Source organism: Paeniglutamicibacter cryotolerans (assembly GCF_014190875.1).
Lineage (GTDB): Bacteria > Actinomycetota > Actinomycetes > Actinomycetales > Micrococcaceae > Paeniglutamicibacter > Paeniglutamicibacter cryotolerans.
This window is the reverse complement of sequence record NZ_JACHVS010000002.1, coordinates 1,035,619-1,079,944: the sequence shown is the minus strand read 5'-3', so window position 1 is coordinate 1,079,944 and position 44,326 is coordinate 1,035,619. Positions and strand designations below refer to the sequence as shown.

At 61.3% G+C, this 44,326-nt stretch carries 33 protein-coding genes, 2 pseudogenes and 1 CRISPR repeat array (1 of these 36 cut by a window edge); of the genes and pseudogenes, 25 read left to right on the top strand and 10 right to left on the bottom strand.

The window, feature by feature from the left end:
* Positions 1-58 precede the first annotated feature (58 nt).
* Positions 59-4,970: a CRISPR direct-repeat array (repeat unit 29 nt; unit sequence ATGTTCCCCGCGCCTGCGGGGATGAGCCC).
* A gap of 469 nt (positions 4,971-5,439) precedes the next feature.
* The 14 genes from cas3 to E9229_RS17970 all read left to right on the top strand — a co-directional run bounded on the left by cas3 (position 5,440) and on the right by E9229_RS17970 (position 23,701).
* Positions 5,440-8,319 carry a CRISPR-associated helicase Cas3' gene (cas3, locus tag E9229_RS18035; protein WP_183513045.1) on the top strand — a complete coding sequence of 960 codons (2,880 nt, stop codon included), beginning with the start codon at positions 5,440-5,442 and terminating at the stop codon, positions 8,317-8,319.
* Positions 8,316-10,007 carry a type I-E CRISPR-associated protein Cse1/CasA gene (gene casA, locus E9229_RS18030; RefSeq protein ID WP_183513043.1) on the top strand — a complete coding sequence of 564 codons (1,692 nt, stop codon included), beginning with the start codon at positions 8,316-8,318 and terminating at the stop codon, positions 10,005-10,007. The genes cas3 and casA overlap by 4 nt, the downstream gene beginning before the upstream one ends.
* Complete coding sequence (gene casB, locus E9229_RS18025) at positions 9,997-10,602, top strand: type I-E CRISPR-associated protein Cse2/CasB (RefSeq protein ID WP_183513042.1); 606 nt, start codon at positions 9,997-9,999, stop codon at positions 10,600-10,602. Before casA ends, casB begins: the two co-directional genes overlap by 11 nt.
* Before the next feature lie 48 nt (positions 10,603-10,650).
* A complete protein-coding gene (cas7e, locus tag E9229_RS18020; protein ID WP_183513041.1) occupies positions 10,651-11,805 on the top strand; it encodes a type I-E CRISPR-associated protein Cas7/Cse4/CasC in 1,155 nt (384 codons plus the stop codon).
* Positions 11,802-12,572: a type I-E CRISPR-associated protein Cas5/CasD gene (gene cas5e / locus E9229_RS18015; protein WP_183513040.1), complete on the top strand. Its 771-nt coding sequence runs from the start codon at positions 11,802-11,804 to the stop codon at positions 12,570-12,572. Before cas7e ends, cas5e begins: the two co-directional genes overlap by 4 nt.
* Positions 12,569-13,255, top strand: a complete 687-nt coding sequence (cas6e, locus tag E9229_RS18010) for a type I-E CRISPR-associated protein Cas6/Cse3/CasE (RefSeq protein WP_183513039.1) — start codon at positions 12,569-12,571, stop codon at positions 13,253-13,255. The genes cas5e and cas6e overlap by 4 nt, the downstream gene beginning before the upstream one ends.
* A 1-nt stretch (position 13,256) precedes the next feature.
* The gene (gene cas1e, locus E9229_RS18005) at positions 13,257-14,213 is read left to right on the top strand and encodes a type I-E CRISPR-associated endonuclease Cas1e (protein ID WP_183513038.1); all 957 of its coding nucleotides are present in this window, start codon (positions 13,257-13,259) and stop codon (positions 14,211-14,213) included.
* On the top strand, positions 14,210-14,626 hold the full coding sequence (cas2e, locus tag E9229_RS18000; protein ID WP_183513036.1) for a type I-E CRISPR-associated endoribonuclease Cas2e: 417 nt from the start codon (positions 14,210-14,212) through the stop codon (positions 14,624-14,626). The genes cas1e and cas2e overlap by 4 nt, the downstream gene beginning before the upstream one ends.
* Before the next feature lie 616 nt (positions 14,627-15,242).
* A complete protein-coding gene (locus tag E9229_RS17995) occupies positions 15,243-17,558 on the top strand; it encodes an FdhF/YdeP family oxidoreductase (protein ID WP_183513035.1) in 2,316 nt (771 codons plus the stop codon).
* Positions 17,559-17,737: 179 nt separating this feature from the next.
* On the top strand, positions 17,738-18,829 hold the full coding sequence (locus E9229_RS17990; RefSeq protein WP_183513034.1) for a sugar ABC transporter substrate-binding protein: 1,092 nt from the start codon (positions 17,738-17,740) through the stop codon (positions 18,827-18,829).
* Between the two features lie 104 nt (positions 18,830-18,933).
* Entirely contained in the window at positions 18,934-19,755 is an 822-nt protein-coding gene (locus E9229_RS17985; RefSeq protein WP_183513033.1) for an ATP-binding cassette domain-containing protein, read from the top strand.
* The gene (locus E9229_RS17980) at positions 19,752-21,011 is read left to right on the top strand and encodes a sugar ABC transporter permease (protein WP_183513032.1); all 1,260 of its coding nucleotides are present in this window, start codon (positions 19,752-19,754) and stop codon (positions 21,009-21,011) included. Before E9229_RS17985 ends, E9229_RS17980 begins: the two co-directional genes overlap by 4 nt.
* Positions 21,012-21,120: 109 nt before the next feature.
* Positions 21,121-22,680, top strand: coding sequence for a methionine--tRNA ligase (metG, locus tag E9229_RS17975; RefSeq protein WP_183513031.1), 1,560 nt, complete (start codon positions 21,121-21,123; stop codon positions 22,678-22,680).
* A gap of 394 nt (positions 22,681-23,074) precedes the next feature.
* Positions 23,075-23,701, top strand: coding sequence for an SPOR domain-containing protein (locus E9229_RS17970; RefSeq protein WP_183513030.1), 627 nt, complete (start codon positions 23,075-23,077; stop codon positions 23,699-23,701).
* 129 nt (positions 23,702-23,830) lie between these two features.
* On the opposite strand, the gene E9229_RS17965 is transcribed toward E9229_RS17970, so the two are convergent.
* The 3 genes from E9229_RS17965 to E9229_RS17955 are packed head-to-tail and all read right to left on the bottom strand — an operon-like array spanning position 23,831 to position 27,104.
* A complete protein-coding gene (locus tag E9229_RS17965; RefSeq protein ID WP_183513029.1) occupies positions 23,831-25,825 on the bottom strand; it encodes an ABC transporter permease in 1,995 nt (664 codons plus the stop codon).
* 17 nt (positions 25,826-25,842) lie between these two features.
* Positions 25,843-26,346: a hypothetical protein gene (locus E9229_RS17960; RefSeq protein ID WP_183513028.1), complete on the bottom strand. Its 504-nt coding sequence runs from the start codon at positions 26,344-26,346 to the stop codon at positions 25,843-25,845.
* Between the two features lie 5 nt (positions 26,347-26,351).
* Positions 26,352-27,104 (bottom strand): ABC transporter ATP-binding protein, encoded by a 753-nt coding sequence (locus E9229_RS17955; protein ID WP_183513027.1) that lies wholly within the window; start codon positions 27,102-27,104, stop codon positions 26,352-26,354.
* A 115-nt stretch (positions 27,105-27,219) separates the two neighbouring features.
* Here E9229_RS17955 and E9229_RS17950 point away from each other — a divergent pair, with 115 nt between their 5' ends.
* Both E9229_RS17950 and E9229_RS17945 read left to right on the top strand, forming a co-directional pair.
* Positions 27,220-27,507 carry a hypothetical protein gene (locus E9229_RS17950; protein WP_183513026.1) on the top strand — a complete coding sequence of 96 codons (288 nt, stop codon included), beginning with the start codon at positions 27,220-27,222 and terminating at the stop codon, positions 27,505-27,507.
* A 9-nt stretch (positions 27,508-27,516) separates the two neighbouring features.
* Entirely contained in the window at positions 27,517-28,668 is a 1,152-nt protein-coding gene (locus E9229_RS17945; protein WP_183513024.1) for an LCP family protein, read from the top strand.
* 10 nt (positions 28,669-28,678) lie between these two features.
* Here the strand turns inward: E9229_RS17945 and E9229_RS17940 are convergent, their stop codons facing one another.
* Positions 28,679-29,368, bottom strand: coding sequence for a response regulator (locus E9229_RS17940; RefSeq protein ID WP_183513022.1), 690 nt, complete (start codon positions 29,366-29,368; stop codon positions 28,679-28,681).
* Between the two features lie 5 nt (positions 29,369-29,373).
* Positions 29,374-30,570 carry a sensor histidine kinase gene (locus tag E9229_RS17935; RefSeq protein ID WP_183513021.1) on the bottom strand — a complete coding sequence of 399 codons (1,197 nt, stop codon included), beginning with the start codon at positions 30,568-30,570 and terminating at the stop codon, positions 29,374-29,376.
* Between the two features lie 221 nt (positions 30,571-30,791).
* Between E9229_RS17935 and E9229_RS17930 the strand changes: the two genes are divergently transcribed.
* Positions 30,792-31,841, top strand: coding sequence for an XcbB/CpsF family capsular polysaccharide biosynthesis protein (locus tag E9229_RS17930; RefSeq protein ID WP_183513020.1), 1,050 nt, complete (start codon positions 30,792-30,794; stop codon positions 31,839-31,841).
* 91 nt (positions 31,842-31,932) lie between these two features.
* Here E9229_RS17930 and E9229_RS19095 read toward each other — a convergent pair whose 3' ends face one another.
* The 3 genes from E9229_RS19095 to E9229_RS20135 are packed head-to-tail and all read right to left on the bottom strand — an operon-like array spanning position 31,933 to position 32,877.
* A complete protein-coding gene (locus tag E9229_RS19095) occupies positions 31,933-32,250 on the bottom strand; it encodes a transposase (RefSeq protein WP_246380851.1) in 318 nt (105 codons plus the stop codon).
* On the bottom strand, positions 32,184-32,669 hold the full coding sequence (locus tag E9229_RS19580; protein WP_246380850.1) for a hypothetical protein: 486 nt from the start codon (positions 32,667-32,669) through the stop codon (positions 32,184-32,186). Before E9229_RS19580 ends, E9229_RS19095 begins: the two co-directional genes overlap by 67 nt.
* Complete coding sequence (locus tag E9229_RS20135; protein ID WP_407671394.1) at positions 32,581-32,877, bottom strand: helix-turn-helix domain-containing protein; 297 nt, start codon at positions 32,875-32,877, stop codon at positions 32,581-32,583. The genes E9229_RS19580 and E9229_RS20135 overlap by 89 nt, the downstream gene beginning before the upstream one ends.
* Before the next feature lie 682 nt (positions 32,878-33,559).
* Here E9229_RS20135 and E9229_RS17915 point away from each other — a divergent pair.
* The 3 genes from E9229_RS17915 (at position 33,560) to E9229_RS17905 (ending at position 38,110) form a co-directional block, all read left to right on the top strand.
* Entirely contained in the window at positions 33,560-36,250 is a 2,691-nt protein-coding gene (locus E9229_RS17915; RefSeq protein WP_183513019.1) for a glycosyltransferase, read from the top strand.
* A 203-nt stretch (positions 36,251-36,453) separates the two neighbouring features.
* Positions 36,454-36,744, top strand: a complete 291-nt coding sequence (locus E9229_RS17910; RefSeq protein ID WP_183513017.1) for a transposase — start codon at positions 36,454-36,456, stop codon at positions 36,742-36,744.
* 277 nt (positions 36,745-37,021) lie between these two features.
* Positions 37,022-38,110, top strand: a complete 1,089-nt coding sequence (locus tag E9229_RS17905; RefSeq protein WP_183513016.1) for an XcbB/CpsF family capsular polysaccharide biosynthesis protein — start codon at positions 37,022-37,024, stop codon at positions 38,108-38,110.
* A 248-nt stretch (positions 38,111-38,358) separates the two neighbouring features.
* Here E9229_RS17905 and E9229_RS17900 read toward each other — a convergent pair whose 3' ends face one another.
* On the bottom strand, positions 38,359-39,594 hold the full coding sequence (locus E9229_RS17900) for an IS110 family RNA-guided transposase (protein ID WP_183513152.1): 1,236 nt from the start codon (positions 39,592-39,594) through the stop codon (positions 38,359-38,361).
* Positions 39,595-39,768: 174 nt separating this feature from the next.
* Here E9229_RS17900 and E9229_RS17895 point away from each other — a divergent pair.
* The 4 genes and pseudogenes from E9229_RS17895 to E9229_RS17880 all read left to right on the top strand — a co-directional run.
* Positions 39,769-40,398, top strand: a pseudogene (locus tag E9229_RS17895) (helix-turn-helix domain-containing protein); the annotation flags it as partial.
* Between the two features lie 138 nt (positions 40,399-40,536).
* Entirely contained in the window at positions 40,537-41,394 is an 858-nt protein-coding gene (locus E9229_RS17890; protein ID WP_183513013.1) for an ISAs1 family transposase, read from the top strand.
* A 138-nt stretch (positions 41,395-41,532) separates the two neighbouring features.
* Positions 41,533-43,092, top strand: a complete 1,560-nt coding sequence (gene istA / locus E9229_RS17885; RefSeq protein ID WP_183513012.1) for an IS21 family transposase — start codon at positions 41,533-41,535, stop codon at positions 43,090-43,092.
* The gene (locus E9229_RS17880) at positions 43,089-43,838 is read left to right on the top strand and encodes an ATP-binding protein (RefSeq protein WP_183510336.1); all 750 of its coding nucleotides are present in this window, start codon (positions 43,089-43,091) and stop codon (positions 43,836-43,838) included. Before istA ends, E9229_RS17880 begins: the two co-directional genes overlap by 4 nt.
* A 164-nt stretch (positions 43,839-44,002) precedes the next feature.
* Here the strand turns inward: E9229_RS17880 and E9229_RS19570 are convergent, their stop codons facing one another.
* Positions 44,003-44,191, bottom strand: a complete 189-nt coding sequence (locus E9229_RS19570) for a hypothetical protein (RefSeq protein ID WP_246380848.1) — start codon at positions 44,189-44,191, stop codon at positions 44,003-44,005.
* A gap of 89 nt (positions 44,192-44,280) precedes the next feature.
* Here E9229_RS19570 and E9229_RS17870 point away from each other — a divergent pair.
* Positions 44,281-44,326: pseudogene (locus E9229_RS17870) on the top strand (ISL3 family transposase); its annotated part runs 623 nt beyond the window's last position; the annotation flags it as partial.

The window sequence follows — 44,326 nt, the reverse complement described above, 5'->3', positions numbered from 1 at the left end:
GTTCCCGCGCCTGCGGGGATGAGCCCGGCACGCACGGGAGCTGAACAGGCGCGCGATGATGTTCCCCGCGTCTGCGGGGATGAGCCCTGATTCATGAGAGTCATCAGGCCAGCCTACTTATGTTCCCCGCGCCTGCGGGGATGAGCCCGCGTCGCCGACCTTGATGGCTGCTGCGGCGCGATGTTCCCCGCGCCTGCGGGGATGAGCCCCGAACGGGCCGCATTATGGCCGTGCCGGTGACATGTTCCCCGCGCCTGCGGGGATGAGCCCACCTCGGCGATCGCGTCGCCGACGGCCCTTACATGTTCCCCGCGCCTGCGGGGATGAGCCCGCATATTCAAGCCCTTGGGCCGCCTGCTGGCCATGTTCCCCGCGCCTGCGGGGATGAGCCCGAATGAGTGCGGTGTGTTCATCGGGTAAGTAGATGTTCCCCGCGCCTGCGGGGATGAGCCCGTCGCCAAGGGCGGGGTCACGGCCCCGGCCCCATGTTCCCCGCGCCTGCGGGGATGAGCCCAACCACAAACGGAGGCAATCATGGCACGCAGAATGTTCCCCGCGCCTGTGGGGATGAGCCCGCCACCGCCGCGCTGGACGGACTGCTGAACAAATGTTCCCCGCGCCTGCGGGGATGAGCCCGATAACGCCTACCGCGTTATGGTGGTGTGCACATGTTCCCCGCGCCTGCGGGGATGAGCCCATGGGTGTTTCTTCCGGTGTGACTACGGCTGAATGTTCCCCGCGCCTGCGGGGATGAGCCCATGGGTGGTCCGTTCTTCCACAACCCCACCACATGTTCCCCGCGCCTGCGGGGATGAGCCCAATCATCGAACCGACACGGTTCAACAGGTGATATGTTCCCCGCGCCTGCGGGGATGAGCCCCCATCCGGGTTCTGAATGGAACGGTTCTCCACATGTTCCCCGCGCCTGCGGGGATGAGCCCCGTTTCTTTCGATGCGGGTGACACACCTTTCAAATGTTCCCCGCGCCTGCGGGGATGAGCCCCCCGCCCGGATGGACGGTCGTGCAATCCAAGCATGTTCCCCGCGCCTGCGGGGATGAGCCCTTTCGGGCCTGCTGGGCACTGGGAGTGAAGAGATGTTCCCCGCGCCTGCGGGGATGAGCCCGGCCGTGATGATCTTCATGCCCGCATCAGCCTATGTTCCCCGCGCCTGCGGGGATGAGCCCGCTGCGGTCGATACTTCATCTAACGCCAGCGCATGTTCCCCGCGCCTGCGGGGATGAGCCCTTCGCGTTCTTCAGTTGGGGCGGCAGCGTCAAATGTTCCCCGCGCCTGCGGGGATGAGCCCGCGTCTTGAGTCTGGAGCCAGCGCCCTAGCCTATGTTCCCCGCGCCTGCGGGGATGAGCCCACCTGGCAGTGTTCGAGGGTCATGACCAGACCATGTTCCCCGCGCCTGCGGGGATGAGCCCGGGGATATCCGCGCCACCGCTACCGACCGTTAATGTTCCCCGCGCCTGCGGGGATGAGCCCGTGCGTGTAAGTCGTTACCGGCACCCACCCCCATGTTCCCCGCGCCTGCGGGGATGAGCCCAACGGCCCCTCAAGATCACCCGTACCACCACCATGTTCCCCGCGCCTGCGGGGATGAGCCCGGCGCGGGAACTGTCAGAAACAATTGCACATGATGTTCCCCGCGCCTGCGGGGATGAGCCCTTCGCCGTGGGTGTCGCCGCCCGGCGGGAAATATGTTCCCCGCGCCTGCGGGGATGAGCCCTCTCCACCGGGCGCGATGATTTCAACATCACGATGTTCCCCGCGCCTGCGGGGATGAGCCCGACCCGGCGGCGGCGAGCATGTCGGAGGAGTGATGTTCCCCGCGCCTGCGGGGATGAGCCCTTCTGAGGCTTTGGAGCCTTACTACGGGTTGCATGTTCCCCGCGCCTGCGGGGATGAGCCCGGCGGCTACTCGTTCATCTACATGACCAAGGAATGTTCCCCGCGCCTGCGGGGATGAGCCCGAGGCCGGGAATGCCGACATACTCGTGCGTGAATGTTCCCCGCGCCTGCGGGGATGAGCCCAAATACGAAATTCACGCCACATTCTCCGAGCTATGTTCCCCGCGCCTGCGGGGATGAGCCCGGTTCAGCTCAGCCTCTGCCGCAGCGGTGGCAATGTTCCCTGCGCCTGCGGGGATGAGCCCATCGCGTCCCTTTCAGCGGTGGTGTTCACCACGATGTTCCCCGCGCCTGCGGGGATGAGCCCATCGCTGCCCCCAGCTCTGTAGTTTGGCCATTATGTTCTCCGCGCCTGCGGGGATGAGCCCATGACTAGCCAACCTTTCGGGCTGAAACGTCCATGTTCCCCGCGCCTGCGGGGATGAGCCCGCCGGGCCGAGTATCTTTTTGATAAAAAAAACATGTTCCCCGCGCCTGCGGGGATGAGCCCGTATGCCGCGCTCAATGGCATCGTCAAGGCGGATGTTCCCCGCGCCTGCGGGGATGAGCCCGAACGTCTTGCTGTAGACCGTGATCTTGAGGCATGTTCCCCGCGCCTGCGGGGATGAGCCCACCCTCGAGACGGGGGCAGCCAACTCGGTCATATGTTCCCCGCGCCTGCGGGGATGAGCCCGCTGAAGTGCTGCTAGTCGATTGGTTCAATGCATGTTCCCCGCGCCTGCGGGGATGAGCCCAGGAAACGGTGCGCGACTCTGGCACCTGTGCCATGTTCCCCGCGCCTGCGGGGATGAGCCCAGGAAACCAAAATTTTGACCCCCACTCCAGAAATGTTCCCCGCGCCTGCGGGGATGAGCCCGCTAGGCCCATAAACGTTTTCTAAGCGCGTTTATGTTCCCCGCGCCTGCGGGGATGAGCCGACTCGCCCTTGCCGAACTTCATCGGGATGGAATGTTCCCCGCGCCTGCGGGGATGAGCCCCACTAACTAAAGGAAACGAAAATACAATGACTATGTTCCCCGCGCCTGCGGGGATGAGCCCCGATCCAGAGTGTCTCCCTGATCCCAGCGCCCATGTTCCCCGCGCCTGCGGGGATGAGCCCAATTCGATCAGTGCCATGCAACAGCAAACGTCATGTTCCCCGCGCCTGCGGGGATGAGCCCCCCCCCGCCAGGGTGACAGTGGGCCAGTCAAAGTATGTTCCCCGCGCCTGCGGGGATGAGCCCGTGAGCGCGGCGCCCACGCCTACAGCCATCGAATGTTCCCCGCGCCTGCGGGGATGAGCCCACCAACGGGTGCCATTATTTTTCTCCATTCACATGTTCCCCGCGCCTGCGGGGATGAGCCCATGGCCTTGGGGTCCGTGATCACCGGGACGGAATGTTCCCCGCGCCTGCGGGGATGAGCCCCGCGCCGATCATGACGCGCGTCGTGTCGGCTGATGTTCCCCGCGCCTGCGGGGATGAGCCCTGGCGGACCACCAGCGGCGGCGGGGCAACCGCATGTTCCCCGCGCCTGCGGGGATGAGCCCGCACTGCTCACCAGCTTCGGCCTTCCGTCGATATGTTCCCCGCGCCTGCGGGGATGAGCCCGCACTGCTCACCAGCTTCGGCCTTCCGTCGATATGTTCCCCGCGCCTGCGGGGATGAGCCCGGCCGTGACGCCCCAGAGGGTTTCGCCGAGCTATGTTCCCCGCGCCTGCGGGGATGAGCCCGGCCAGCATGGGAACGTCTCGGAACCATTCGCATGTTCCCCGCGCCTGCGGGGATGAGCCCAGGAAGCCGGCGAGCGGCTTGGTGGTCAGCCAATGTTCCCCGCGCCTGCGGGGATGAGCCCGAGCTCCTCGCGTCCCGGGAGGCCGCGGCCGCATGTTCCCCGCGCCTGCGGGGATGAGCCCTCCCGCAGCGTGAACCCCGAGGGCGGGGTGGCATGTTCCCCGCGCCTGCGGGGATGAGCCCAGCTCGACGGTGTCAAAAATCGTGGCGGTCGGATGTTCCCCGCGCCTGCGGGGATGAGCCCCCCGTTGCGGGCGCGCTGCTCGAGCATGGCCATGTTCCCCGCGCCTGCGGGGATGAGCCCAAGGGCATCGTCGGCACCTTCAACAAGGTTGCATGTTCCCCGCGCCTGCGGGGATGAGCCCATCGCTGCCCCCAGCTCTGTAGTTTGGCCATTATGTTCCCCGCGCCTGCGGGGATGAGCCCACGTCAAGATCCGCAGTCGATGCCGGATTAGGATGTTCCCCGCGCCTGCGGGGATGAGCCCTGGCACCCTGACAATCGGGGCCACCGCCGCATATGTTCCCCGCGCCTGCGGGGATGAGCCCTGATCGAACCAGCCATCCCCTTGAAGTGCGCCGATGTTCCCCGCGCCTGCGGGGATGAGCCCTTTGCCCGGGAGACGCAGCAGTGGGTGCAGCGATGTTCCCCGCGCCTGCGGGGATGAGCCCGGGAAGATCCAAGTCTCCGAAACAGGGACGGAATGTTCCCCGCGACTGCGGGGATGAGCCCACATACGGCAACAGCGGCTTCGCCGGCACAGAATATTCCCCGCGCCTGCGGGGATGAGCCCACCATGGGTGGTGGTTGCGCAACATCCCCCCAATGTTCCCCGCGCCTGCGGGGATGAGCCCGGTTGCCCCATGCGCTCCACGTCATGCCACACATGTTCCCCGCGCCTGCGGGGATGAGCCTGAGACGGGCGCCGATTCTCCACCGGCGACGGGATGTTCCCCGCGCCTGCGGGGATGAGCCCACGAGCGGGCTCCCGTCGGTGTCCGGGACGAGATGTTCCCCGCGCCTGCGGGGATGAGCCCGGTACGCGACGGCCCCAGCGGGCGCGCCCTGCATGTTCCCCGCGCCTGCGGGGATGAGCCCAAGTTCGAGGAGTCCGATGACGTGGCCGACGCATGTTCCCCGCGCCTGCGGGGATGAGCCCGACCGCCGCCGACGTCGGCACGTCGCGGGCAAATGTTCCCCGCGCCTGCGGGGATGAGCCCGCCACACAAGGCATTAGGAGACGTGTGGTGCTATGTTCCCCGCGCCTGCGGGGAGGAGCCCAAGATCGAGGCCTGCGGCTTGGTCTACCAGCCATGTTCCCCACGCCTACGGGGCGTTGCGCGTCGGGTGGTCTGGCAATGGATTGGCCATGGTGGGTGACGATGCTGCCGCCGCGGTTCAGGTCTCATCAGCGGCGTCAGCCCGACGACCACGCCAGCCTTCTTGATCAGCGCTCAAGATCGGTTTGGGCAACGATTGCGACTATGCAGAATCCACGGCTTGTTTCTGCGCATGAACTCATCCGGGGAATCGCTTCAACGACGTGTAGTTCATCGTGGGAGATTTCATTGGAATTACCGCATCTCTGGAAAGCGCTGGTTGTCCTGTTGATACTTTTTGGTAGTGGATCAGCAGGGGTTCCTCTTGGTTTGTCCGAGTAGCCCATAGGACACGGTGAAGTCAGTCACCCATTTTGTCGGCAACGGTCGCTAAGCTCACAAATAAGTCGATGGGATGTGTTTGGGGGAACATGAGGGACAAGGTCAGTGGACACATACGCCCGGAACTTTGGGCGAAGACCAACCGGAAAGATATGCCGGACGAACTGCTACATCTTTCACTGCATGCCCATGGACTGGACGCGGCGGCCTCAGCTCGACAAATTTGGCAGCATCTGGCCCCGGGGTTGCGGGCGAGGATTTCATCCGATTTGTCATCGACACCTGAAGACGCTGAAAAGCTGGTGGCTTTCCTGGCCGCATCACATGACGTCGGTAAAGCCTCTCCACATTTTCAAGAGCAGGTTCCAAGTTTGTATGCACGAATAGACAGTGAAGTCTATTCGCGAAATGACCGGTGGGGCGATTACGACCTTCTGCCGCATTCGGTTCTTGGAATGGCCAATATTTCGCGGTGGCTTCAAGAACAGCAAGGATATTCCATGCGGATCTCGTTGTCCCTGTCCATGGTCTCTGGGGGCCATCATGGAAGGTTCCCTGACGCATCAACTGTCAGCGGTCTGGCTTGTGCCCCGAGCATCTCTGGGTGGTCCGACGCCCAGTTTGATTTGCTCAATGCTTGGCTTGAAGATTCAGATGCAGAGGCGGTCTTGGACAAGCTGAGGAATATTGGAATCAAACCGCGAAGCCAGGTTCTTCTGACCGGAATCGTCATTCTGGCCGACTGGGCATCGAGTAACGCCGGCATCTTCGATTTGGAAACCGACGGCATGCCACGGGATCGCAGCAGTCGATTACGCCGCGCCTTCAAGTCATTGGGCCTTCCGGAGGCGTGGGCTTTTGGAAAAGCGCCGGACACGGTAATGGACTATTTCGAAAAGCGCTTCGAGCTGCCAAGCGGAGCCGTACCCAACGCCGTCCAAAATGCGCTCTACGAGCTGGTTCAACATCGTGATACAGCGTCCCTTTATGTAGTCGAGGCACCTACCGGAAGCGGCAAGACCGAGATGGCCCTGGCGGCTGCGGAAGCCATCGCAGGGAAAATGGGACTGGACGGGATGGTCTTTGCCTTGCCAACGATGGCCACCACGGATGCCATCATGAACCGCTGCCTGGGATGGCTCCAGAAGACCATCGCAGACGGAACCGGGACCCCCACTTTCTCCCTGGGACATAGCAAGTCCCAGTACAACGAGTCGTATGCAGCCCTGCCTATTCAACGCATGAATGCCCCGCTGATCCACGACGATGACGATGGAAACGGTGGGCATGACGCCATCGTCCACCACTTCTATTCAGATCGAAAACGTGTGCTGCAGCCGAACATCGCAGTTGTGACCATTGACCAGATCCTGATGGCTGCTCTGAACACAAAGCACTATTGTCTGCGGCATCTTGGACTTGCCTCCAAGATTGTGATCATCGACGAGGTGCATGCGGCGGATAGCCATATGGCGGAGTTCTTGAAGCGGTCCCTAGAATGGCTGGCGCTCTACGAAGTGCCAGTCATCCTCATGACGGCGACACTACCCTGGGCGCAGAAGCACGCGCTCATCGAGGCATACTACGGTCCTATCCGCATGAGGCAAGAGAAAGCCGGTCTAGAGGGCGTCGCCGATGTCGAAGTCGTTGTCAAAGCCCTGCCTCAAGACGGAGGGTACCCTCGGATCACTGTTGCCGGCGAGGACGGAATCCAGAGCATAGACATCCCGCTGGAATCCGATCCGAAGGGCTACCGTCTGGTCAAGGTAGAAGATGACCTGGAACGCCTATGGGAGGCAATGGAACCGCGGCTTGCCAGCGGGGGAATCGTGGGAATCGTGTGCAACACGATTCGTAGGGCGCAAGACGCATACGCGTTCTTCAACGACAAGACCGGAGGTGCGGCCTCGTTGCTGCACTCGCGTTTCCTGACGGCTGACCGCCTACGGCTCGAGGAGGACCTCCTTTCATTCTTGGGTCCGCCGCGAAATGGTGTCAACCGGCCGAGCTTGAGGGTCGTTGTGGGAACCTCGGTTCTGGAGCAGTCCCTTGACATAGATTTCGACTTGCTGGTGACAGATATCGCCCCGATGGATCTGTTGATCCAACGGGTAGGGCGCCTCCATAGGCATCGCCGTGACAGGCGCCCGGCTGCCATGGGAACACCCGAGGTTTGGGTTCGGGGCCTGTCATCATGGAACGATTCCAATCCAACGCTAGAACGAAGTGCTGCTGCCATCTATCAGGAATATGCGCTGTTCAGCACTCTGGCCATCCTGGAAAGGGAATCCGCCTGGGAGAAAGGTGTCCAGCTGCCTCATCAGGCGGCAACCCTTGTTCAGCAGGCATACGGAGATGACGTTGTCTTTCCAGCAGAGTGGACACACAACAAGGACGAATTAGCCCAGAAGGCTCATTTAGCAGATGCCAAAAAACGCCAGCGTGCATTGACCGGGCTTATTCCACGGCCTGGCACCAAGCTCAATCTGCTGCTGGACTCGGCCGGTATCAAACCCATGTTGGGTCAAGTCACCACCGGGCTTGCCGCAGCAGCCCGGGAAGAAGCAGCAGCGGTCAGCAGCGTCAGGGACATTGAGGATTCCTTCGAGGTCATACTGATGCGGCGTACGCCCGACGGAATCAGCGGATTCGAGTGGCAGGAAAAACTGGCGAATGTGAACCTGACCGATCAGGCCCGAATTGACGATCCGACCATGGCCCGGGACATCATGCGCAACAGTATTCGGCTACCACTGGAATTCTCACGGAGTTTCGAGGACTTCGATAGGACGCTTACCGAGCTGGAGCAACAGGGAGTCGCCTCATGGCAGGAGGAAAAGCTACTCAAGGGTCAGCTCGTCCTCTTCCTAGACGAACATTCCCGCGGCACACTGGCCGGCCGCGACCTGAGCTACGACAAGCATCTCGGTCTCATCGTCGTCAATCCAACGAAAGAGCACACACTATGAACGAGGAAACGGTGCCGGTATTCGACCTACGGCATGATGCGTGGATAACCGTCCAAAACCTGGACGGATCCATTGGCGACGTCGGTATTGTTGAGCTCTTTGCCAGGGCACACCAAATCGGTTGCATGTCCAATGAGCTGCCAACCATCGACTTCGCCATTATTCGGGTGCTTCTTGCGGTCCTACGCCAGGCACATGGCCAAGTCCAGGATGCCGATGAGACATGGGCCGAAGCGTGGGCCGCGTATACCCTCGATGTCACCCGCATCGCGAAGTATCTGGACAAGGAGGGAATTTCGGGCAGCTTCAATCTGTTGGATCCGGTCAGGCCCTTCATGCAGGTTCCTGGGCTGCAGACGGCCAAGGGAGATAGTGACTCTCCCGCCCGATTGATTGCCGATGTGCCGGCCGGTGCGCATTACTTTACGACGCGGAGCGGCAGTGCGCTGGATCGCCTTGGGTTCGCCGAAGCGGCACGTTGGCTGGTCCATGTGCAGGCGTTCGATTATTCCGGAATCAAACCTGGTGCCACCGATGACCGCAGGGTGAGCGGCGGGAAAGGCTATCCGATTGGAGCCGGCTGGGCGGGACAGCTCGGCGGACTCTATCTGCAAGGTGCCACCCTGAAAGAAACACTGTTGCTGAACCTTCACTTCAATGAGCGTGGGCGAGACGATGCCGATTCTGCCGTCTGGGAGCGGTCTGCTCTGACGGGGGCTTCGGCAAGGGGCGATAACGCGACGGAGAAGGACCCGGACGGTACCCAGGTTTTCCCGATCGGTGATTCAGACATTTTCACTTGGTCCTCACGCAGGGTCCGGCTCAAAGCGGATGCCGACGGAATCATTAGCGCACTCGTGACTAACGGGGACCGCCTGATCCCACAGAATTCGCATGTGTTCGAACCAATGAGCCTGTGGCGGGACAGCCTGACTCAGGCGAAGGCCCTGAAGCTCGATCAGGTATGGATGCCCAAACGGCATGACCCGGATCGATCGGCATGGCGAGGACTGGGCGCTCTGATCGGCTCCGGGGAGGTTTCGGCCTCGGGCGCCGCCGACGCCGGCCGCCCTGCAGTGGTCCACCGCCTGTCGGTGCTGATGACCGCCGGCATGTTGCCACCTGGCTATCACATGAACACGGTTCTGGTCGGATTCTCCTATGGAACTCAGGACTCCTCATTCCAGAACCTGTACTGCGACCAACTATCCCTTGAGGCATCACTGCTGACTCCACAGGGCGTTCGACACCGAGGAATGGCGATCGATGCGGTCAAGCGAACGGAGACGGCCGTCTACAGGTTGGGAAAGCTGGCCGAACAGATACTCGTAGCCGGGGGAAATGACCGGCCCACTGATCAGGGCATGGTTTTGTCGGCTGTCTACTTTGAATTCGACACGTTGTTTCGGAACTGGCTCAAGGGGATCTCCGTCGATCAGGAGGCCACGGAATTCGCCATCGCGTGGAACGTGGCAGCCCGCGGGATCCTGTTCAAGCACTCCGATGCCTTGCTGCGCAAGGCCAGCCCTCGCAGCATTCAGGGGCGCTTCGACGCGGATGGCCATTTGCGAACGGCGCATACCGCCACAAATGCTTTTGCCAAGCATGTGTTCGAGGAATTCCCGGTAGCCACCGAATCGCCGGAACACACCAACAACCCAACAACGGAGGAAACACATGTCCAGTGAATTGTTCGGACATATGAATGCTCGGGTCAATCAACTATTCCGAGGTTATGCGGCGAATGCAGCAAACGAGGTGAAAGCCATGGCGCATTTGCGCCAAGCGGTGGGCCAGCCTCCCGGCTCAAACCCAGCCATCTGGGAGTTCACTCTGATGGGCCTACCGGAGAGGCTTCAAGGCAAGGGAAAAAACCCAAGCCCCTCGGAGTGGGCGTCGCATCTGGCCTTGTGCCTATACGCGGTGCATCAGCAGTCCACCCGTGATCGATCTATGCACTCGGCTGTCCGGCCGTTCGCATCTTCCATCCGCGAGCTTGCCACCTCCGGGGACCGCTCACCGGAATCAGTAAAGCGTCGGTTCGACGCGCTCGCCACTTCGACCTCACCGCAGGAAATCCAGCATCATGTCGGATCGATCATTAGACTCCTACGGACTTCCGGCATTGCCTTCGATTACGCCATGTTCGCCGTGGATCTTCGTGGGCTGATGACACCGAAGGACCGGAAGGCTGTCCTGCTGCGATGGGGCCGCGACTTCGCATGCTTCAAGCGAAACTCGGAGTCTGAACTCGAAGTCGAATCCCCGGAAGCCACCGTTTAGCTTCCAAATTCCAGACGCTGTTAGTTTCACCCACCGAAGGGAAGAACCATGAAAAACCTCTATATCGATATCCACGCCTTGCAGACTCTGCCCCCCAATAACATCAACAGGGACGAATCAGGATCGCCGAAGACGGCAATCTACGGCGGCATCGTGCGGCAGCGTGTTTCCAGCCAAGCCTGGAAGCGTGCCATCCGATCCGACTTCGAGGAATCCTTCGATGCCGAGGTGCTGGGCAAGCGGACGAAGAACGTGGTAACCATGCTGGCAAACGCCATTACGGCGAAGGCGCCGGAGCACGCGGACGAAGCGCAGGTATGGGCGCAAGCCGCGCTTCTGGCAGCGAAGATCAAAACCGACGCGCCTAAGAAACGCGTCGCGAAGCCAAAAAAGGGAGAAATGGCGCCCGAACCCGAAGCCGAGCAGATGCCCGTAAGCGGGTACTTGCTGTTCCTCGGGGTTGCACAGGCCAATAAGTTGGCGGATCTGATCATCTCGGGAAATGGCACGGTTGCGGCCAAGGACGCCACCAAGGTCCTGAAGGCAGACCACGCGGTCGACGTTGCCCTGTTCGGCCGGATGATCGCCGACGCACAGGACCTGTCAGTTGACGCATCTGCCCAGGTGGCCCACGCGATCAGCATCCATGAAGCCACCCCGGAGTTCGACTATTACACGGCGATGGATGACCTCAAGCGGGATAAGGGAGAGGAGGCCGGCGCCGACATGATTGGCACGGTCGAGTTCACATCATCAACGCTTTACCGCTATGCAACGGTGAACATCAATTCACTGCACGGCACCTTGGGCGATGCCGATCTTGTGGCAAAGGCGACGGCAGGATTCGTCGGCAGCTTCATCAGGTCGATGCCTACGGGCAAGCAGAACAGCTTTGCCAACCGCACCCTTCCTGATGCCGTGGTGATCAGCATCAGCCATGACCAGCCGCTGAGCTGGGTCGGGGCCTTCGAGGAGGAAGTGCATGCGACTGACGGCAAGTCTCGCATGCGCGTTGCCTCTGAAGTGCTCGTTCAGCATGTAAAGGGGTTCGACGGGTCCTATGGGCTGAAGACCACGCGCTTCGTCTCGACTCCGAACCAGGCCGCAGCGGCGCTGGCGGCATTGGGATCGACAGGTTCCATTGATGATGCCATTGGGGAAGTGGACAGGATGGTCCGGGAACACCTCGAGGCCGCAAAGTGACCGGCACGTCGTCTGTTCTGCTCACCCTTTCGGGTCCCCTGCAGTCCTGGGGAGCCGATAGCCGGTTCACGGTGCGATTCACCAGGCCGCAGCCGACCAAGAGCGGCGTCATCGGACTTGTCGCCAGTGCACTGGGCCGCTCGCGGCAGGAGCCCGTAGATGATCTGGTGGGATTGGTATTCGCAGTACGTACCGAGCAACCCGGAACCTTGCTCGAAGACTTCCAGGTGTCGCTATCCCAGGACAAATCGAAGCGGATGCCGTTGAGCCGCCGATACTACCTGGCCGATGCACACTTCACCGCGGCGCTTTCGGGGGATCCGGAACTACTCGTGGCGATAGCCGATGCACTTATGGTTCCCAAATACCCGCTGTTTCTCGGGCGACGGTCATGCCTGCCTGACCGTCCCATCGGGCAACGCGGCACCGATGATTCACCAACCGGGCTGCTCGCTGGCACTGCGGTCGAAGCCCTGAACAATCTGCCGCTACGAAGTTCGGAGACCTATCAACGACGCCACGGCAAGGAACAGAAGTTCCGACTTGAGCTGCATGCCGATGCCAAACCCGGTGCGCCTGGTGCCGAACTATTACGTGACCTGCCGGTTTCGTTCGACCCGAGGCACCGGCAATACCTGCCGAGGGCCACTGTCCGACTCGGTGACGTCGTCATTCCAAACCCCCATGGCCAAGGAGCATCAAAACCCGATCTGGGGGGCATCCTCGGTGACCACGATCCCATGATTCCTATGGAGCCAGCCTCATGACCTATCTGACCAGGATTTCGATCGATCCGACTTCGCGCGGTGCCATGCCGTACCTGACAAATCCACATCGGACACATGGGGCCATCATGAAGATGTTTGCCCCAGCGCCGCACGGCCACTCCGGGGACAAACGCGTGATCTGGAGGATGGACACGTTTCCCAGCAACACTTGGCTCTACATTGTCAGCAACGACCGACCAGATGCCTCGGCATTCCATGCCGAGGCAGGAGTGGCTGGAACTGAACCACTGAGCAGGGAGTACGGGCCGAATCTGGACCACGTGGCGCCTGGGAACAAATACAACTTCCGGCTATTGGGCAACACCGTCAAAGCGGCAGTCGATGTGGGTACACCGAATGGGAAACGGCCCGAACTGACCAGGGGAAAACGGGTAGCCCTGATCCGGGAAGCCGACCAGCTCGACTGGCTGGCCAGGCAGGGTAACGCTCACGGGTTTTCACCCCTGGTTGAGACTGATGGCACCCCATTGGTGAAGATCGTTGCTTCCGGTAACGCCCGATTCAAGCGCGAGAAATCGACATTGACGATCGCCGGTACGGTATTTGCCGGTGGATTGAGGGTTGATGACCCGGAGAAGTTTCGCAGCGCCCTGGTTTCAGGGATTGGGCGCGGCAAAGCCTATGGGGTGGGTCTAATGACCATATCGGCGCTGAACCGCTGACATGGCCGGTCCCACGCCCTCCAAGCGGCCCGTAGAGCTTCCCGCACTGACCCGTGTTTCCGACCGGATTTCATTTCTCTATCTGGAGAGATGCACTGTGCATCGTGATCAGAATGCGCTGACTGTGACGGATAAGGACTCCGTTGTCCACGTGCCTGCCGCGTCCATCGGCACACTACTCTTCGGCCCGGGTACGAGAGTGACACATCAGGCGATGTCGTTGCTGGCGGATTGCGGGGCAACGGCGGTCTGGGTGGGGGAGAAGGGTGTGCGGTACTACGCGCATGGCCGCTCTCTCGCCCGGTCTTCACGGCTGCTCGAGGCGCAGGCGCGGCTTGTCTCGAACCGGCAATCCCGGGTTGCAGTGGCCCGGCTAATGTATGAGATGCGATTTCCCGGCGAGGATCTTGAAGGCACCACCATGCAACAGCTCCGTGGTAGGGAAGGTGCCAGGGTCAAGCGGGTCTACCGCGAACAATCAGAAAAATGGAAAGTCAACTGGGAGCGCCGGGACTACCGTCCGGACGACTTCAATGCCAGCGACGACATCAACCAGGCACTCACGGCGGCTCACACCTGCCTCTATGGCATCGTACATACGGTCATTGTCTCCTTGGGTTGTTCTCCCGGACTTGGGTTTGTCCACAGCGGCCACGACAAGTCGTTCGTCTACGACATTGCGGACCTCTACAAAGCTGAGATCTCCATTCCGCTGGCGTTCGAGGTTACCGCCTCGATGCCGGCGGATATCGCCTCAAGTGTGCGCCAGGCGGTGCGGGATGCCGTGTTTGAATCCAGGTTGCTCACGCGGTGTTCGGTCGATATCCAAAAGCTGTTGCTTCCGGACTTCGAGGTGGAAGAGAACGACTTGTCCCAGGACGTGGTCAGCATCTGGGACTACCAGCAGGGAATGCTTGCCAGCGGTAGCAACTACTCCGAGGTGGGTGAGACCTCATGATGGTGCTGGTCCTTTCCTCGTGTCCGCCGGGCTTGAGGGGTTTCCTCAGCCGTTGGCTACTTGAAGTCAGTGCCGGCGTGTTCGCGGGCACCGTCTCGGCGAGAATAAGGGACTCCATTTGGGCCGAAGTCAAGGTCCTTTGCAAAGACGGACGAGCAATCCTGATCCATCCCGCGCGTAACGAACAGCGACTCGAATTCAAGGTGCACCGGCATAAATGGGGAGTGAAGGATTTTGACGGGGTCAAGTTGATTGCGCGTCCGCGTGCTGATTCTATTTCTCCGAAGCCACTGGTGCTGGAGTCAACCGAGCATGCTGACCTGGAATCGCAACCGGCTGCCGTAGCGGACGACATGGGCCTACGGGTCGGGTGGAGCAATATGAGCAAATACCGGAGAGGGAATCGTCGCTGAAACTGACTCGGAATAGGCATGGATGATTGCAACGATTCAAGTGGGCATGTGTCTTCCCCGCGCCTGCGGGTATGAGCCCGAACGTGAGCGCATCGACCATATCAAAGACCGGTCTTCCCCGCGCCTGCGGGTATGAGCCACTGCCAACACCAGTGCCCACTATGTGGCATCGTCTTCCCCGCGCCTGCGGGTATGAGCCCACCATCACGGAAGATGAACTGTAACCACCTGCGTCTTCCCCGCGCCTGCGGGTATGAGCCTTGTCCGATGGCACCGTGTCCGGGCCGCACCGGGTGTTCCCCGCGCCTGCGTATATGAGCCCGGGCCACGACAGAGCACGAAGCGCGGTTGGCATGTTCCCCGCGCCTGCGGGGACGAGCTCGGAATCTCGTCTACCTGCGAGTGTGCAAATTGGGTTCCCCGTGCTTTCAAGTAGCGCTCCCAGGGGAGTGCGGAGCCCAAACTTCTGGCCCGAGGCCTTGCTTGCAAGTGGCGCCGGTGCTAAACAGGATCCCATACGACACCGGCGGTAACGGACTTTCTGCGTGAGTGGTCCTTCCGTAGCGGCGAAGATCTCTAACGGGTCCCGCGCGTCCCGGAGAAGGGGGCGGCGGCCATGGCCAGCAAGCCACTGAAAGAGGATCCGACGGACAAGGACCTGGTGGTCGGTCCGCCGAAGCGAAGCGCCGTCGGCCTACCCAGCCTGATCCATTCGATGCCGCTGGCGTGGGAGGAGATGGGCCCGCAACGAGGGCTCAAAACGCTGCTGCACATGAACCAGAAGGACGGGTTCGACTGCATGAGCTGCGCCTGGCCGGACCCGCCGGACCGCAAGGTCGCCGAATTCTGTGAAAACGGTGCCAAGGCGGTGAGCTGGGAAGCGGACACCTTGACCGTCCCGACAACGTTCTGGGCCGAGCACCCGGTCTCCGCTCTGCGTGAGCGTTCCGAATACTGGCTGGGACAGCAGGGTCGGCTCATCGAGCCGGTCTACAAGCCTGCCGGTTTCGATCACTACCGGCCGATCTCCTGGGACAATGCCTTCGGCATCATCGCCCGGGAGCTGAACGCACTGGATTCCCCCGACGAGGCAACCTTTTACACCAGCGGGCGGGCCAGCAACGAGGCGGCCTTCGCCTATCAGCTCTTTGCCCGGGCCTACGGCACGAACAACCTCCCGGACTGCTCGAACATGTGCCATGAATCAACGGGCAAGGCCATGGCCGAAAGCATCGGCGTGGGCAAGGCGGCCATCCACTACGAGGATTTTGCCAAGGCCGACCTGATCATCATCATGGGACAGAACCCTGGCACCAACCACCCGCGCATGCTCACCGCATTGGAAGAGGCGAAGCTTGCCGGGACGCAGATCGTTGCCGTCAATCCGCTGCTCGAGGCCGGACTGATCAACTTCAAGAACCCGCAGCGTCCGCGCGGCCTCATTGGCCGGGGGGTCGACATGGCGGACCAGTATCTGCAGGTGCGGCTCGCCGGTGACATGGCGCTGCTGCAGGCCGTGTCCAAGCGCGTCTTCGAGGCAGAGGATGCTGCACCTGGATCCGTGCTGGACCACAAGTTCCTGCGCGAGCACTGCATCGGGCTTCAGGAATACCGGGAGCACCTCTCCACCCTGAAGGAAGCCGACGTGCTCGCTGCGACGGGTTTGGAAAGCGCACAGATCGACGAGCTCACCCGACGCTATCTGGCGGCGGAGAACGTGATCATCACGTGGGCGATGGGCCTGACCCAGCACAAGAAGGCGGTGCCCACGATCAAGGAGATCATGAACCTGCTCCTGCTGCGCGGTAACATCGGCAAACCCGGTGCCGGCCCGTGTCCGATCCGCGGCCACTCCAACGTGCAAGGGGATCGGACCATGGGCATCTGGGAGCAGATGCCAGAGGATTTCATGGACCGCCTCGCCGCCGAATTCGACTTCAACCCGCCGCGCAAGCATGGGCTGGATGCGGTGCAAAGCATCCAGGCAATGCACGAGGGAAAGGTCAAGGTCTTCGTCGCGCTGGGCGGCAATCTGGTCTCGGCAATATCCGACACCGCAGTGGCACAACAAGCGATGGCGGCCACCCGGCTCTCGGTCCAGATCTCCACGAAACTCAACCTGTCCCACGCCCACGTGGGAGAGGCAGCGATCATCCTGCCGACGCTGGGCCGCAGCGACATCGACGTGCAGGCCTCGGGCCCCCAATTCGTCACCGTTGAGGACACGCTCTGTGCAGTGCATGCATCACAGGGCCGGGTGCAGCCGGTATCGCAGGACATGCGTTCCGAGGTGGCCATCATCTCCGACATGGCCCGGGCGGTACTGGGGGACGGGCACCCGATCGACTGGGAGGGTTTCAGGGATGACTACGATGTGATCCGGGAGCATATCTCCCACGTGGCGGAGGGCTGTGAGGGCTACAACGTGAAGGTGCGCCGGCTCGGGGGCTTCATTCTCGCCCACCCGCCGCGTGATGAACGCCGCTTCCCCACCCCGAGCGGCAAGGCGGTGATCACCGTCAACGAGCTGGAGGCGCTTGAGCTGCCGCCCGGACGACTGATCCTGCAGTCGCTGCGCTCGCACGACCAGTTCAATACGACCACCTACAGCCTTAACGACAGGTACCGAGGCATCAAAAAAGGTCGAAACGTCATCTTCGTGAACCCCGATGATTTGCGCGAGCTCGGCTTCGCCGATGGCGGCTACGTCGACGTGCACAGCGAGTCCGCCGACGGGCACGACCGGGTGATGCGCCAACTGCGCCTCGTGACCTACCCGACGGCTCGCGGCTGTGCAGCAGCGTACTTCCCCGAGGCGAACGTGTTGGTCGCGCTCGCCGATACGGCCGAGGACAGCAATACGCCGGTCTCCAAGTCGGTGATTGTCCGGCTGGAGCATGCGCTCGCGCCCGACTTTGCCGCCAGCCGCTGACGGCTTCGGGCCAGCGGCCCGGAGGCGATGCTCAAATTGGAGGAAAATTAGTCGACTCCTTCGATACGCGGTTGCGATTTGGTATCTGTTGGGTTCCCGCCGAACAACTGTTGACCCCTCCGGGCCGCGGGGCCACGATATAGGCACCGTCATCAGGCGGTTCATGGAAAGGCGTCCCAGTGAAACCCCTAGGATACAAATTTGCCACCCTTGCAGTAGGCGCACTGATTGCTGCGACGTCGCTCAGCGGCTGCGCCAATAGCACTTCGACGACGACAAGCACCGATTCCTCCGTGGCGGGAGCCCCCGTCAAGATCGGCCTGCTACTGCCCGAGTCGAAGACGGCCCGTTACGAGGCCTTCGACCGTCCGCTCTTCGAAGCCAAGATGACCTCTCTGGGCAATTACCAAGTGGTCTATTCCAACGCCGACCAGGATGCCGCCAAGCAGCAGCAACAGGCCGAGTCGGCGCTGACCGACGGCATCAAGGTACTGGTGCTCGACCCGGTGGACGCCGCGGCGGCGGCCAGCATCGTGGCCTCGGCCAAGGCCCAGAACGTCCCGGTGGTCTCCTACGACCGTCTCGTGGCGGGTACCAGCGACCTGGCCTACTACATCTCCTTCGACAACGAGAAGGTCGGCAAGCTGCAGGCCACTTCGCTGGTCGAAAAGCTCACGGCGGACAAGACGCCGAACCCCTCGATACTGATGGTCAACGGCGCCCCGACCGACGGCAACGCCGTGCTGTTCAAGAAGGGCGCCCACTCCGTGCTGGACAAGAGCGGGGTCAAGGTGCTGGCCGAGTTTGATACCCCGGACTGGAGCCCGGACAAGGCCCAGACCTGGGTCGCCGGTCAGATCACTCAGTTTGGAGACAAGATCGACGGAGTCTACGCGGCCAATGACGGCACCGCGGGTGGCGCCGTGGCCGCACTGAAGGCGGCGAACGTCTCACCCTGGCCGATGATCACCGGCCAGGACGCCGAACTCGCCGGCATCCAGCGGATCGTCGCCGGGGACCAGTACATGACGATCTACAAGGCCATCAAGACCGAGGCCGAGCGGGCAGCGGACATCGCGGACATGCTGGCCCGGGGCGAATCTCCCACCGGAACTTCCGATGTCGGGGGAGTCCAGACCGAGCTGCTGACCCCGGTGGTCGTGACAAAGGCGAACATCATGGACACCGTGGTGAAGGACGGCTTCTACACCGTCGCCCAGATCTGCACCGCCCAGTATGCCGTAGCATGCACGGCGGCAAACATCAAATAAAAGCCGGAGGGCCGATCGTCGGGCGTCCGCCGGAAACGGCGGGCGCCCGATGCCCACCGGGACCGGAGGGGCCACCGGAAGCCGTGTCGTGGAGAAGGTGAAGCATGAGTGAAACCACAGGAGCTCGCTCCGTGGCCGTTGTCGGAGATCCAATCCTGAGCATGCGGGGCATCGGCAAGCGCTTCGGCGCCGTGCAGGCCCTGAGCGGGATCGACCTTGACCTGCATGCGGGCCGTGTCGTTGCCATCGTGGGGGATAACGGCGCCGGCAAGTCAACACTGGTCAAGGTGCTCTCCGGTGTACATCCCTTCGACGGCGGGAGCATCGAGATCGACGGATCCGCGGTGTCCATCCCGTCCCCAGCGGTCGCGCGGGACTTGGGCATCGCGACCGTCTACCAGGACCTGGCGCTCTGCGACAACCTCGACGTGGTCTCCAACCTCTGGCTCGGTCACGAGCTCGTCGATCACGGCCGGTTGGATGAGGTGACCATGGAGCAACAGTCCTGGAAGCTGCTGCACGAACTCAGCGCCCGGATTCCCTCGGTGCGCATCCCGGTGGCCTCGCTTTCCGGCGGGCAGCGGCAGACCGTGGCCATTGCCCGTTCGCTGATCGGTTCCCCGCGCATCGTCATCCTCGATGAACCCACAGCAGCATTAGGCGTCGCGCAGACGGCCGAGGTGCTGAACCTCATCGAGCGGTTGCGCGAACGCAACTACGCGGTGGTGCTGATCAGCCACAGCATGACCGACGTGATGGCGGTGGCCGATCGGATCGTGGTGCTGCGTCTGGGCCGGAACAACGGCGAATTCCGGACAGCGGATACCACCAGTGAAATCATCGTCGCCGCCATCACCGGTGCGAGTGATAATGCAGTGACCCGCCGCGCCGCGCAGCGGCCCAGCACGGACCAGGAGAGATCATGAGCACACCGAGCCCGACCACTGGCACACCTTCGGTGGCGGCCGACCTGCAGGATGAACGCCTGATTCAAAACCAGGGTTTCTCCGGCGCCGTGAAGGCATTTGCGCACCGGGTGCGGGGCGGGGACCTGGGCTCGCTGCCGGTGGTGGTGGGCCTGGTGGTGATCTGGGTGGCCTTCCAGATCCTGAACCCGAAGTTCCTCTCCAGCACGAACCTCGTGAACCTGACCATGCAGTGCGCGGCAGTGGGAACCATCGCCATCGGCGTGGTGCTGGTGTTGTTGCTGGCAGAAATCGACCTGTCCATCGGCTCGGTATCGGGACTGGCCTCCGCGGTGGTGGCCGTCGGCTACGTGCAGACGGGATGGCCGCTGTGGCTCGCCGTGCTGGCGGCGCTGGCCACCGGCGCGTTGGTGGGACTGGTCTATGGGTTGCTCTATACCCGGTTCGGGGTGCCCAGCTTCGTGATCACGTTGGCCGGGCTGCTCGGATTCCTCGGCGTACAGCTGTGGGTCCTGGGTAGCGCCGGATCCATTAACATCCCCTTCGATTCCTGGCTGGTGAACTTCGCCCAGCAGCTGTTCCTGCCGCGCTGGCTGGCGTACGTGCTGGCCGTTCTCGCCGTACTGGCCTACGCCTGGACGAAGCTCGCTGCTTCACGCCGGCGCCGTGCGGCGGACCTGTCCGGAATGTCATTCGGTGCGGTGATCGTCCGTTCCGTGGCGCTCCTGATCGTGCTTGTCGTACCCATTTGGTACCTGAACCAGACACGCGGGGTCGGGCTGATGTTCTTGCTGTTCATCGTGCTGGTCCTGGTGGTTCACTTCTGCCTTTCGCGCACCCGATGGGGCCGGGCCGTCTACGCCGTGGGCGGCAATGTGGAGGCGGCCCGTCGGGCGGGAATCAAGGTACGCCGGGTCTACATCTCGGTGTTCGTGCTCTGTTCGACCTTCGCCGCCGTCGGCGGGCTCATGGCAGCCGGGCGCCTGGCCGCTGCCAACCAGTCCTCCGGCGGCGGGGATACGAACCTCAATGCGATAGCCGCTGCCGTCATCGGCGGAACCAGCCTCTTCGGCGGGCGCGGATCGGCGTTCTCCGCGCTGCTGGGCATCCTGGTCATCCAGTCGATTTCCTCGGGGCTGACCCTGGTGAACCTGGACTCCTCGGTACGCTACATGATCACCGGAGCCGTGCTGCTGCTGGCCGTGATCATCGACTCGCTCTCGCGGCGTTCACGGGTCGCAGCGGGCCGTGCTTAGCGGCCCGGCGGGGCAACAACACTCCCGGGCCGTCCGGTCCGTGCCCCGAGGGGTGTCTTCAGATTCGTCAAATGGGCCGATATCCGCCGGGATACGGTAGATTCCTAGGGTGACTTCGACCCAGGACCAGACCCCGTTTTTCATCACCACAGCGATTTCGTACCCGAACGGCGTGCCGCACATCGGGCATGCCTACGAGGTCATCGCCACCGACACGATGGCCCGCTTCAAGCGCCTCGACGGGTACGACGTATTCTTCATGACCGGCACCGACGAACACGGACAGAAGATGCTGCAGACGGCCCAGGCCCAGGGCATCACCCCGCGGGAGCTCGCACAGCGCAACTCGGATGCCTTCCAGGGCATGAACGACGAGTTGGGCATCAGCTACGACCGCTTCATCCGCACCACGGATGCCGACCACTACGAGGCGGCCCAGGCCATCTGGAAGCGCATGGAAGCCGCCGGGGACATCTACCTGGACAAGTACGCCGGCTGGTATTCGGTCCGCGACGAGGCGTTCCACGCCGAGGACGACACCGAGGTGCGCGAGGACGGCGTGCGCTACTCCAAGGAAACCGACACCGAGGTGACCTGGACCGAGGAGGAGTCCTACTTCTTCAGGCTCTCGGCCTACCAGGACCGCCTGCTTGCGCTCTATAACGAGCAGCCGGACTTCGGCGCTCCGCATACCCGCTTCAACGAAGTCATCCGCTTCGTCGAGCGCGGCCTGGAAGACCTCTCGGTCTCCCGCACCACGTTCGACTGGGGAGTACCGGTCCCGGGCAACAAGGACCACGTGATGTACGTGTGGGTCGACGCGCTGACCAACTACCTCACCGGCACCGGCTTCCCCGACACCGAGTCCGAGACCTACAAGAAGTTCTGGCCGGCCGATGTGCACGTGATCGGCAAGGACATCTCCCGCTTCCATGCCATTTACTGGCCCGCGTTCCTGATGTCCGCCGGGCTCCCGTTGCCCAAGCGCGTGATGATCCACGGCTTCCTGAACAACAACGGCGTGAAGATGTCCAAGTCCCTGGGGAACGTGGTGGCTCCGGCGGATTTCGTCGCCCAGTACGGCCTGGACCAGGTCCGCTACTTCTTCCTGCGTGAGGTGCCCTTCGGCGCCGACGGTTCCTACAGCCACGAATCCATCGTGGGCCGGATGAACTCGGACCTGGCCAACAACCTGGGCAACTTGGCCCAGCGCTCGCTGTCCATGGTCGCGAAGAACCTGGAGGGCATCGTTCCGACACCCGGTGAATTCACCGACGCCGACACGGAGCTGCTCGCCGCCGCGGCGCAGCTGCTGGACCTCTCCCGCGACGCCTACTCGCGCCAGGAGTTCAACAAGTCGCTTGAAGCAATCTGGCATGTGTTGGGGGACACCAACGCCTACTTCGCCGATCAGGCCCCGTGGGTGCTGCGCAAGACCGACGTGCCGCGCATGGAAACGGTGCTGTATGTGACCCTCGAGGTGGTGCGCCGCGTGGCGCTGCTGACCCAGCCGGTCATGCCGGCCTCCTCGGCACAGCTGCTTGAGGTGCTGGGCCAGCCCGAGGGCTCGGCCCGGTCCTTCTCCGCCTTCGATACGGCGATCGTTCCCGGTACGCAGTTGCCGGCGCCGACCCCGATCTTCCCGAAGTATGAGGAACCGGCCGAGTAGCAGGACCACCGCACCACATGGGCGGCGCCCGCATTCCAACCCGTGCTCGGGGAGCGGAAGCGGGCGCCGCCTTTTTGGCCGTTGATCGCCTGCGGGCATGGGCGATTTACTGCTGTGGGAGCCCCGGATGAAAGCCGCTTCGCTGCTCTTCGCCGAGGCCTCCGTGCTGGCTGCTCATCAGGACATGGACCCGGTCCTGGATGAGCAGCCCCGGCAGGAATTTCCTTGCTGGCATCGGCAGTGGGTTGATGGGGGAAGAATGGACCGGCTGGGTGCCGGCCGGCGGTTTTCTTCCAAGGCGGGGGCGCCCGCGGCTTCGCTTGGTGTACCGCGTTTCGGGTAATCTCGGGTGCGTACGTGCCGTTGGCAACCGAACGACCTGATGGGTGGGACCTTGGAATCGAGCTATGGAAATACGGGTGGCTGGCCTGAACCGCCCCCGCCTCCTCCGCCACCGGGCGAGCGCCGGACGTCCGGGAAGCCATGGGTCTTCGTGCTGCTCGGCGTGCTGGTCGTGGGCGGTCTGGTCGTATCGCTGATGGTCCTGCTTGACCCCTTCGGTTCGAAGGACCCGGGGCCGATGGCCGTGGCGCCGATGTCCCAGGCTCCGAAGACCGTTGAGCCGGTAGCGCCCTCGACGGCGGCCCCCGAGCCGACTCCGTCGGCCGCCACGGAAACCATGGACCCGCAGGCCGAAGCTTTGAAGAAGCTGCGGAAGCTGCGCAGCGAGGAAGCCGGTGCCTTCGGATCACTCATGGACCGCTGGGGCGTCCAACTCGCTTCCGCCAAGATCGGAGCCGATGACAAGGCGTTCCTGTCCAAGTACGAATCACTGGGCAAGGAGCGCAAGGTGTTCCTGACCACGACCGAGCACTTCGATAACCGGCGCGAAACGGGTGACAAGTTCTGGGTGGTTTTTAGCGGCAAGGGCTTCGAGAGCAAGGAGCAGGCGGAAGCCTGGTGTGCCGATCAGGGGCTGGGCGAGGGCGACTTCCAGCTGCGGGAGTTGCAGGCTCCCTAGGATTTGCCCATTGCTGGGGGCCGGGACTCGCCGGGGTCCCGGCCCCCACAAGCGTCAGGCCCTCATCGCGTCCCCCGGGGAGGGAACAGCGGGGGCCTGACGCATTGCCTGTTGAGCCAGTGGCCCCCGCTATTCGGCGGCCAGCCCCTCGACGGGGGACAGGCGCGCCGCACGCCGGGCCGGTGCCACCGAGGCGATCAGCGCGGCCAGTACGCTGATCCCGATCACCGATGCCAGCTGCAGCCAGGGCAGTGAGACGATGACCCCGGAGAACTCGCCAAGTGCCGACTGGGCACCCAGCGCCCCGTAGAGCGAACCGAGGATGACGCCGAGCAGTGCGGCAACACCGCCGATGAGTACCGCCTCGAGGGCGAGCATGCCGCGTAGTTGGCCCCGGGTCAGGCCCAGGGCCCGCAGCAGCGAGTTCTCCCGGGTGCGTTCGAGCACCGAGAGGCTGAGCGTGTTGGCCACGCCGATCAGCGCGATGAACACCGCCACCGCCAGCAACCCGCTGACGATCATCAGCATCATGTCGATGACCTGCGAGAACATCTGGCGCTCCAGCACGGAGCCGCCGACCTGGTAATCCTGGACGTTCAATTCCTTGGACAGGTCCTTGGAGATCGCCTGGACCTGTGCCGACGAGGTGCCGGGAGCGACCTTGATCCACAGGAAGCTTCCATCCATCGCTGCCTGAGCCTCAGCGCTCGGATCGGCCGCAGGCAGCGTTGCCGCCGTCTCGGTGCTCATCACCGGGGCCACAGAGGTCGCCTCGCTGAGGATCATCTTGAGGTCGGTGACCTGCTTGTTGCCCTGCACATAGACCTTCATGGTGGTACCGGGGTTACCCTGGGCCGCCAGGACCTCGCCCGGGCCGGGGATCCTGGATACGTCGTTGAGCACCGAGCGCAGATCCGCGGCATCCGTGGCGTAGACCGTCTGTCCGCCGCCGCTCAGGGCCACCGGGTTGAGTACGGCGACGTCCTGGACGCCCTCGATGGAACGTGCCTTGCCGGCATCGGCCTGCGTGAACGGGTTCTGGGGGTCGTAGTCGGTGACCGTCAGGTCAACCAGATAGTTCTCGGCCAAGGTGCCGTTCAACGAGACCTTGGCCGTCTGTGCGCCGACCATCATCATCGAAACCAGCGTGACGCCGATCAGCAGGGCGGTGGCCGTGGCGGTGGTACGCCCCGGATTGCGCACGGCGTTCAGCGAGGCCAGCCGTGCCGGGACACCGGTTCCCCGGAACAGGGCACCGACGGCCGAGACGGACTTGGGCAGGAAGAGCGAGGCGAGCAGCAGCACGCCGGGGAAGGACAGCAACCCGCCACCGAAGGCAATGACCAGGTTGTTGGTGAATGCTCCCATGGCCAGCAACCCGCCGCCGAGAAGCAACAGCACGAAACCGAGGATGATCCGCACGAGCCCGGCCTTGTTCTTCAAGGTGGCGTCGTCGGCCGGGCGCAGTGCGGCCAGCGGAGCGACGCCCATCGCGTGGCGGGCCGGCACCCAGGCGGCAATGAGCGTCATCAGCGTGCCGGCACCGATACCGACGATCACCGACATCGGCGAGACCGACAAGACCGCGAAGGAGGCACCGTCGACGTTTGCGGCAAGGATGCCGATGAGGGCGGCCATCACGCCGGTCGCCAGCAGGACGCCCAGGGTGGAGGCCAACAGGCCGATGACCAGTGCTTCGAGGAGCACCGAGCGGCGAATCTGCGCCCGCACGGCACCCAGGGTGCGCAGCAGTGCCAGTTCACGGGTGCGCTGGGCAATGAGCACGGAGAAGGTGTTCATGACCACCAACCCGGTGACCACGAACGCGACCAGGGCGAACACGAGCAGGACCATCGTGAGCTCGTCCTCGCCACCGGACATCGAGGCGACATCGGCGATGATGCGTTCATCGGCGGTGAGCACCTCGGTGGGGGAGATGCCGGTGGCCTTCAGCGCGGCACCGACACCGTCCTTGATCGCGATGGGGTCTGTCCCGTCGGTGCGGATCAGCACGCCCGAGTAGCTCGGTGCCCCGCCGGCCAGGCGTTCGAACAGCGAGTGGTTGGTGGTCAGCAGCATGGCCGCGCCCATCGAGGGGTCGTTGCTGGGTTTGCTCAGCCCCACCACCGAGGCATTGAAGTTCAGCTCCTTGCCCTCGGGGGTCTGGGTTTGCAGGACGACGAAGTCGCCGAGTGAAATGCCGAACTCCTTCGCAAGTTCGAATCCACGGCGATCTGGTCCCCGGCGGTGGGCAGCACCCCGGCATCGAGCTTGACCGTGCGCAGCGACGGGTCGGCGGCGTATTCGACGACGCCGGCGTTGTAGACGTCGTTGCCGGCCTTGACCCGGACCGCGGATTGGGACAATCCGTGGACGGCAGCAACTCCGGGTACGGCGGCAACGGCTTTGAGCGCCTTGTCGCCGATGGCTTCGATGCCCTCTTCCCCGGCGATGTTCCAGTCCGGTGTGGCGACCAGGTCCGCCGTTTCGTAGGCCTCGCCGATGCTGCGTTGCAACGAGGCGGTGGTGCTGGAATTGACCATGAGCGTGGCCGCCAGGAAGGCGGTACCGATCATCACGGCCAGCGACACGGCGATGAAGCGCCGTGAATGTGTTTTCAGGTTTGCCAGTGCGAGCTGGAGCATGGCGCCTAGGCCCCCAGGCCCGAGAGTGCCGCGGTGACCGACTCGACCGTCGGGTTATCCAGCGTGCCCACGATCTGCCCGTCCTTCATCAGCAGCACCTGATCGGCGTAGCTGGCCGCCACCGGGTCGTGGGTGACCATGATGATGGTCTGGCCCATTTCGCGGGTGGAGCTGCGCAGCAGCGAGAGCACCTCGGCACCCGAACGTGAATCCAGGTTGCCGGTGGGCTCGTCGCCGAAGACCACCTCGGGGCGGGTCAACAGGGCGCGGGCAACCGCCACGCGCTGCTGCTGCCCGCCGGAGAGTTCGTGCGGCTTATGGGTCAGGCGGTCGCCCAGGCCCAGTGTGGACACGACGGTCGCCATCCACGCCGGATCGTGCTTGCGTCCGGCAAGCTGCAGCGGCAGCAAGATGTTCGCCTTGGCGCTCAGCGTGGGGACCAGGTTGAACGCCTGGAAGACGAAGCCGATCGAATCGCGGCGCAGCCGGGTCAGCTGGTCGTCGTTCAGCGTGGAAATGTCGCGGTCCCCGATGCTGATTGAACCGGAGGTGGCGGTATCGAGCCCGGCCAGGCAGTGCATGAGTGTTGACTTGCCCGAGCCCGAGGGGCCCATGATGGCCGTGAAGCGGGCACGGGCGAAAGCCACATCGACGCCGCGCAGGGCCTCGACGCGTGTTCCGCCCTCGCCGTAGACCTTGGTGAGCCCGATCGCCGAGACGGCGGCCGAGGTTGAAGTGTGTTCGCGAGTAATCGTCATGATTCAACCGTATTGCGCCCGTGTATGCCGGGGCAGCAACTCTAGGTGGAGATTCACGGCTGTACCTCTCATACCGGGGTATGAGTGCAGGGGTGCGCGGTGCTACGCTCCGGGCATGGAGGCGCTGGCATGGATCCTCGGAACACCGGCAGTGGTCCTGCTCGTGCTCTGGGCCGCATCGCGGGCCCGCTTCACCGGCAATCACTCGGGTGGCGGGCTGGACGGCGCCTTCGGGGTCATGGACCAGCTCTACCAGCCGGCAGCCCTGGAGGCGCGGATCGCACTGGAGGAACGAAAGCGCCAGATCATCGAGGCGGCCAGCGGCCAGGACAAGGATCCGGTACCCGCGCACGAAGATAACAATGTGGAACCTGAAGGTGATCCGGACCCTCCCGGATGTTAGCGTGCCCTCATGCCCCGATCACGATACCTGTTCCCCGCCCTGACGCTCAGTCTCGCCCTGGCGGCCACCGGCTGTTCCAAGCCGGCCCCCGAACCGACGCCACTGCCGCCCAGCACCAGCGCACCGGCTCCCAGCCGGCCGGCCGTCGATGTCTCGACCCTTGATGCACCGCTCGCCGTCCTGGCCACGGCCATCTACACCGGGAAGGCGCCGCGGGCCACCGAACCGGTGAAAGCCGCGCTCGCCGATACCACCGTTCCCACCTCCCCGGTGAAGGTCACCGCCGGCACCGGAACGTGGAACGGGGAGAAGATCGCCGTGCTGGTCTCCGGCAAGGACGCCACCCTCGCCGTGGAGCGCGGTGGAAGCTGGAAGGCCGTCGGCGGCTGGTGGCCGGGGCTCGGGGTTCCGGACACCGTGCTGGGCCCGAGCCGGCACGTGGTGCTGCTGGGGTCTGATGCGCGCGAGGCGACCGGGGAGAAGGTCGATGCTTCCAGGGCCGATGCCATCCAGGTCATCGGCGTCGACGGGAAGGGCGGCGGCGGGATCATGGGCGTGCCGCGGGACATCTGGACCGATGTCGGCGGCGGGCAGATGGCGAAGATCAACGCGGCACTGGCCCTGCACGGCCCCGAAGCCCAGCAGCAGGCGGTCGCCGCCACCACCGGGCTGGACATCGAGGGCTACGTACTGACCGGTTTCACCGGATTCCAGGACATCATCAACGAGCTCGGCGGCATCACCGTCGATGCGACGATGCCGGTGCGCAAGGTCCCCCAGGGCGTGGTCAAGGTCGATGGCTACGACGCGTTCTGGTTCTCCCGCGAGCGCAAGACGCTGCCCAACGGCGACTTCGACCGCTCGTTCAACCAGGGTACGGTGCTGGCCGGGATCGGCGCCAAGGCCATGCTCGAGGGGCCGGCCGGACTGCCGGTCATTTTGGGGGTTGCGGACAAGCACGTGCAGACGAACCTGGATGCCGAGGCGGCGCTGACCCTGGCGGCCTGGGCCCTGCGGATCGACCCGAAGAAGGTGGGGCACCAGGTGGCACCGGCCGACTACGGAACCAGCGCCGACGGGCAGTCCATCCTGGTGCCCAACCAGCTCACCCGGGCATTGTTCGAGGATTTCGCCGACGGGAACATCACCCCGGCGAAGTAGCGTACCGAGGCTACGGGGTGACGACGCCGGTCTCGTAGGCGATGACTACTGCCTGGACCCTGTCCCGGGCGTTCAGCTTGGACAGGATGTGTCCGACGTGGGTCTTCACCGTCGCCTCGGAGAGGAAGAGCCCGGCGGCGATCTCCGGGTTGGAGCGGCCCAGGGCTATCAGCTCGAAGACCTCGGACTCCCGGGCCGTCAGGGACGCCACGGCGTCGGCGTGGGTGGTGTTGGTGGCTGCGGCGCGGCGCAGCATCGGGGCCACGTGGTCCAGGAGCCGCCGGGTGGTCGAGGGCGCGATGACTGCATCGCCGCGGTGCACCGTCCGGATCGATTCGAGCAGTTCCTCCGGCGGGGCGTCCTTGAGCAGGAACCCCGAGGCCCCGGCCTGGATCGCCGAGAGCGCGTACTCGTCCAGGTCGAAGGTGGTCAGCACGATGACCTTGGGGCCGTTTTCACGGGCCGTGGAACCGGCGAGCAGGGCCTGGGTCGTGGCGATGCCATCGAGCACGGGCATGCGCACGTCCATCAGCACGACGTCCGCCCCGGCCAGTGCGGGGGAGGCCAGCGCCTCGCGCCCGTTGGAGGCCTCGGCGATGACCTCGAGGTCCGCCTGCGAATTGATCAGCATCCTGAATCCGCTGCGCACCAGCAGCTGGTCATCCACCAGTGCGACGCGGATGGGTGTGGGTTCTGCCATGGTTCTCAGTCCTCGGTATAGGGGATGGCGACGTGGACGCGGAATCCGCCGGCCTCGGCGGGCCCGGCCTCGACGAACCCGTCATAGAGCCCGACGCGTTCGATCATGCCGTTCAGGCCCTGGCCGGAATCGGCCGGGTCGCCTAAAGCCCCGGCCCCGCGCCCGTCGTCGGTGATCAGCAGTTCCAGCCCGCGTCCGGTCCAGGCCAGCGCCACGCCGGCAGCAGCCGCCGGTCCGCCGTGCTTGATCACGTTGGTCAGTGATTCCTGCACGGCCCGGTAGGCGGTGAGCTCGGCGCCCGCCGGAAGCGAGCGGCGCGGGGAACCCGTGGCGGTGTAGTCGATGGCCAGCCCCGCCTTGCGGGAGGCCTCGATGAGGTCCGGCACATCGCCCAACGAGGGCAGCGGCCGGGTTGATGCCACCTCGTCCCCGCGCAGCACGCCCAGCAGCCGGCGCATTTCGCGCAGCGATCCGCGCCCTGTCGCGGAGATGGTGGCGAGGGTCTCGCGGGCGATCCCCGGGTCGTGCTCGCTGGCGTAGCGGGCACCGTCAGCCTGGGTGATGATCACCGAGAGCGAGTGGGCAACGATGTCGTGCATCTCGCGGGCAATGTGGCTGCGTTCATCGGCGGCAGCGAGGTCCCGTTCCTGCTGGCGTTCGACCTCCAGGCGCCGGGCGCGGTCCTCGAGCGTCTGCATGGCCAGCCGCCTGGTGCGGGCCAGGTCCCCGAACGTCCAGGCGACCAGCACGATCAGTGCCAGTCCGGCGAAACTGATGAGCAATTCGGTGGCCCACCCGCCGCCGCCGCTGAAAGCCGCCGTGGCGAGGATCGCACCGATGAACCCGGTGATGAGGCCGGCAAAGGACTGCCAGCGCTTGCCGTAGACGGCGAGCGAATAGATGACGATCGGTACCGAGACCTGTGAAAACAGGTACTCGTGCAGGTCGATCACCTGGATCAGGTGCGCTGCGGTGATGATCGCGGCAGCCGTGGCGGGTCGGCTGCGGCGCCACGCCAGCGGCAGGATCTGCAGGATCGTGACGGGCACGGCCAGCAGGGTTGCCGAGGACCCGTTCACCGTCGTGCCGCCCATCGACAGGGTAGCGGGTAGGGCGATGGCCAGAAGCCCGAGTGCCAGCAGCAGGTCGATGGTCTTGGGGTGTTCGCGGATCCATCGATCCAGCGTGCGGTGCGGGGTCATCCGCGGTTTCCGCGTGTCGTGCAGCGTGCCATGGTTACCAGCCTACGGCGTTGGATCCACGGGGTCCTCATGCCAGGGGTGGAGTTCGAACGTTGGCATGAGACATCCGATTTTTGATATTCTCACAGGGCAGATGCCGTTTGTGGGGTCGTTGGATGAGATCACCCATCATTTGCCCTGCTGCCCGCTGCTAGAAGATGACTTTATGGTGATTACTGAACATGTATGCGTTTGAACTGTCAACCTCCACTGGAAATGCGGAGCAGTTAGCTGCACTAGATTCCCTCGAGATGCTTCCCGAAACCATTTCTTGTCGTCACGAAAAGTACGACCACGCGTGGACATCGCTCATCCATGTTGCAAAGAAGAATCCGGCTGCCAGGGAACTGCTCGTTGAATTGTCGTGCAGGGGATACTCGATCTTTGGCGCGCCAGCTAAGGGAACCCGACTGGTCCACGAATCCTCTCTGGGCATGTACTGGCCGGAGCTCAAAGACGGTCGCTACTCGGTTGCCGAAGGGGGAGTGGTCTATTCCCTGACCGAGCCTCGTCGAGGTGGAACGCCCCACGCATTACTCGTAGTGTTTAGTGCGGTTAATCCAGTGCCCTTCACCCAGTCGTTGAACCGGCACTTTACGCAGAACTGGCCGGGGCTGGAAAAGTCGATCGTCGATCATGCCGCCGTTCTGCGCGTATCAGATTTAGGTGGGATCGTTGGCAGTTTTTATCTGCCAACCGTGTTCAAAGAAGAAAACATTTCCTTGGTGCAAAATCTGATAACCAAGATACGTCAGCAACTAGGTCTGGGCCGTGAGGATGTTGTCCTTTATGGGGCATCCAAGGGTGGAACCGGAGCATTGTTGCATGCACTTCACGGGCGCTATTCCTGTGTCTCGGTCGATCCCATCGTGACGAACGATCGGCGAGAAACGCCACGCAAGGATTCCTATTTTATTAACACACGAATTTTCCCTAAAACCCGTGATGAAATTTTCAAGGAAGCCGTCAAATCCTTCGTTGACGGAAACGATGAGAAGCCATCTTGTGTCTTTAGCGTCATCACGTCTACCAACAGCGCCGAATACCTGAGCGTTGCTGCATTGGTTGGCTCCGAGCTGGGTGATTTTGCCAACCTCTTCGTCTCTGACAACCCCAGAATCAAGTCCCACGCAGACGTGGCACCCAAAACAGCGGCCCTTGCCATGGGACTCATGAATCTGACTCTCGCAAAGGTTCCGGTAGGACCTGGGGAGACAGTTCTGATTCCGTAGCTGGCGAGCCCCGGGGAATCCCTCGTGAGCAGTCGGACAATTGCCACTGTGAGGGAAACTGAGCATCACGATAGCGATTGAAGGCATATAACTAGTACCGCGTCAGGCAACCTTTGCCCGCTTGATCAGTGAGGCGCGGCGGATGACCTTGCGCAGTTTCGGGTCGGTGGTGTGGTGATTGCGCCAAATGATGAAGCGGCGGATCATGCTGGCTTGGGCCTTGGGCCTTGTGGCTGGGATGGTCCGTGCCGTCCAAGGCGAAATAGCGCAGCGCGGTGAACTGGGGTTCGATCTGGTTCAGCCACGAGCTGTAATACGGGATGTAGGCCAGTTCGACGTTGTTCACCGCGGCCCAGTCCCCGACCCGGGTGTCCACCTTGGTGGAGCGGTGCGGGGAGTAGTTGTCCATGATGATCGCGGTCCGCTGGGCCGCGGGTGCAGGGTGCGCAGGTAGCGGGCGAAGACCAGGAACTCGGTCCGGCGCTTGCGGGTCTTGACGTGCCCGTAGAGCCTGTTGGTGGACAGGTCGTAGCCGGCCAGCAGGTGCCGCACCCCGTTCGGTCGCTGGTAGGTCGCCCGCCGTCGGCGGCGGCGCGGGTTGGCTGGGTCCCCGGGGCCGGTGGCTTTCGGGGCCCACTGGTGTCCCGGGTGGGGTTGGAGGTTCAACGGTCCGAATTCGTCGTAGCAGATGACCACGTCCGGGTCGTCTTTCCCGGGCTCGGCCTTGCCGTCGGCGATCTCATAGAGGTGCAGGACACGGGCCTTCTTCGCTTCGTAGTCCGGGTCGGTGCTGCCCTTCCAGGTTTTGATGGATGGGAAAGGAGACATTTTGTTGGCGCAACAGCATGCGCAGTTCCTCATGGGAAATGTCCTCCACCACCTCCTTCTCCACCAGGTAGTCGGCCAGTTTGGACAGGCTCCAGGTGGAGAACGGCAGGTCGTGGTCCCCGGGGCGGTCCAGGGCGATCCTTTTGATCTGTTCGCGTTGGGCGTCGGTGAACTTCGCCGGGCGTCCTCCGGCGTAGTGGGGATGCAGGGAATCGAAGCCGTCGTCGTTGAAATGGTGCAGGACGTCGCGGACCGGCGTCGGGGCTGGTGAAGGCGACCTCGGCGAGGCTGGCCACGTCCATGCCCCGGGCCGAGAGCAGCACCCTCTGGGCCCGGCGCCAGGTCACCACCGGGCCGGACCCGCCGCGCCGCACGATCTGCAGCAGCAGGGCCTCTTCGTGGTCCTCGATGTCTCGAACCGTCACACGCTGTGTCATCGCAGCCTCCTGGGAAGGGCGGAAACCCGCACCACCAGCGTGCGCTGAAAACACCGTGCCCGCAACGGGAACCGGCCCCGGCCCCGGCCATCAGACTAGGAAAGCAAACATTGCAAGCCGCGGTACTAGCTTAGCGATGGCCGCGGAGAAGCTGATAATCACCCTTGAATGACTGACTAAAACGAGTAAATCGCATCTCACCTCTATCCGCTGACAACGTTGCTGAATGAGGATCCGCTGACAACGTTGCTGAATGAGGATCATCGATATGCTAGCTCATCAAATAGGATAAAATGAGAAAAAGTGCGCTCCGGCTAATGCCGTTGCCTGCGCCAAGTATTGTCATCGAGGATTATTCAGGGCCATTTGGCCTCGCAGCCGAAGTGATTACGGCACGTCCTTTTGTGGTCTTCCTCCGGAGTGATGGCTATGAGCGAAAGTTGAATGTCAAGAGTGAAAGCAATCGATCTTGCCCGGAAGAGCGTCCGGTCCATTGAACGACGGGCAAAACGACTGAAGCGGTTTCGACGCCAGCAGTTAATGGCATTGACCGAAACTATGCCCATCAGGAAGGACTTGGTTTTCTATGAGGCATATTCAGGAAACGGCATGCTCTGCCACCCTGAGGCGATTTTCCAGCAACTCCTAAAGGAGCCGGATATGGCTCACCTGGAACACGTTTGGGTCCTCAAAGATTTCGATCGATATGCTTCCACCATTGAGATCTATCGGGATAATCCCAAGGTCAAGTTCGTCAAATATCTCTCAATTGAGTACTACCGAGCATTGCGAACAGCCAAGTATCTCGTCAACAATGTTTCCTTTCCTCAGCAGTTTTCAAAGCGCGATGGCCAGATCTACCTAGAAACGTGGCATGGCGTCCCGCTGAAGAAAATGGGATATGACGTTGCTGGCAAGGCATCTGACGCTAAAAATATCGTCAGGAACTTTTTCGCCGCTGACTTCCTGTTGTCTGCTGGTGAACGTATGACCGAGCAGATGTATTTGGGTGCCTTCAAGCTGAATAACATCTTCAAGGGTGCCATCATAGAAGAGGGCAACCCCCGCATTGATCGCCAGTTTTTGGGGGCTAGTGGTGCCGCCGAACTTAAAACGTGGTTCGAACGGCTAGGCCTCGGCTGGGACGATCGCGAGGTCATTCTTTATGCACCAACGTGGAAGGGTGCCTCGTACGCAAAACCAGATACCGATGCGACTGCGTTGCAAGCTGTCGTCGAATACCTCTCGTCTAAGGTCGATTCCAAGAAATACCGGGTCCTGCTCAAGGCGCACCAAGTCGTCTCGGATCGTATAGCGCGCATACCGGCGATGAAGGATTTCCTGGTCCCCAATGAGGTGCCGACCAATCTTGTGTTGGGTGCGACTTCCTTACTGGTAACCGACTATTCCAGCATCTTCTACGACTTCCTGGCGACCGGGAAGCCCGTGGCATTTTATGTACCGGACCTTGAAACCTATCGGACCTATCGCGACGTTTATACGGAACCCGAAGACCACCCAGGTGAGCTCGCCCGTTCACTGAGCGAACTCTGGACCGTGATTTCTGAAAGCCTAGAATCCAGAATGATGGCTGAAGGTGTTCGTGCGCGCTACGACAGGGATACGGAGAATCACTGCAGACGCGATGACGGCGCAGCAAGCAGCCGAATCATAGACATCGTCTTCCGTGGAATTGAAGAGGGTTATCAGGTAAAGCGTGACTTTACCGATGGTCGTGAATCGGTTCTTATCTACGTAGGAGGGATGGCTTCCAACGGGATCACTACTTCTGCGCTAAACCTTCTCGACAACATCGACTATGAACGCTTCGACGTGTCGGTCCTATTCCCGCACTCTCGTGACGCAGACAAGGTGCGCAATACCCGATCCATTAACTCGAATGCCCGGATCTTGGTAAGGGATGGAACATTTAACGGAGGTCATTTTGCGAACCGTGGAAGGCTAATGGGACAAGCCCAAGGATGGGACGGACGACGTAAGCACGAACCGAAAGTTGAGGCCATCTGGAAAGATGAGTGGAATCGCTGTTTCGGTGATGCAGAATTCGATTACATCGCAGACTTCTGTGGCTACTCCCCATTCTGGGATTACCTCTTCTTGCAAGGCAAAGCCAAAAGGCATTCGGTTTGGCTGCACAACGACCTGGCGGCTGACGCTGATCGCGAGGTCGAAGGGCAGAAAACCCTCAAGTCTGGTCTCCGAGCAGTATTCACCACCTATGAAAAATTTGGCGCACTCGTTTCCGTTTCGGCTCCGTTGAGCGAGATCAACCGCGAATCTCTGGCCGAATACGTTTCAAAGGACAAATTCGTGTCCTGCCGTAACTCCATCAACGTGGAGAAGATTAATCTCTTGGCCAAGGGTGACCTGGATACCCCAGAAGAAAGTCTAATCATTGAAAATGGCGAGATTCAAATTGGCAAGAGTTCATCGGTGGTTGATGCCGTCGACAGACTGTCGAAACTATTTTCTTTGGCGAGTATTCGACGAGAAATCGGCCGTCGACAGCACCTGAATAAGTTTTTCGACACCACATCAGAAGTCAAGACTTTTGTTGCAGTTGGCCGGTTATCCCCAGAAAAGAATCATGAGCGGCTTGTACAGGCCTTTGAACTGGTTCAAGAGACGCACCCCGACACTCGTCTGGTGATTATCGGCAACGGACCGTTGCGTGGAGACCTAGATGCGTTGATTTCGAGCCTGGGTCTGGACCATGTTGTGACAATGGCTGGTCAGCAGGAGAACCCGTACCTCATCATGGCGAATTCAGATTGTTTCGTCATGTCCAGCGATTACGAGGGACAGCCCATGGTGATTTTGGAGGCCCTCACGTTAGGACTTCCTGTGGTGACTACGGCGTTCGGTTCAGTCCGTGCGGCGTTGCCAGAGGGCGAAGGGCTCGTAGTGGAACAAACTGTTTCGGCGCTGGCTAACGGAATGCGCAGCTTCTTGAACGGCGAAGTCACAAGCAACCACTTCGATGCCAGCGAATACAACCGAGCTGTCATGAACGAGTTCTATGCTGCGATTGGTTCTGAGTACCGGGTCTCGGAACCGGCGGATCATGCAATTGGTATGAAATCATTTATCAGGGCAGAAGACGTTGCTGTTGTGCAAAATTAGTTTGAATTGATGAACGACGACCACGCTAATTCGGCTATGGGGTTCTTGAACTTTGAGCGTGGCGCTGGTGTTCAGCACGGCCGGAGGCCCGCCGTGGACAACAATATACGAAGCCGATAGTTCCGGTGATTCCGATAGCCCCAGGGCTCCTACCAACTGAGCCCGTATGGTGGTTTGAGACAGGGTTTAGGAGAATTAGTTCCATGTCGAATCTCTGTAAATTTACCGAGGAGTTCAAAGCAGGGGCCGTTGAACTCGTCATTTCCTCGGGACGTTCCACCAACGACGTGGCTACCGACGTAGGTGTCAAAGAAGGCACGTTGGGTAACTGGGTGAGGGCCTGGAAGGCCGAACACCCGGATGCCGGCGCCGATGAAGCAGGTCCGGTCGAATGGGCCAAGGACAAGGCCCTGCAGGCGGAGAACGCCGCGTTGAAACGGGAGAACGAATTTTTGGGAAAAGCCAGCGCCTTCTTTGCCGCGAAGCACCTGTAGAAGATTTCTATGCGTTCATCGAGCAACAGAAGGCGTTCTTCCCCATCACCTGGATGTGCCAGAGACTCGGCATTTCCAGGGCCTCATATTACCGGTGGTCGAACCCCACCGGCCACCCGACCGTGCCCTGGGGGGAGGACCCGGGCTGCTACCCGACAATTCTGAGACCGCCGTTCTCCAAAAGCTTTGAAGGTGACGAGGGATTGTGCCACCATTGATTCTTGATGTAAACGCATATCCAGCGGATACCCTTGGTCAATTCATGGATGATATTTCCATGAAGACTAACGAGACGGAAAGAAATTTCATGAATTCTAATCCATCAGTTTTGCATGTGGAAGCGTCTGAAGGTGCCGGCGCATTGGATGCTATCGATGCCTCGAACGGGGCCACCTCCTTCATCCATGTTCAGCACAGAGAAGGTAGCTCTGAGCGAGTAAACCTTACTCAAGTGGCACGGCACAATCCAGACCGGCGTGATCTACTTGTTGGCCTAGCCGCACGAGGTTTTTATGGGTATGTTACAGACGACTACATAACGCGCTATGTCCACGAACGCCGACTTAATGCCCTATGGAACCCACTTAAGTCTGGGGAGTATTCTATGAGCGCAGAAGGGGTTGTTTATAGCTATACCGCTCCTACTGTCGATCTAGGAAATACAAAGCTGCTTGTTATTTTTTCAGCAATGAACGCCCCTATTTATTCATCTAGTTTAATGAGATATTTTGCCCAAAACTTTTCGACTGCTCAAAAATACATAACCCCTGAGACTGCAATTCTTCGAATTTCTGACGTCGGGGGTGTGGTAGGAAATTTCTATATGAACACTTCCTATCACCTGAACAATGTTGAAAATATTCAAAAACTTATTAAAAAAATAAGCATAAGTAAAAACATAATGAGTTTAAATATTGTTTTATATGGAACATCCAAAGGGGGGACGGCCGCACTCTATCACGGTTTAATTGGTGATTATAAGTCTATTTCCGTAGATCCTGTAGTTTCGGATCATCACTACGTAGAGCTTTGGTCGGATTCACATTTTACAGTAAATAGTATTTTTATAGAAACAAAAGAATCACTATTCAGAAGAACTGTCTCCGAATATTTGGAAAACTGTAAAAATATTGAACCTGAAGTTCGAAATGTTGTGATTTGTTCTAAGCGATCTCCGCAATATAAATATATTGAACAAATATTAATTGATCCATTGATTTCTAGACTATCTTTTTTCAATGTGGATCATCCTGGAATTTTAGATCATCCAGATGTTGGACCAAAATCACTGCCCATTACCACTATGATTATCAATTCTTTGCTCTATGGAATTGATATAAAATCAGGACTGACCACCGTTGTATGAGATTAGAGTGCCGGAGCGTCAGTGCGTTTGCAGAGTCGGGTCGCGGCCACCAGTCGAGAATGTGTGACGAATCAGGCGTCAACTTTATGGGGCTCTTGGACTTTTAGACCCTAGTACGTGAATACTGAAGTGTGCATGCCCAACGTTCCACGGCTTGATCCCGCACCAAATAGACCCAGCCGCTCGTAGACGCCCTGCTGGGAGGCAATGTGCGATATGAAGGTGGAGGCCTTAGTGCTGCTCGTTGTTCATGCAGCCGGGCTGATTTGGACGTCAAAGCCGAGGCGTTCCAGCTCATTGACTGCCCTGAGCCGTGCACGGTCCTTATTACGTTCGTCGTAGTAGTCCGCGCCCAACTCCTTGAAGACCTCACCATGGGCGAGCATATGCCAGACGGCAATGATGATGCTGTGTTCAATGGCGACCAGGGCTCTGTTTCCGCCGCGGCGCGGATAAAGCCGCCGGTACCTAGCGGCAAGGAATGAATCCTTGTGCTTGATGGCCGCCAGCGCAGCTGTGCCCAAGGCCGCTCTGAGATAGACGTTGCCTCCACGGGTATGCGAGGACCTTTGACGTCCGGCCGACTCATTCTGCCCAGGGCAGACGCCGGCCCAGGACGCCAGATGCGCGGCATCGGCAAACACCGTCATGTCAACGCCGATTTCCGCAATGGCCACCTGGGCGGTGTTCGCACTGATCCCCGGAATCGTGATCAGGGCCTGGCAGGCCGCATCAAACGGTTCCATCGCTTCGTCAATCTGGCCATTGAGGGTGTTGATCTGCCCGGAAAGCAGATCGATGTGTTGCAGGTGCAGTTTCACCATGAACGCATGGTGCTCGGTGAAGCGTCCTTCGAGTGCTTCGATGAGTTCCGGAATTTTCCGGCGCATGGAACGCAACGAGAGGTCGGCCAAGACCAGCGGATCTCGTTCACCGCCGACCAGAGCCTCCAACATCGCGCGTGAGGAAACGCTGGTCAGGTTCGACGCGACGCTGGAGAGCTTGATCCCGGATGATTCCAGGAACTTCTCCAACCGCTGATATACCCTGGTTCGATCATGGACCAGTGCCGAACGGGCTCGAGTCAGGTCGCGTAGGTGCCGTATCGGTTCGGGCGGGATGAAGGACGCTGCCAAGAGGTTGTGGGCGGCCAGATCAGCTAGCCAGGTGGCATCGTTGACGTCACTCTTACGGCCCGGGATATTGCGGGCCTGTTTGGCATTGACCAACATGACGGGCAGGTGTTCTTCTTCCATCAAGAAATAGAACGGTTTCCAATAATCGCTGGTGGCTTCCATGACGATCACGGTGACACCTTCGGTTTTCAAATGGCTGATCAGTTCACGAATTTGTGCCGTGGTAGCTCCAAAGGTCTTGACCTGCGTTCGGTAGGTTCCTTTCCGGCTGCCGGGTTTCCTTACCGCGACTTTGGCGTCGCGTTTGGAGATATCGATTCCCGCAGCACGCTTATGCACGATATCCATTGTTCCCATCTCCTTATCCTTCACGCAGTTTTCAGCTGGACGCTGGTGGTGCTGGAGGGACAAGGAGTTAAACGGGCTCTCGGACTTTTAGCGTGGTGTCCCAAATATAGATAGGGCTCGTAGCCCTACGATTATGGGTGTTGTCGAGACATTCATAACCGAGGACTACGAGCTGTGATCAAGGATACCGGCGCTGTTGATGCCGCGTCGATTTTGTTCAATCTCGATGACTACCGGGTGCTGTCCGTGGAGGCCTCTTCCACGGCCGGGCGCACCGTTGTCGTCGAGCCCATTTCCACCGAGGCCGGGTGCCCTTCCTGCGGGGTTCTTTCCTCGCGCATCCAGGCCAGACCTGTGCACCGGGTCAAGGACGTCGCGTGCGGAGGGAAGGACCTGCAGGTCTGGGTGCGCAAGCGCCGACTGGCCTGTCTGGAGGACGCCTGCAAGCGGCGCTCCTTTGTGCAGTGCACCGAGCAGCTGCCCCTACGCTCCCGTCTGACCACGCGCCTGGTCGGGGAGATCGTGGACGCCGGTATGAACGAGCTGCGGGCAGTGACCGGGATCGCCCGTGCCACCGGTGTCTCCTGGCCCACGGTGATGCGCAAACTGACCGCGACGGAGAAGACCGTCGGGGACGTGGACGGGAGACACGTGCGCTGGCTGGGGGTGGACGAGCATCGGTTTCGTAAGGTCCGCTACGTGCTGGGAACCACGGGCAAGGTGATGCGGGTCGAGCCGTGGTCGATTGTGTTCACGGATCTGGAAACGGGCACGATCCTGGACGTTGTCGATGGCCGGCGCGGACCCACGGGCAATGCAAAGTCGTCGGTAGCCGTCCCTGAATGATTTTCCGACACGGGCCGCCGGTGCTTTTAAAGACGAAACGCTCCTGTTACACATGGTGATTGTCTAGATCGTCATGCAACACACAGGAGCGCTTCCTTGCCATCTTCCCCCATCAATATCCTCCATGGCCAACTGGAAGAGATCCCCGAGACACTGCGCCCCCTGGTGACACCGGAAACCGTCTTCGCAGCACTGGCATCCTTCCCGGATCCCCGCAAGCCCCGCGGCATCCGCCACCCGCTGGCCTGGATCATGGCCGCCACCTTGTGTGCGGTGCTCACCGGCGCGAAAACCTTTGCCGCGATTGCCGACTGGGCCGCGCACGCGGCCGAAACATCCCTGCCCGGAACCGGGTTCAAAGCCCCGCACGTGACCACGTTCCAACGCGTGCTGGCCCGGGTGGATGCCGACGCGTTTGACCGGGTCCTGGGAATGTGGATGCAAACCCAGGTGGAAGCCCCGGTCATTGCCATCGATGGGAAGGAAGTCCGCGGAGCCAAGAACGGTGGCGGGGACCGCGTGCACCTCATGGCGGCCCTGGACCACGAGAGCCGGACCGTCCTGGGGCAGGTCGAGGTCGGCATTAAGACCCATGAGATCACCCAGCTCGACTCCCTGCTGAAGACCCTGGGACCGTTGAAAGGCAAGGTGATTACCGTTGATGCCCTGCATACGTTGGGGCGCCATGCGGTGTTCCTGCACAAGCGAGGCGCCCATTTCGTGATGACCGTGAAGGGAAACCAGCCCAAGCTGCTCAAACATCTGGCGGCCCTGCCCTGGGACGCGGTTCCCGTGGGCAACGACCAGCGCGATACCGGGCACGGACGCCGGAGCATTCGGCGGATCAAGGTCGCCAGCATCCCGACCGGGGTGCGGTTTCCACATGTGGAGCAGGTGGCCCAATTGACCAGGAAAACCCGGAAACAAGGCGAAACTGAGTATTTGACTCTTTGAGAGCCACCAATATTGCCGTTCAGAGCCACCCCGCCAAAAGACGAATATTCTCTTTCAGAGCCACCCATAGTGCGCTTGAGAGCCATCAAATAAGCTCCTCCCACCATGTGACAGAACATGGTAGAAGGAGCAAGACCAATGGTACGAAAAATCAATGCGAAGCTGATACTCCAGCTTCGTGCCGAGGGAATGTCCGGGCGCAATATTGCCACCACGCAAAGCATCTCCAGGAACAGCGTTTCCAACGTCCTTGATGCTGCATCAAACGCCGGAATCAGCTGGACGGATATCCAAGACAAAACAGAGAATGCTGTTTATGCTTTGGTGTTCCCCGGTCGCGGGGACCACCAAAGCGTTTTCGCCCAGCCAGACTGGGGCGTTGTCCATAAGCAACTGGCGAAAGTCGGAGTGACGCTCAAGCTCCTGCACGGCGAATACGTTGACGAAGAATCCGTCAAAGGCCAGGCCACCATGGGCTACGACAGGTTCTGCAAGACATATCACCGCTACGTCCTGGAACACAGCGCAACGTCCAGGGTCGAGCACAAGGCCGGGATGAGCGTCGAGGTCGACTGGTCCGGTCCAACCATGACCTTGCATGATCCAAACACCGGCACGAAGCAGACGGTCTATCTGTTTGTGGCGTGCCTGCCCTTTAGCCGGCTGGGCTTTGTCGAGGCCTGTCTGGATATGAAGCAAGCCAGTTGGCTGCGTGCCCACGTTTCCATGTTTGAGGCCTTGGGTGGTTCTGTTCCACGCATCATCCCGGACAACCTCAAAACCGGGGTCATCAAACATCCTGCCGAGGGCGAGATCGTGCTCAATGATTCTTACCGGCATCTGGCTGGCCACTATGTGGCAGCAGTGTTGCCTGGCCGTGTCCGGAAGCCAAAAGATAAATCTAGTGTAGAAAATACGGTGGGCCACGTGGCGACCTGGATCATTGCCGGACTGCGCGATACCCAGTTCACCTCGTTGCCTCAGCTTCGTACGGCGATCCGTGAACGGGTCCAGGCGTATAACGATGAGCCATTCCAGAAGCGGGCGGGCTCCCGGTTGAGCGTTTTTCGGGAAGAAGAGCAGCCGTTGCTTCGCCCCTTGCCGGCGGTGCCGTATGAAATCAGCGAGTGGGTCTATCGGCGTAAGGTCGCGAAGAACAGCTACGTGACGTGGAAGCGGAACTTCTACTCGGTTCCGCTGGTCAATGTCGGGGCAAGCGTTGACCTGCGCATCACGGAAACAATGCTTGAGGTCTACCGGAACCAGGAGCGGCTGACCAGCCATCAGTTACTTCCCGCCTCCGCGATCAATCAGTATCGCACCAATGATTCGGATATCCCGGCCGAACAGCAGTGGAAGCAGTGGGAACCGAAAAGGGTCAGGGGCTGGGCGAGTCGCATCGGACCAAACGCGGTGGAAGTCGTGGATCGGATCTTCGCGTCGGTTCCGCTCGCTGAGCAGGGCCTGAACGCAGCACTGGCGGTGTTGAGGCTGTCGAAGAGGTTCGGCCCGGAACGGCTGGAAGCGGCGTGCCTCCTGGCGCTGCAGAGCCAGGTACGTTCGCCGCGGTATGCGCATATCCGGCCGATCTTGGACACCGGTCAAGACCGGGCCAATACCTGGAATGATTCCCTTCCAGAGCCTGAACCGGGCGGATACGTGCGCGGCAGCGATTACTATTCTGGCGGTGCCCGATGACCTCGATGGATACGGAAACCAAAAGGAAATTGCGGGAAATGTCCGCCGGCGCCTTGCTCGAGGCCGTGGAGTCCCAGGACGAGGTCCTCAGCATGGGGCTGACGTTTGAGGAGCGTTTGCGGCTAGCCGTGGACCATGCGTACGCGTCCTTCACCCATTCGAAGGTCAGCGGTCTGATCAGGCGTGCTGGGTTGCGTTACCCCAACGCCGATCTGAGGCAGGTGGATCTGTTGGAGGAACGTGGGCTGAACAGGATGACACTTACTGAGCTGTCGAGCTGCGCCTTCGTTGACCAGTTCCACAATGTCGTCTTTCAGGGATTCACCGGATCGGGGAAGTCGTACCTGGGCTGCGCCCTGGCGAAGCAGGCATGTTTGAAGCTGATCCGCACGCATTACGTGCGCATGCCGGATCTGGAAGAGGAATGGCGGCAAGCCGAAGACAAACCCCTGGGGCAGAACAAGTTCCTGAAAAAGTATGGGTCCTTCAGCATGCTGGTCGTCGATGAGTGGTTGTTGGATCCTCCGAAGGGAGCGTTCTTGCGGATGTTGTTGGAGTTGATGGAGCGTCGGTACGGATCGACGGCAACGGTGTTCTGCACCCAGTACAAGCAGTCGGACTGGCATGCCAGGCTCGGGTCCGGGGTTCACGCGGACGCGATCATGGATCGGATCGTTCACAACACGATCTGGGTCGAGACCGGTAGCTACAACATGAGGGAGAAGACCGCGCTGGGGATGAGCTAAGAGATGTTGCTGAGAGCCGGTGGCTCCCGTCCGGGGAGGTACCGGCTCTCAACGGCAATATTGCTGGCTCTGAACGGCGATATCCGGTGGCTCCCAAACCTACGAATATTCAGCGAAACCACCTGGTCCACCGAAACCGTTTACCTGATCACCTCGGTGCCGGTTCACCGGGGAAGCCCGCGGCAGCTGAATACCTGGGTGCGCGGGCATTGGGCCATCGAGAATTCGTTGCATTGGACCCGGGACGTGACGTATTTGGAGGACAAATCGCAGGTGCGTACCGGGGCTGCGCCCCGGGTCATGGCCTCGATGCGTAGCCTGGCGATCGGTTTGCTGCGTTTGGAGGGGTCCACGAACATTGCCCGGGGGAACCGGTTGATGTCCTTTGACCCGCTTCGGCCGCTGAAAACCATTGGATTTACGGGCTTCTCAACGACTATGCATTAGCCGTGGGCGCGGACCCACCGTGCTCTCCTGGATCGCGAAAC

Bases quoted from the DNA above. Each gene is read 5' to 3' on its own strand.
- cas1e (WP_183513038.1), top strand. From the start codon at position 13,257: ATGGCCGGTCCCACGCCCTCCAAGCGGCCCGTAGAGCTTCCCGCACTG.
- E9229_RS17910 (WP_183513017.1), top strand. From the start codon at position 36,454: ATGTCGAATCTCTGTAAATTTACCGAGGAGTTCAAAGCAGGGGCCGTT.
- E9229_RS17880 (WP_183510336.1), top strand. From the start codon at position 43,089: ATGACCTCGATGGATACGGAAACCAAAAGGAAATTGCGGGAAATGTCC.
- casB (WP_183513042.1), top strand. From the start codon at position 9,997: ATGTCCAGTGAATTGTTCGGACATATGAATGCTCGGGTCAATCAACTA.
- E9229_RS17940 (WP_183513022.1), bottom strand. From the start codon at position 29,368: ATGGCAGAACCCACACCCATCCGCGTCGCACTGGTGGATGACCAGCTG.
- E9229_RS17945 (WP_183513024.1), top strand. From the start codon at position 27,517: ATGCCCCGATCACGATACCTGTTCCCCGCCCTGACGCTCAGTCTCGCC.
- E9229_RS17935 (WP_183513021.1), bottom strand. From the start codon at position 30,570: ATGACCCCGCACCGCACGCTGGATCGATGGATCCGCGAACACCCCAAG.
- E9229_RS17985 (WP_183513033.1), top strand. From the start codon at position 18,934: ATGAGTGAAACCACAGGAGCTCGCTCCGTGGCCGTTGTCGGAGATCCA.
- E9229_RS19095 (WP_246380851.1), bottom strand. From the start codon at position 32,250: ATGGACAACTACTCCCCGCACCGCTCCACCAAGGTGGACACCCGGGTC.
- E9229_RS17930 (WP_183513020.1), top strand. From the start codon at position 30,792: ATGTATGCGTTTGAACTGTCAACCTCCACTGGAAATGCGGAGCAGTTA.
- E9229_RS19580 (WP_246380850.1), bottom strand. From the start codon at position 32,669: ATGTCTCCTTTCCCATCCATCAAAACCTGGAAGGGCAGCACCGACCCG.
- istA (WP_183513012.1), top strand. From the start codon at position 41,533: ATGGTACGAAAAATCAATGCGAAGCTGATACTCCAGCTTCGTGCCGAG.
- cas6e (WP_183513039.1), top strand. From the start codon at position 12,569: ATGACCTATCTGACCAGGATTTCGATCGATCCGACTTCGCGCGGTGCC.
- E9229_RS17980 (WP_183513032.1), top strand. From the start codon at position 19,752: ATGAGCACACCGAGCCCGACCACTGGCACACCTTCGGTGGCGGCCGAC.
- cas3 (WP_183513045.1), top strand. From the start codon at position 5,440: ATGAGGGACAAGGTCAGTGGACACATACGCCCGGAACTTTGGGCGAAG.
- E9229_RS17900 (WP_183513152.1), bottom strand. From the start codon at position 39,594: ATGGATATCGTGCATAAGCGTGCTGCGGGAATCGATATCTCCAAACGC.
- E9229_RS17905 (WP_183513016.1), top strand. From the start codon at position 37,022: ATGAAGACTAACGAGACGGAAAGAAATTTCATGAATTCTAATCCATCA.
- E9229_RS17950 (WP_183513026.1), top strand. From the start codon at position 27,220: ATGGAGGCGCTGGCATGGATCCTCGGAACACCGGCAGTGGTCCTGCTC.
- cas7e (WP_183513041.1), top strand. From the start codon at position 10,651: ATGAAAAACCTCTATATCGATATCCACGCCTTGCAGACTCTGCCCCCC.
- E9229_RS17995 (WP_183513035.1), top strand. From the start codon at position 15,243: ATGGCCAGCAAGCCACTGAAAGAGGATCCGACGGACAAGGACCTGGTG.
- E9229_RS17955 (WP_183513027.1), bottom strand. From the start codon at position 27,104: ATGACGATTACTCGCGAACACACTTCAACCTCGGCCGCCGTCTCGGCG.
- E9229_RS17960 (WP_183513028.1), bottom strand. From the start codon at position 26,346: ATGCTCCAGCTCGCACTGGCAAACCTGAAAACACATTCACGGCGCTTC.
- casA (WP_183513043.1), top strand. From the start codon at position 8,316: ATGAACGAGGAAACGGTGCCGGTATTCGACCTACGGCATGATGCGTGG.
- cas2e (WP_183513036.1), top strand. From the start codon at position 14,210: ATGATGGTGCTGGTCCTTTCCTCGTGTCCGCCGGGCTTGAGGGGTTTC.